This is a genomic window from Paenibacillus sp. MMS20-IR301 (assembly GCF_032302195.1).
Taxonomy (GTDB): Bacteria; Bacillota; Bacilli; order Paenibacillales; family Paenibacillaceae; genus Paenibacillus_AQ.
The window spans coordinates 5,493,098-5,550,768 of the sequence record NZ_CP135275.1; the positions used below are offsets into that span (position 1 = coordinate 5,493,098).

50 protein-coding genes (1 of these 50 cut by a window edge) are annotated in these 57,671 nt (G+C 53.2%); 20 read left to right on the top strand and 30 right to left on the bottom strand.

Features of this window, described 5'->3' with window-relative positions; genetic code table 11:
- The 6 genes from LOS79_RS23380 to LOS79_RS23405 form a co-directional block, all read left to right on the top strand.
- A protein-coding gene (locus LOS79_RS23380) for a methyl-accepting chemotaxis protein (protein ID WP_315412718.1) crosses the window boundary here: on the top strand, window positions 1–872 show its 3' portion. The gene continues 427 nt to the left of window position 1, outside the view; 872 of the gene's 1,299 nt are visible here — the last part of the coding sequence; its start codon lies off the left edge, out of view; the stop codon is at window positions 870–872.
- A gap of 34 nt (window positions 873–906) precedes the next feature.
- Window positions 907–1,263, top strand: a complete 357-nt coding sequence (locus LOS79_RS23385; RefSeq protein ID WP_315412720.1) for a methyl-accepting chemotaxis protein — start codon at window positions 907–909, stop codon at window positions 1,261–1,263.
- 116 nt (window positions 1,264–1,379) lie between these two features.
- Window positions 1,380–2,414 carry a helix-turn-helix domain-containing protein gene (locus LOS79_RS23390; RefSeq protein ID WP_315412721.1) on the top strand — a complete coding sequence of 345 codons (1,035 nt, stop codon included), beginning with the start codon at window positions 1,380–1,382 and terminating at the stop codon, window positions 2,412–2,414.
- 422 nt (window positions 2,415–2,836) lie between these two features.
- The gene (locus LOS79_RS23395) at window positions 2,837–3,265 is read left to right on the top strand and encodes a transposase (RefSeq protein ID WP_315412723.1); all 429 of its coding nucleotides are present in this window, start codon (window positions 2,837–2,839) and stop codon (window positions 3,263–3,265) included.
- 58 nt (window positions 3,266–3,323) lie between these two features.
- The gene (locus LOS79_RS23400) at window positions 3,324–3,821 is read left to right on the top strand and encodes a transposase (RefSeq protein ID WP_315412725.1); all 498 of its coding nucleotides are present in this window, start codon (window positions 3,324–3,326) and stop codon (window positions 3,819–3,821) included.
- 24 nt (window positions 3,822–3,845) lie between these two features.
- The gene (locus tag LOS79_RS23405) at window positions 3,846–4,109 is read left to right on the top strand and encodes a transposase (RefSeq protein ID WP_315412727.1); all 264 of its coding nucleotides are present in this window, start codon (window positions 3,846–3,848) and stop codon (window positions 4,107–4,109) included.
- A gap of 362 nt (window positions 4,110–4,471) precedes the next feature.
- Here LOS79_RS23405 and LOS79_RS23410 read toward each other — a convergent pair whose 3' ends face one another.
- The 4 genes from LOS79_RS23410 to LOS79_RS23425 form a co-directional block, all read right to left on the bottom strand.
- Window positions 4,472–7,087, bottom strand: coding sequence for a tyrosine-protein kinase family protein (locus LOS79_RS23410; RefSeq protein WP_315412729.1), 2,616 nt, complete (start codon window positions 7,085–7,087; stop codon window positions 4,472–4,474).
- Between the two features lie 12 nt (window positions 7,088–7,099).
- Entirely contained in the window at window positions 7,100–7,510 is a 411-nt protein-coding gene (locus tag LOS79_RS23415; RefSeq protein WP_315412731.1) for a hypothetical protein, read from the bottom strand.
- A gap of 164 nt (window positions 7,511–7,674) precedes the next feature.
- A complete protein-coding gene (locus LOS79_RS23420) occupies window positions 7,675–8,736 on the bottom strand; it encodes a S66 family peptidase (RefSeq protein ID WP_315412733.1) in 1,062 nt (353 codons plus the stop codon).
- An 80-nt stretch (window positions 8,737–8,816) separates the two neighbouring features.
- Complete coding sequence (locus LOS79_RS23425) at window positions 8,817–9,857, bottom strand: AI-2E family transporter (RefSeq protein WP_315412735.1); 1,041 nt, start codon at window positions 9,855–9,857, stop codon at window positions 8,817–8,819.
- Between the two features lie 212 nt (window positions 9,858–10,069).
- Here LOS79_RS23425 and LOS79_RS23430 point away from each other — a divergent pair, with 212 nt between their 5' ends.
- Window positions 10,070–10,909: an SDR family oxidoreductase gene (locus LOS79_RS23430; protein WP_315412737.1), complete on the top strand. Its 840-nt coding sequence runs from the start codon at window positions 10,070–10,072 to the stop codon at window positions 10,907–10,909.
- 7 nt (window positions 10,910–10,916) lie between these two features.
- Here LOS79_RS23430 and LOS79_RS23435 read toward each other — a convergent pair whose 3' ends face one another.
- From LOS79_RS23435 to LOS79_RS23475, 9 genes are all read right to left on the bottom strand, one after another.
- Complete coding sequence (locus LOS79_RS23435; RefSeq protein WP_315412739.1) at window positions 10,917–11,750, bottom strand: MBL fold metallo-hydrolase; 834 nt, start codon at window positions 11,748–11,750, stop codon at window positions 10,917–10,919.
- Between the two features lie 127 nt (window positions 11,751–11,877).
- On the bottom strand, window positions 11,878–12,324 hold the full coding sequence (locus LOS79_RS23440; RefSeq protein ID WP_315412740.1) for a hypothetical protein: 447 nt from the start codon (window positions 12,322–12,324) through the stop codon (window positions 11,878–11,880).
- 30 nt (window positions 12,325–12,354) lie between these two features.
- Entirely contained in the window at window positions 12,355–13,281 is a 927-nt protein-coding gene (locus LOS79_RS23445; protein WP_397386682.1) for an ABC transporter ATP-binding protein, read from the bottom strand.
- The gene (locus LOS79_RS23450; protein WP_315412741.1) at window positions 13,278–14,288 is read right to left on the bottom strand and encodes an ABC transporter ATP-binding protein; all 1,011 of its coding nucleotides are present in this window, start codon (window positions 14,286–14,288) and stop codon (window positions 13,278–13,280) included. The genes LOS79_RS23445 and LOS79_RS23450 overlap by 4 nt, the downstream gene beginning before the upstream one ends.
- Window positions 14,289–14,302: 14 nt before the next feature.
- A complete protein-coding gene (locus LOS79_RS23455; protein ID WP_315412743.1) occupies window positions 14,303–15,148 on the bottom strand; it encodes an ABC transporter permease in 846 nt (281 codons plus the stop codon).
- A gap of 7 nt (window positions 15,149–15,155) precedes the next feature.
- Window positions 15,156–16,106, bottom strand: a complete 951-nt coding sequence (locus LOS79_RS23460; protein ID WP_315412744.1) for an ABC transporter permease — start codon at window positions 16,104–16,106, stop codon at window positions 15,156–15,158.
- Between the two features lie 84 nt (window positions 16,107–16,190).
- Window positions 16,191–17,810, bottom strand: coding sequence for an ABC transporter substrate-binding protein (locus LOS79_RS23465; protein ID WP_315412746.1), 1,620 nt, complete (start codon window positions 17,808–17,810; stop codon window positions 16,191–16,193).
- A gap of 121 nt (window positions 17,811–17,931) precedes the next feature.
- Entirely contained in the window at window positions 17,932–18,378 is a 447-nt protein-coding gene (locus LOS79_RS23470; RefSeq protein WP_315412747.1) for a peptidylprolyl isomerase, read from the bottom strand.
- On the bottom strand, window positions 18,375–18,596 hold the full coding sequence (locus LOS79_RS23475) for a hypothetical protein (RefSeq protein WP_315412749.1): 222 nt from the start codon (window positions 18,594–18,596) through the stop codon (window positions 18,375–18,377). Before LOS79_RS23475 ends, LOS79_RS23470 begins: the two co-directional genes overlap by 4 nt.
- Window positions 18,597–18,831: 235 nt before the next feature.
- On the opposite strand from LOS79_RS23475, the gene LOS79_RS23480 reads away from it, so the two are divergent.
- Entirely contained in the window at window positions 18,832–20,652 is a 1,821-nt protein-coding gene (locus LOS79_RS23480) for a glycosyltransferase (protein WP_315412750.1), read from the top strand.
- Window positions 20,653–21,340: 688 nt separating this feature from the next.
- Here LOS79_RS23480 and clpB read toward each other — a convergent pair.
- From clpB to LOS79_RS23500, 4 genes are all read right to left on the bottom strand, one after another.
- Window positions 21,341–23,989: an ATP-dependent chaperone ClpB gene (gene clpB / locus LOS79_RS23485; RefSeq protein ID WP_315412752.1), complete on the bottom strand. Its 2,649-nt coding sequence runs from the start codon at window positions 23,987–23,989 to the stop codon at window positions 21,341–21,343.
- 103 nt (window positions 23,990–24,092) lie between these two features.
- Complete coding sequence (locus tag LOS79_RS23490) at window positions 24,093–25,085, bottom strand: DnaJ C-terminal domain-containing protein (protein ID WP_397386683.1); 993 nt, start codon at window positions 25,083–25,085, stop codon at window positions 24,093–24,095.
- A gap of 302 nt (window positions 25,086–25,387) precedes the next feature.
- Complete coding sequence (locus tag LOS79_RS23495) at window positions 25,388–25,858, bottom strand: Hsp20/alpha crystallin family protein (protein WP_315412754.1); 471 nt, start codon at window positions 25,856–25,858, stop codon at window positions 25,388–25,390.
- A gap of 215 nt (window positions 25,859–26,073) precedes the next feature.
- Complete coding sequence (locus LOS79_RS23500) at window positions 26,074–26,628, bottom strand: GNAT family N-acetyltransferase (protein ID WP_315412756.1); 555 nt, start codon at window positions 26,626–26,628, stop codon at window positions 26,074–26,076.
- A gap of 125 nt (window positions 26,629–26,753) precedes the next feature.
- Between LOS79_RS23500 and LOS79_RS23505 the strand changes: the two genes are divergently transcribed.
- A complete protein-coding gene (locus LOS79_RS23505) occupies window positions 26,754–28,178 on the top strand; it encodes a MocR-like pyridoxine biosynthesis transcription factor PdxR (protein WP_315412757.1) in 1,425 nt (474 codons plus the stop codon).
- A gap of 32 nt (window positions 28,179–28,210) precedes the next feature.
- Here the strand turns inward: LOS79_RS23505 and LOS79_RS23510 are convergent, their stop codons facing one another.
- Entirely contained in the window at window positions 28,211–29,170 is a 960-nt protein-coding gene (locus LOS79_RS23510; RefSeq protein WP_315412759.1) for a helix-turn-helix transcriptional regulator, read from the bottom strand.
- 118 nt (window positions 29,171–29,288) lie between these two features.
- On the opposite strand from LOS79_RS23510, the gene LOS79_RS23515 reads away from it, so the two are divergent.
- Window positions 29,289–29,714 carry a VOC family protein gene (locus LOS79_RS23515; protein WP_315412761.1) on the top strand — a complete coding sequence of 142 codons (426 nt, stop codon included), beginning with the start codon at window positions 29,289–29,291 and terminating at the stop codon, window positions 29,712–29,714.
- 464 nt (window positions 29,715–30,178) lie between these two features.
- Here the strand turns inward: LOS79_RS23515 and LOS79_RS23520 are convergent, their stop codons facing one another.
- The 5 genes from LOS79_RS23520 to LOS79_RS23540 form a co-directional block, all read right to left on the bottom strand.
- Window positions 30,179–30,853 carry a hypothetical protein gene (locus tag LOS79_RS23520; protein WP_315412762.1) on the bottom strand — a complete coding sequence of 225 codons (675 nt, stop codon included), beginning with the start codon at window positions 30,851–30,853 and terminating at the stop codon, window positions 30,179–30,181.
- Entirely contained in the window at window positions 30,850–32,169 is a 1,320-nt protein-coding gene (locus LOS79_RS23525) for a helix-turn-helix domain-containing protein (RefSeq protein ID WP_315412763.1), read from the bottom strand. The genes LOS79_RS23520 and LOS79_RS23525 overlap by 4 nt, the downstream gene beginning before the upstream one ends.
- Before the next feature lie 133 nt (window positions 32,170–32,302).
- Window positions 32,303–33,202, bottom strand: coding sequence for a DNA-3-methyladenine glycosylase family protein (locus tag LOS79_RS23530; RefSeq protein ID WP_315412764.1), 900 nt, complete (start codon window positions 33,200–33,202; stop codon window positions 32,303–32,305).
- Window positions 33,183–33,767 (bottom strand): methylated-DNA--[protein]-cysteine S-methyltransferase, encoded by a 585-nt coding sequence (locus LOS79_RS23535; RefSeq protein WP_315412765.1) that lies wholly within the window; start codon window positions 33,765–33,767, stop codon window positions 33,183–33,185. The genes LOS79_RS23530 and LOS79_RS23535 overlap by 20 nt, the downstream gene beginning before the upstream one ends.
- Entirely contained in the window at window positions 33,745–34,338 is a 594-nt protein-coding gene (locus tag LOS79_RS23540; protein ID WP_315412767.1) for a bifunctional transcriptional activator/DNA repair enzyme AdaA, read from the bottom strand. The genes LOS79_RS23535 and LOS79_RS23540 overlap by 23 nt, the downstream gene beginning before the upstream one ends.
- Before the next feature lie 83 nt (window positions 34,339–34,421).
- On the opposite strand from LOS79_RS23540, the gene LOS79_RS23545 reads away from it, so the two are divergent.
- The 9 genes from LOS79_RS23545 to LOS79_RS23585 all read left to right on the top strand — a co-directional run bounded on the left by LOS79_RS23545 (window position 34,422) and on the right by LOS79_RS23585 (window position 45,979).
- Window positions 34,422–34,592, top strand: a complete 171-nt coding sequence (locus tag LOS79_RS23545; protein ID WP_315412769.1) for a hypothetical protein — start codon at window positions 34,422–34,424, stop codon at window positions 34,590–34,592.
- Window positions 34,593–34,646: 54 nt separating this feature from the next.
- Window positions 34,647–35,306 (top strand): TetR/AcrR family transcriptional regulator, encoded by a 660-nt coding sequence (locus LOS79_RS23550; RefSeq protein WP_315412771.1) that lies wholly within the window; start codon window positions 34,647–34,649, stop codon window positions 35,304–35,306.
- Entirely contained in the window at window positions 35,299–36,597 is a 1,299-nt protein-coding gene (locus LOS79_RS23555) for an MFS transporter (RefSeq protein WP_315412773.1), read from the top strand. Before LOS79_RS23550 ends, LOS79_RS23555 begins: the two co-directional genes overlap by 8 nt.
- The gene (locus LOS79_RS23560; RefSeq protein ID WP_315412774.1) at window positions 36,582–38,897 is read left to right on the top strand and encodes an ABC transporter permease; all 2,316 of its coding nucleotides are present in this window, start codon (window positions 36,582–36,584) and stop codon (window positions 38,895–38,897) included. Before LOS79_RS23555 ends, LOS79_RS23560 begins: the two co-directional genes overlap by 16 nt.
- 8 nt (window positions 38,898–38,905) lie before the next feature.
- A complete protein-coding gene (locus LOS79_RS23565; RefSeq protein WP_315412776.1) occupies window positions 38,906–39,670 on the top strand; it encodes an ABC transporter ATP-binding protein in 765 nt (254 codons plus the stop codon).
- A 230-nt stretch (window positions 39,671–39,900) separates the two neighbouring features.
- Window positions 39,901–40,152: a VOC family protein gene (locus tag LOS79_RS23570; protein ID WP_315412778.1), complete on the top strand. Its 252-nt coding sequence runs from the start codon at window positions 39,901–39,903 to the stop codon at window positions 40,150–40,152.
- Between the two features lie 90 nt (window positions 40,153–40,242).
- A complete protein-coding gene (locus LOS79_RS23575) occupies window positions 40,243–41,121 on the top strand; it encodes an AraC family transcriptional regulator (RefSeq protein ID WP_315412780.1) in 879 nt (292 codons plus the stop codon).
- A gap of 176 nt (window positions 41,122–41,297) precedes the next feature.
- Window positions 41,298–42,938, top strand: a complete 1,641-nt coding sequence (locus tag LOS79_RS23580; protein WP_315412782.1) for an SWIM zinc finger family protein — start codon at window positions 41,298–41,300, stop codon at window positions 42,936–42,938.
- Complete coding sequence (locus LOS79_RS23585; RefSeq protein ID WP_315412784.1) at window positions 42,935–45,979, top strand: DEAD/DEAH box helicase; 3,045 nt, start codon at window positions 42,935–42,937, stop codon at window positions 45,977–45,979. The genes LOS79_RS23580 and LOS79_RS23585 overlap by 4 nt, the downstream gene beginning before the upstream one ends.
- A gap of 17 nt (window positions 45,980–45,996) precedes the next feature.
- Here the strand turns inward: LOS79_RS23585 and LOS79_RS23590 are convergent, their stop codons facing one another.
- Window positions 45,997–46,791 carry a hypothetical protein gene (locus tag LOS79_RS23590; RefSeq protein WP_315412786.1) on the bottom strand — a complete coding sequence of 265 codons (795 nt, stop codon included), beginning with the start codon at window positions 46,789–46,791 and terminating at the stop codon, window positions 45,997–45,999.
- 587 nt (window positions 46,792–47,378) lie between these two features.
- Between LOS79_RS23590 and hflX the strand changes: the two genes are divergently transcribed.
- The gene (gene hflX, locus LOS79_RS23595) at window positions 47,379–48,656 is read left to right on the top strand and encodes a GTPase HflX (RefSeq protein WP_315422420.1); all 1,278 of its coding nucleotides are present in this window, start codon (window positions 47,379–47,381) and stop codon (window positions 48,654–48,656) included.
- Window positions 48,657–48,789: 133 nt separating this feature from the next.
- Here the strand turns inward: hflX and LOS79_RS23600 are convergent, their stop codons facing one another.
- From LOS79_RS23600 to LOS79_RS23625, 6 genes are all read right to left on the bottom strand, one after another.
- On the bottom strand, window positions 48,790–51,033 hold the full coding sequence (locus LOS79_RS23600) for a collagen-like protein (protein WP_315412787.1): 2,244 nt from the start codon (window positions 51,031–51,033) through the stop codon (window positions 48,790–48,792).
- 269 nt (window positions 51,034–51,302) lie between these two features.
- Window positions 51,303–52,028, bottom strand: a complete 726-nt coding sequence (locus tag LOS79_RS23605) for a protein-glutamine gamma-glutamyltransferase (protein WP_315412789.1) — start codon at window positions 52,026–52,028, stop codon at window positions 51,303–51,305.
- A 99-nt stretch (window positions 52,029–52,127) separates the two neighbouring features.
- Window positions 52,128–53,375, bottom strand: a complete 1,248-nt coding sequence (locus LOS79_RS23610; RefSeq protein ID WP_315412791.1) for a PucR family transcriptional regulator — start codon at window positions 53,373–53,375, stop codon at window positions 52,128–52,130.
- Between the two features lie 217 nt (window positions 53,376–53,592).
- Window positions 53,593–54,726 (bottom strand): alanine dehydrogenase, encoded by a 1,134-nt coding sequence (gene ald, locus LOS79_RS23615; RefSeq protein ID WP_315412792.1) that lies wholly within the window; start codon window positions 54,724–54,726, stop codon window positions 53,593–53,595.
- Window positions 54,727–55,004: 278 nt separating this feature from the next.
- Window positions 55,005–55,742, bottom strand: a complete 738-nt coding sequence (locus LOS79_RS23620; protein WP_315412793.1) for a class I SAM-dependent methyltransferase — start codon at window positions 55,740–55,742, stop codon at window positions 55,005–55,007.
- 506 nt (window positions 55,743–56,248) lie between these two features.
- A complete protein-coding gene (locus LOS79_RS23625; protein ID WP_315412795.1) occupies window positions 56,249–57,478 on the bottom strand; it encodes a Zn-dependent hydrolase in 1,230 nt (409 codons plus the stop codon).
- Window positions 57,479–57,671: the final 193 nt, after the last annotated feature.

Genomic DNA, 57,671 nt, shown 5'->3' on the forward strand with positions numbered 1-57,671 from the left:
TCGGTAAAATCTACCAGGCGGCTTATCAGCCCCTGGTTAGTGCCGGCGGCGAGGTCATAGGCATATTCTACGTAGGCGCCCCGCAAGGGTTAATCCAGATCATTATCTCTTCATTTATCGAGCATTTTGTCCTGATGATGGCCCTGGCCATACTCATCGCAGTTGCAGTAATTGTGCTGTTCATCCGGCTGATGAGCACAAGAATCGGGAGAATTTCTTCCGCCCTGCAGCATGCAGGTAACGGTGACTTCACCATAACGGTTACCGACCGCGGCCACGACGAAATAGGCAAACTTGTGCAAAGCTACAACCAAATGAAGACCAATCTGCAGGAGCTTATACAGGATGGGCTGCAGACTGCCGACAAGGTATCCCGGTCCACGAATGCTATTCTGGAAATTACAGAACAGTCCGAAAGAGAATCGAAACAAATCGCCGCGGTTATTCAAGAAGTGTCGCGCGGGGCGGAAATTCAGACACAAAGTGCTGCCGAGAATCTGACCGCTATGGAAGAAGTGTCCGTCGGCGTGCAGCGGATCGCGGAAAGTGCGGCGGACATTGCCCAGGCTGCTTATCATTCGCGGACCGAAGCCGAGCACGGCAGCACCTATGTATCAGACAATGTCCGGCAAATGAATAATATACATCATAAGGTGCACGAGACGGACGGCATCATCCGTACGCTGAGCGACAAATCGCAGGAAATCTCCGGGATTCTTGAGGTACTGAAGTCCATTTCGGGACAGACTAATCTCCTGGCTTTGAATGCTTCCATTGAAGCGGCAAAGGCAGGCGAGCATGGCCGCGGATTCTCGGTAGTCGCTGCTGAGGTGCGTAAGCTCGCCAGAGCAATCGGCCCAGTCCTCGGGTAAAATCGCCGAACGGATTCAGCATATGGAGGATAGTGTGCAGCATTCTGTAGATGCCATGGCCCAGATGATGCATGAGGTAGAGGCAGGGCTGCAGATCGCCAGCGCCACCGAGAACAATTTCAGGCAGATTGTGCTGACCAACAGCCAAATCTCTACACAAATTGAAGAGATGGCCGCAGCCTCAGAGCAGATGTCGGCCGGCATTCAGGAAATTACCGCATCAGTGACCAGCATTAATGAGATCGCGAATACAACCAATGCCAATTCGCACCGGGTAGTATCCGCTACGGCAAGGCAGCTGGAGGGTATCGAACAGGCTGCCCAATCTTCCGCCGCTCTGGCAGCAACCTCGGAGCAGCTGCAGCGTTCACTCGGGAAGTTCAAGGTCTAATATTAGATGTAACCGGTAGGTGACTCCGCTCAACTAAGCGGTCATTGGGATATTATACCGGGCAAGTTATAATCCAATTGACTAGTCGCAAAGATTATCATTTGGAGGTTATTTACATGAGTATTGAGCTGGGTAAAAAAATCAGGGCATTACGCCTGCAAAAGGGAATGACGCAGGAAGAGCTCGCCGCCAAACTGAATATGTCATCACAGGCTGTATCCAAATGGGAGAACAATATAACACTGCCGGATATTCAGCTGCTGCCCGATTTATCTGTCATTCTGGGTGTGACCATTGATGAGCTGTTTGACTTAACCGATGATACGCATCTGGAGCGGATCGGCAATATGATCGGCACTAAACGTTTCATATCCGCAGAAGATTTCAGCTATGCCGAGCAATTTCTGCTGGAAAAACTGAAGGATAACAGCAAGAAATCCCGCTGCCTCACGCTGCTGGCCCAGCTGTACGTTCACCGCTCTGGTGAATACCGCGAGTTAGCTGCCCGTTATGCCAAGGAAGCCCTGCTGGCCGCACCGGACAGCAAAAGCAATCATAACGCGCTGCGGGATGCGGAGAATGGTGTGATGTTTGACTGGAATTTCTCCAACTCCCATAAGCTGATCGCATATTATCAGAAGTTCGTGCAGGAACACCCGGATTACTGGCAGGCGTATGTATGGCTGCTTAATTATCTGCTCGCCGACGGCCGGTGTGCTGAGGCCAGAGCAGTCCTCGAACAATTGAATCAGCTCCATCCGGGGCATTTATACCAGAAATACGGCGGAATGATCTGCAAGGAAGAGGGGAACCTGCCGGAGGCCCTGGCGCTTTGGGAGCAAATGACCGGCCTGTATCCGGAGGACTGGATGGCCTGGTCTTCCCGTGGAGACTGTATGGCTAAGCTTAGCCGATATGATGAAGCTGTAACGTACTACGCCGCAAGTCATGAGCTTCAGCCAAGTCCTAAGTATATGGATTCGTTTATAGCCATCGCTCAGATCTACAGGATCCAAGGGCACTACGGCAAAGCTATCGGGAAGCTGCAGGAAATCATTGGGCTGCTGAGAAGCGAATGGAACATCACGGAAGGCGAGACCGTTGACTTTTATTATAGGGAAATAGCGGGACTGACAGGCCGGCTTAGCTGACGGCAGAACTGTAGAGGATTAACGAGGCTGTCTCAACAGCCATGAAATGGCTGCTTGTGACAGCTCTTTATTTCGGAGTTGGATCAACGTGAGCACTTGGGTGGACGCTCCGCAAACAGAACGTTGTTCCAATCGCTGTTGTACCCAGATTTTTTCCATTCCCCTTAGCGGTGAAAATCCGGATACAAAGGCGAACGCATTCGCTTTTCCACAATCGTTCCGTCCGCTCCACTGTTTAAGCGGGATGCAAATACATTCTTCAAAAAACGCAAAAAGGAAACCTTTCTTTTGGTAAAATGGAAGTGCGACCAACCATTCCAAAGGAGAGGTTTCTTTGTAAATTCAATATACCATGGACCAACTTTGCTAGCCAATGGATCTCGAAGAAGATATCCCGGAAAACCACCTCGTTCGTATCGTAAATGCTGGCCAAAGTTATTATTTACGCCTACACCCAGCGTATCTATTCCTCGCGCCAAATGGCCAAAGCGGTACGCGAAAATATCCCCTTCATGTGGCTCACCGGAAGGCAGCGGCCAGACTTTCGTACTCTGAACCGCTTCCGTTCCCAGCGGATGAAGAGCGTTCTCGAAACGGTCTTTACTGCCGTCCTTCAGTTTCTGGCTGACGAGAAATACATTTTTCTGGAACATTACTTTGTGGGCGGAACCAAAATCGAGGCGAACGCCAATCGCTACACGTTTGTTTTGGGGAAAGCCGTCAGCAAACACAAGGTCAAATTGCAGGAAAAGGTGCATGCCCTGTTCGCTGACATTGAAGCGGCAGAAGAGCAGGAAGAACAAGAGAATCCAGACAAAGATTTGCCTGAACTTGGCACCGCTTCGAAGTGAGCAGCGAGAAGCTCGAACAAGCCATGCAAATGCTCGAAGCTCAGCTTAAGACAAGTCCTTGAAAAAAGCGGTTCGTAAGCTGCGTAAGGTTTTGTTGCCCCGGCTATTGAAGTACGAGCAGTACCAAAGGCTGCTTGGAGACCGAAACAGCTTCAGCAAGACCGACCCGGATGCGACTTTCATGCGGATGAAGGAAGATCACATGCGCAATGGTCAACTCAAACCGGATTACAATGTACAGATCGGAACCGAAAACCAGTTTATTTTGGCCTACAGTCTCCATCCCAGACCGACCGACACCCGCTTTTTACAGCCGCATATCAAAAAAACACGGCGGTTTCTCGGAAAACGGCCAAAGACAGTCATTGCAGATGCAGGCTACGGCAGCGAAGAAAACTATGCCTATCTAGAAAAGAAAGAGATTCAGGCGGTCGTGAAGTACGGCAGCTACCACAAGGAAAAAAGCAAGGCCTGGAAAGAAAACGTCGTAAAGATTGAGAACTGGACGTACGACGAAGCCGAAGACAGATGGGCTTGCCCCCTGAAGGAGCGTTGAACGAAGGCAGCAGAAAACCGAGAGATGGTTGTTAGTCTGGAACGGCTGCGGTACCAGAAGCAAGCCCGGGAAATCCTGCAAAGTGAGGAGGGCTACGCTTTAGCTGTACGCCGAATGACAGAACCGGAAAGTGTGTTTGGACAACTGAAGAATAACCGGGGCTTCCGGCGATTTCTGCTTCGCGGCATGGAAAACGTGACGCCCCAGGTCGGATGGCTTTCGCTTGCTCACAATCTATTGAAGCAAGCTGCAAATGACCAAAAACAAAGAGCAACTATTCTCCAATGATGGGACAATGGCTGCTCTTTGACTTTTTTGCGGTTTTAAAAATGTGAAGAGTCTGTCTTTACTCGTAGAAAGACTACTTTTAGGACAGCCCCGTTTTAATTACATCTGTGGTCTTTCACTTTTGAGTAACGCTCTTTCTTTTAAGGTAAGGTTTAATCTGAATGTAAGCGATCCCAGCTGGTATTATCTAAGCTTGAAAATTAGTGGATTTGCCGTATTGAATAAAGTTACTTGCATAATACTTCGCCCCTACTACGAGCTCTGGCTGATGCACCCTACTTAAACTCTTAGGCAGGCTATAAAAAGTGATTTGAACGTGAGCAATAGGGCGCTGCTAAAACGCCCTATTTGAAGTATAAAATTTAAGCTTGGCCTTTCCTAGTCATATTTAATCCCTTTAGATATAAATCAGGTACTGTTAGACGTATTGGATCTCCCTCACTATCTTTTTCATATATAACAAGCAAACCCGCCTCAACAGCTGTTTCAAACAAATCACTTTCAAAATTTACCGATAAGCTGCTTGCATCAAATGGTGCAAGTTTTCCACTTACGGCATCTTGTATTGTTCGCAACTCTTCATATTCTTCAAGTAACGATTTTAAAGCTTCCTCCGATACATTAGGAAAAGCCTCTATTAACATTCTTGGCCTAATCAGAGAGCGATCATATGGAGAATGTACATTAATTTCTGTTTCCAAGGTTAATGCCTGGTCAAATAACTGAAATAAAAGACGCGGGCTATGATTACCCTTTCCATCTGCCAGTCGAAGCCAAACCCAGTTTTTTGTATATGTCGTCTTTCCACCTTTCATTCTCTCACTGACTAAGGCATTGAAGCAAAATATAACCTGTTCCTCCGACCAATGATCGACTTCATCTATTAAATTATTCTTATAGGTTTCATAATATTTTTGTTTTAAAAATTGTTTTATTGAGCCTTCATATACTTGTTTCAGGAGTGTCTTATAATAGTCTTCAATTTTAGCCCACTCTAGAGTAACTGTTCTCCCATAGAAATGGCTCTTATTTTCAAATATTAGATTGTCCCAGATATCTTTTCTTATAGAAATTTTAACCTGAATGTTGATATGAGTTTGGATCATATTCCAAAAATCGAATAAACCAATAATTAATTTATCTCTCCTAACTCTCTGTTCTTGTTCAATTCCAAAGTCTCTATCAAGACCATCCCAAAGTAATCCCAATGGTCTCTCAAGATAATTATTTATCCTTCTATAAATTTCATGCAACCGTGCGGATAGTAAAGGTGAAGGAAGAACTTGTTCAAGAGATTTTATTAATTCAAGTCTACTTTGATTTTTCAAACATTTTTTTACAAAATCTTCAATTTGCTCATCAGCTACAACGCCTAGGACATCATTCTTCTTTTCTATAATTTTAAGTAAGACAAACAAACCCCAATATAACTCCCAATTTGTCTCTGGAAGTATATCCTCAATATACCGAAGATCATCTTTAGGAAGGTGATAATTATCCTTATTAGGACGAGAATGTCGAATAGTAATCCCATCTTCACCAAAATGCTCCTGCAACATCCGGATTAATGCCGACTTTCCGGTACCCTTTCTACCCAATATAAGACTTGTAATAGGCTCGATAGCTTTTCTATATGCAGACGTTTTAACATAAATTTCAGGTAAATTTGGTTGATCTTCGGCAATACCACTTTGTATTTTTACATCCTTCAACAAGTCGGTCTTGTAATCAATTAGTGATATGCCCTCCGAGGCAAAGAGACTTTCGCCTAAATCAGTTGTTAAATTTTCAATCCAATCCGCTACACCTTGATAAGCAGGTAAAAGCTTATCATCAAGCATATTATTGGAGTAAGCTATTTCTTCATTATAAAAAACCTTAGTAATTATATCCTCTGCTACTAAATCTAATGGGTTTTGTCCATTTTCATTTCTTATATTAGAGATTTCCTCAACGTAATCTTTTACCCATTCTAACCCTCTATTTTGTATAACTTTTGAATCTTTATCGCTTGGTGGAATCATACTTTGCACAAAGCGTAACTCTGTCGTAAGATTTCTAAGATTTTTTGAATTCAGAATCCCTTTTACAAGCAGGTCGAAACCTAGCTCATGTTGGTTTGTTGGACTAAAAACGACTACTGACATATCTGATAAGTTAAATAATAGTGGGGCACTGATATCTGTTAATCCAGTTCTAGAATCAACTAGTATGAAGTCTGGCTTTGGTTCAAGAGATTGCAGTTTTTTAAATAAAGTTAATATCGGATTTGTTTCAAGCCTATAGTAACGGTTTAAGTTTATTGTTCCTAATTGGGATAAATAGTAAGAGTTTAATTCACCAGCTGGAAGTAAATATAGATTTTGTTCCGATTCTACTAAATACGATCGAATATCTAACGTCTCCTGATTTTCTAAACGGTTCAAAAGTTCTACAAGACCACCTTTATTTCTTTCAGTTTGCAATCTTGCAGAAAGTAATTCAGTAAGCCCTGGGGCTTCCAGATCCATATCTATTGCTATTACCATTTTCCCTCTTTTAGCAAGCGTTCTAGCTGTGGCTACAAGTGATGTTGATCTTCCAACACCTCCTTTATACGAATAAAAGGAAATAATCGGAGGATTATCGTAACTTTGATCCTCTCTAAATTCGATATTTCGTTTTCCCGCTCTTTTAGCTACAGCATTATTCCAAAAGGGCAAACTACTTGGCTCAAAGTCCTGCAGAGGAGTTCCAAATAACTCTTCCTCTTCTGGGGTTAACAGCTCTAAAAAAGAAAAAATCGATCTATCATTAATTACATTCTCACTCTCTAAAAAAGAAAAAACCAAGTGTTCTCTAGTTATAAAATCCTCTTGAAAAGATTCATCTACAATTTTTAAATTAATGCCTTTTATACTATTAGGTTGAACAACTATTTTAGCATGAATAAAGTGAGCCTGTAGCTTTGACTTAATTAGTTTTATAAGATCATCCATGACTGTGACCTCCTAAATAGCTTCTCTATTAATAGCTTTAACCAAACTTAACGCAATATCATACAATTGATTAGCATCCTTCAACCCTTGAGGCCCAGGAAAGTGATTTGGATGATACCTCATATGAACTTTCCACTTTTCTAGAAACTTTCCAAACTGACTCATATGAGCTTCTAATCCAGCATCCTTCACTTTTGAAAGTAATCTTTCATGCTTCTGCCAAGTATCAGAGTTATAAGATTTTACATTTTCAATATATTCAGTAGTATGCCGAGTACAATAACAGTATGCTAGCATGCACTCTAGAACAAAGCCCATTAGATATACAGTAGTGTGTCCACGTTCTTGATTTTTAAGTATGGCAGCATCTTTCATTCTTTCCATTGCTGCTTTTCGGTAATCATCTTTACGAATCGCAACCATAATTTTTCTCCTTTTTCTAATTTATAACTCTATTATCCTCCAAAGTATTCGTAGGGTAAATGAATATTAATCCTTAATCTTAATTACTATGTAGATCGCCACAATATTTACATAATCACTAGTCGATTCAATTCAAGACATAATTCAAAATACTTTATACCTATTCAAGACCTGAAATACTGCCTAATCAAGCCTATTTCTTTGCCCTCTCCCTCATGTAGGGCCTTATTTTCTCCAGCTTTACTTCCCACCTCAACCTGCACCTCCGCAAACGCCCCGTTGATCAGCGTGATCTGCGGAGGCAGATGGCCGCAATCGATATCATAGACAACCGGCAGCTGCAGCTCCTCTGCCAGCTCCTGATACACATCCTCCACCGTGTAATTCTCCATAGGACGGTTCGCTGCGCTGCGGCCGAACATCAGACCCGAACAATGCTCGAACCAGCCGGCCAGCTTCATCTGTACCAGGGATCTGCGCAGATCGGCTACCTGCAGCTCGCAATTCTCCAGGTACCACAGAATCGGCTCATTCCCGATATAATGCTGCCGGAAATGCCGCACATCCCCATACGGGGTGCCGATCAGATGGCGGATGACATCAATGCAGCCGCCAAGCAGGCGTCCCTGCATCGTTACATTCTTGTTGCCAACCGTTTTCCAGCTCGTAGGCTCCGTAAGGGTGAATACATGGGGCGAAGGCTCTGCTCCCCATTCCAGCTGGTACTGCTGTGAGGAATGCTGAACCACTGATCCGCCGCTTGCTGTAGACAATACTTTTTCCCACATAGCCGTAGTCGGGTCGGTCTCCGGTCCCCGCAGATCAACAAAATTGGTCCCGTGAGCGGTAGCGATGCCCGTCCGCAGCGTAACTGCCAGCAGCAGCACACTGATATCGGAGTAGCCGACAATCCACTTGGGCGTTATCCCGCCGAAATCGACCTGTTCCATAATCTCAATCAATAACTCTCCGCCCCAGGGCGGGATTACCAGCCCAATGCTGTCATCTGCCATCATGGCATTGAATTCGGCGGCCCGCACACTTGCCGGAGCAGATTTGGCTTTATCCTGCGTCCACGCTGTTGCGCCGTATACCACACCGTAACCTTCCGAGCGCATCCGCTGGCAGGCCAGCTCCAGCAGCTCACGCAGCTCTTCCCCTACTCCTGATGAAGGTGCAGTCACACCTATAACAGCTCCTGCCTCTAATATTGGATATCTGATCATCCTGTGTTTCCTCCTTTCATAATAAAAAGATGGTACCAAACCCAAACGGATTTGAATACCATCATAATCTTGAAACTACATCATTGTTTCTCTGCCGTTAGCGGCTTATCCCGGCTGATGTCCAGAATATCGAGGAAGAAGACAAAGATCGGAATCCCCAGAATTAATCCCCATACGCCGATGTAATGCTCGGAGAACAGCAGCACGATTAAGGTGTAGAACATCGGCAGGTTCATTTTGGAAGACATCAGCTTAGGATTGAGGAAATAGCCTTCCATCACATGCAGGACGGCGATCAGCACCAGAATGTAGATCACCATCATCAGGCCGCCGGTGTTGTAGCCGATGATGCACAGCGGGATAAGCGAAATGACAAAGCCGACAACCGGAATCAGGCTGAGTGCGAAGATCATAATGGAGAGGGCAAAGAGGTACGGGAAGGGTTCGAAGAAAAAGCCCAGGACCCACAGTCCCACCACGGTAAACAAAGTATTGAACAGCGCGATCAGAATCTGTGCTTCAATAACTTTGCCGAAGGAAGAGATGAATTTCCTGCCGAAATACTCCAGCTCTACATAGAACCAGGACAGCTTGCTCTCTCTCAGACGGGAGGTAAAGGTGACAATCCGGTTTTTCTCCAGAATAAATACAAGGCTTAGAATCGTAGACAGGACAAAGGTTGTTCCCCAGTCACTGATTTTAAATACGTATCCGATTCCCTGATTCAAATAGCTCTGATAGTTCAGTTCCTTAAGGGTGGTGAAGAGGTACTGCATAATCTCGTTCTGAGGAATATCATCGGAGGTGAGGGTTCCGAGAAATGCGGTCAGTTGCTTGATCTGTGAAAAGACTTTCGGGAGATATTTGACAAGGGCCAGGACAATCATGCTGATGAGCGCCAAGTACAATATAATAATAATAACCTTGCTGTTCACCTTTACATACTTGCCGATCCGCTTGCTCAAGAGTACCTGAAAGCTGTTCATTACATAAGCGATTAGAAACGTCAGCAGCACCAGATTGAGCATATCTCTAATACTGAACAACAGCAGTCCGACCAGGGCCAGAATTAAAAAGCGGCGGACTGTTAAATTGGCAATGTAACGCTTGAATACATCCATTGTTTCCTTGTTCCTCTCCATCTGCAGGCGATTAGGATTTTAGTTATAGTGTACCGTAATGAAAACAATTTAAGCAACTTCACCCGAGTCAATTTTCCGCGAAAAAACAAACTTTATGTCAACTTGCCGGAGCTTCTGCTGCTTTATGCTATAATGTGTGCAAAATCTTTCAAATTGAAGCTTTCTATTCGAGCTTATGGAGGCCAACTGTTATGGGTAAAATCATCTGCATCACCGGCGCCTCGTCCGGCATCGGTCTTGCGTCTGCGCTTAAATTCGCTCACGAAGGCTGGACTGTCTATGCAGGAACCCGCCACCCCGAACGTGACCAGGAGCTGTACCGCGAAGTGGAGCAGCTGCACTTCGTAGAGCTGGAGGTCACGCAGCCGGAGAGCATTCAGCGGGTCATTGACCGGATTGACGAGGAGCATGGCAAGCTGGATCTGTTGTTCTGTAATGCCGGATTCGGTTATCTCCGGTCGCTTGGACAAGCACCCTTCGCGGATATCGAGCGCGTATTTGAGACCAATGTCTACGGCGTGATGCATACGATCCGGGCGGCGCTGCCGCTGCTGCGTAAAACCGGCTATGCCCATATCGTGGCTACTTCCAGCGTCGGGGGCCTGGTGGGGCAGCCGATGAACGAAATTTACTGTGCCAGCAAGTTCGCCCTGGAAGGGCTGCTTGAGAGCATGGCTGTGTATTATAAGCCCACTTTCAATATCGATATCACCCTGCTTGAGCCGGGAGCCATCGCTACCGAATTCAATAAGACTGTGCTTGGGCATGTAGCAGAAACCGGGGGCATTCTCGAAGACGAATACAAGCCGGTGCTTGATGCCTATACTAGCACTTTCCTGAAACGCAATGTGGAGCCGCAAACTGCAGCCTCCGTCGCTGAGGTGATGTGGGACCTAGCCCAAATGGAGACCAAGCCGCTGCGGCTGCGCACCTCGGAGCAGGCAGATCAATTCGTAGCCCGCAAGGTCAGCACTGATCCAACCGGTCTTGACAGTGTACTCCATATCCGAAAAATCCAGCTGGACCTGTAACGCAGTCTCAGCTCCCTGCCCCAGCTGCCATTTCCTTCACAATCAGCTCCTGATTGCTCTTGTGGAACTTGGACATGTTGCGCGGGAACGCACAGCCGGCAATCAGCGCATCCACCGCTTTCTGGCTGCCTGAAGCTGCGGCCGTGCGCAGCTTATGAATGTACTCCCGGCTTTCCTGCTTCCGCCGCTCCATCTCAAGGCGGCTGTCCGCTGCCTCCCCGTGTCCGGGGACCAGCAGCGTGACCGGGTGCCTGGACAATATCAGGTCCAGCTTGCCGAGTGTAGCCTCGTAAGACAGGCTGCTGTCGTAAATATACGGAAATTCCACATCCGATAAATAATCCCCGGCAATAAGCAGCCCTGCACCCTCCACAACAGTAAACAATCCGTCATTCGTATGACCGGGAGCCGCATATCCTGTCAGCTGCAAATCCCCGAAGCTTAGGCTCTGCCCCTCCTGCTCCACTACATGATCCACTTGGGGGTATGTAATTTCGTAGTCTCTCTGCAGATAATAGCTGTCGTCAAATGTACGGATCTGCTCCAGAATCTCCTCGCGCTCGACTTCACTTTTGTCCATAAATGCCCTGCTTGCGATGACCTCAGCGCCTTTGAAGGCCCCATATCCGATAATATGATCGAAATCCGAATGGGTGAACAACAGCAGCAGCCTCCGCCCGCCAAGTATATCCTGTACATAACTGCGGATTTCTTCCACCTCGCGGGGCAGCCAGCAGGGATCTGTCACGAGCACACATTCCGCCGTCTCCACCACAATTGAATTTGTCATGTAGAGATCACTCTGGAACAGAGTGACCGGGCCGCATTTCCATTTATACATAATAGTACCTCCCCCAGGGAATTACGCCTTCGTTATAGTTTACGATCCTTATCATACGAAAAATAACCCCCCGGCACAAAGCCGAAGGGCTATTCAAATTAAGCTGTATATTACAGCTATTCTACGATTACCGCTGGACCGGCTCGATCCGGTACGTTCCGGCTGCGCCGCCTGCAGGCGCCTCGCCGTTAATCTGCCAGCCGAAGGATAACACATCCGCCAGCCGGTTAAGCTGGGACTCCGACAATTCCGCCTCGACGGCTTCCTGGCCCTCCTCAAGCTCCAGCTTCGGTTCAAGTCCAAAGGCTACAGCAATCCAGCTGCGGATCCCGCGGATCGTGTTGTATTTGATCTGGTAGCCTTCAGTTACAGCCTGCTTGAACAGCTCCGGCTGTTCACCGGCAAGCACAGCCAGCTGCCCGTAATCAAACTGGTATTCACTCTCGTCCGCCGGCAGCTCGCCAGAAGCAACCCGGCGCAGCAGCTCTTCATCGGACCAGCCCAGGGAGCGCAGCGACTCCACCAGCAGGGCGTCCCATTGCGACAATTTCACTTTACTCTTCGTATCTGTCATTGTATCTCCTCCTTATCTATAATAACTGCCTCAGCCGGCAAAATCCCCAGCCACGTAATGCCCCGGGCTGACTTCACGCAGCCCAGCCGGTTCCTCTCCGCCCCGCGTAACCGAATACGCATCCAGCTGTATCCGCTGGCTGGCCTTCAGCGGGTCTGTCTCCAGAATGGAGGACAGCAGCGCCTTGGTATACGGATGCAGCGGATTATCATACAGCTCATCGCTCGGGGCGACCTCAACCAGGCGTCCGCCGTACATGACGCCGATCCGGTCCGAGATATGCCGGACCATCGACAGATCATGGGCAATGAACAGATAGGTCAGTCCGAATTCGGACTGCAGATCCTCCAGCATATTGACGACCTGGGCCTGTACAGAGACGTCCAGCGCCGAAATCGGCTCGTCACAGACGACGAACTCCGGCCGGACCGACAGCGCCCGGGCGATCGAGATCCGCTGGCGCTGGCCGCCGCTGAACTCATGGGGGAAGCGGTAGAGATGCTCCCGCTTCAGCCCGACCTTCTCCAGCAGCTCCGCCACCGCTTCCTTGCGCTCCCCGCCCTTATAGAGCCCGTGAATGGCCATCGGCTCACTGATCAGCTCCAGCACGTTCAGACTCGGATTCAGCGAGGAATACGGGTCCTGGAAGATCGACTGGATCCGTCTGCGGAACGGCTTCAGCCCCTTCTCACCCAGCCTGCCAAGCGGCTGGCCGTCATAGAAGACCTCACCCTCTGTATAATCGTACAGCCGGAGCAGGCAGCGGCCAACGGTCGATTTGCCGCTGCCGGATTCACCGACCAGCCCGAAGGTCTCACCCTGGCGGATCTGGAAGCTGACACCGTCAACAGCCTTAAGCACAGCCGTATCGCGTCCGCGCATATCCTTGCCTTTGGAGAAATGCTTCTTCAGATTGTTCACATCTACAAGCACCTTGCTAACGCTGCCTTCACTCAAAGGAATTCCCTCCCCACTGTTACTTCCGCCTGCTCGCCAGCCCCTTCGGCCAGCCAGCACATGGAGCGGTGTCCCGGGGCCAGCTCCGTTACCGGCGGCCGTTCACTGCAGCGGTCGAAGGCCTGCGGGCAGCGGTCCATGAACGGGCAGCCGGACGGCGGATTCAGCAGATCAGGCGGTGTGCCTTCGATCGGTATCAGCCGCTCGCGCGCTCCGCCGCCGCGCTTCGGAATTGAACGGAGCAGCCCGCGGGTATACGGATGCTGGGGACGATAGAAGATATCCTCTACCGTTCCCTCCTCCATCACGAGCCCCCCGTACATTACGATCACGCGTGTGCAGACCTGGGCGACTACACCGAGGTCGTGGGTAATCAGCGCCACCGCTGTATCTGAACGTTCCTTCAGCTCTTTGAACAGGTCGAGAATCTGCGCCTGAATCGTCGCATCCAGCGCCGTAGTCGGCTCATCCGCAATCAGCAGCTCCGGCTGGCAGGAGAGCGCCATTGCAATCATCACCCGCTGGCGCATCCCTCCGCTGAATTCATGCGGATATTGCTTCAGCCGCTGCTCCGGGTCGCGTATGCCGACCTCAAGGAGAATCTTTGCTGCTTCAGCATATGCCTCTGCCTTATTCAGTCCGCGGTGTCTGCGGATGACTTCCGTTAATTGCTGGCCTATTCGCTTCACCGGATTGAGCGAGGTCATCGGGTCCTGGAAGACCATTGCAATCCGGTTGCCGCGCAGGGCCCGCCACTGTTTCTCATTAAGTCCTTTAAGATTCTCGCCGCGAAACTCCAGCTTATCAGCACTTATGCGGCCAGGCGGCGTAATCAGCGACATGATCGCCTTAGCGGTGACGCTTTTACCGCTGCCTGACTCTCCGACAATCCCTACAGTCTCTCCGGCATCTATATGGAAGCTGACTCCGCGGACAGCCTGATTCTCGCCGTCCCGGGTAGCAAATGAAACCTGTAAATTCTCAACTGACAGCAGCCGCTTAGTCATGATGTTCCACTCCCCTATCTCCGGATCAGCTTCGGTTCAAAGCCGACCCGCAAAATATCACCCAGTACATTAAAGCTCAGCACAGTCAGCAGAATCATCAGCCCCGGAAACAGCGCCAGATAAGGCGCCTGGGCAATGTAACCCTGTGCGCTGTTCAGCATGCTGCCCCAGGTGGCATTCGGCGGCTGTACCCCGAAGCCGAGGAAGCTGAGTGATGATTCCATCATAATGGCGGAAGCGATATTATTCGTCGCACCTACAATAATAACCGGTATAAGCCCGGGCAGAATATGCCGCCAGATCATGCCGAAGGCGCTTTGTCCGGATGCTTTCGCATACAGCACATACTCGCGTTCCTTAATCGTCAGTGTCTCTGCACGGACGACACGGGCCACGTTCATCCACATCAGCAGGGCAATGATAATAATCAGATTGCCGATGCTCGGCTTCAGATAGACACTGAGCAGAAGCAGAATCAGGAAGGACGGAATCGACATGATGATATCCAGCATCCGCATCAGCAGATTATCGAGCCAGCCGCCGAAATATCCGCTGATTACCCCGACCAGCACTCCGACGAAGGTAGCAACAATCATGGAGGCGAAGCCGACCAGCAGCGAGACGCGGCCGCCGTATAGGGCTCTGGACAGATAGTCCCGGCCGTAATCATCCGTTCCGAACAGATGCCCGGCTCCGGGCTTCGTCAGCCGTGCCATCGCATCCATCGCATTAGGATCATACCCGGACAAGAAGGCGAAGATAGCTCCCAGTGTAAAAATAGCCAATATAACAAGTGCAGCGACACCCAGACCATTCGTAAACAGCTCTGACTGCAAATTTTTCCATTTACTGCGGTTCATCCTGAGGTCACCCCTTTAATTTAATACGCGGATCGACAAAGCTGTAGAGAATATCCGCCGCCAGATTACCGACAATGAGCATCAGTGAGGAGAACAGCGTAATACCCATAATCACGGGATAATCCATCCCCTTGACTGCCGTCATCCCCAGGGAGCCGATACCCGGCCAGGAGAATACTGTTTCTGTCACAATCGCTCCGGCCACCAGATCCCCCATCGACATGCCAAGCAGCGTAATTACCGGCAGCAGCACATGCTTCAGGACATGGCGGAACAGAATCGTCGATTTCTTCGAGCCAAACGCATACTGGATCTGCACATATTCCTCTTTCAGCTGTCCGATCGTGCTGGAACGGATATATCTTACATAACCGGCCAGGAAGCCGAAAGCCAGCACCGTGCAAGGCAGGATGCCGTGCTTCAGCACATCCAGCGGCGACTCTACACCAATGGTGCGCATCCCCATACTCGGCAGCAGATGCAGCTTAATCGCGAACAGATACATCAGCAGAATCGCCAGCCAGAACAGCGGAATGGAGATCCCGACATAGGATATGAAATTGATCAGCTTATCCGCCCAGCGGTTGCGGTTCGCACCGGCAATCAGGCCAAGCGGAATCGCCAGAATTACAGCCAGCGCAATCGCGCTGCCCATCAGGCCGGCTGTTGCCGGCAGGCGCTCCAGAATCTGCCCCAGCACCGGCTGGTGATTAATGAGGGAATACCCGAAGTTGCCCCGGAACATCTCCTTAATCCAGATGAAATATTGAATATAGGCAGGCTTATCCAGCCCCAGATTGTGGCGGATGCGTTCAATATCATCAGCATGCATATTAGGGGTAACAAAGGACAGCACCGGGTCTCCCGGAGCCAGCTTGATCATGGTAAAACAGACGACCGATACAAAAAACAGCATCGGCAGTGTTTGCAGCAACCTTCGGACGATGAGTTGTCTCATGCGCGGATTCTCCCAGCTCTTAACCGGCAAAAAATAAGCTGGCGCGCCAGCTTATTTTTGTGCCGTGCTTATTTTTTACGGTAATTATTTCTGATAAATCTTGGACAGGTCCTCGAAAATAACCACCGGCTTCAGTACAGCTTCATCAATACCGCCGTAGTTCTTGGATACAGCAACAACAGTCTTAGTATAAGCGATCGGGTAGATCGGCGCATCTTCAGCGATAATCTCCTGTACCTGCTTGTAGATATCGGCACGTTTCACAGGATCGGCTTCGCCGGCACCATCATTCATCAGCTTATCAACTTCGCTGTTCGAATAATGCGAGTAGTTGGAAGAGCTGTCCGTAGTGAAGAGGATACGGTAAGCGTCAGGATCATAGCCCATGATATAACCGGTCAATGCCAGTTCGTAGTCGGTAGATTTCAGATCAATGAACTTCTGTACCCAGGCCGAGGAATCCATGTTCTGCAGTTCAACTTCTACACCGGCAGCCTTCAGCTTCTGCTGCACATACAGGGAGATCGCTTCCTGTGCCTTGTTACCGCTCTGTACAATATAACGGAGCTTCAGGTTGCTCTCGCCCGCAGCCGCCAGCAGTTCCTTGGCCTTGGCAGCATCATTATCGAAGGTAGTTACATCATTAGTGAAATACAGCGCGTCCGGAGTCAGGAATGACTTCGCCGGGTCAGCATATTCACTGGAAGTGTACGCTGTCTGGATCAGCTCGTCGCGGCTCAGGGCCAGGGACAGGGCTTGACGGACTTCTTTTTTGGCAAGAGCGCCGGTATCACTGTTCGCATTGAACATCAGATAAGCCAGACGGCCTTCACTGTAAGGCAGAATTTCAAAGTTGTTAGTAGCTTGAATCGTTGCTACATCCTTCGGATCAAGGTACTGCACGTTAATCTCGCCGTTCTGCAGGGCAAGGTTCGCAGCATTGGTATCCTTGGCAATCCGGTAGGTTACAGAGTCCAGATGCGGCTTACCGCCGAAGTAGTTATCGAACCGCTCAAGCGTCAAGTATTCGCCGGCTTTGTATTCTTTGAACTTGAACGGACCGGAGCCTACAGGAGCCGCGTTCTTGGTGCTCTTCTCCAGATCGGTCTCATTCTCAAAAATATGCTTCGGAATCGGGGACACCTGCACCAGCGTTGCTTCAAACGCCGGGCTGACCTGCGGCAGCTGGAATTCAACTGTCAGATCATCGACCTTAACCGCCTTGACCGCCTTGTCGCCAATCAGGAAGTTGGCTCTCAGGAAGCTGTTCTGCTTCTCGTCAAGGATACTGTCGATAGTGAACACTACATCATCCGCCGTCAGCTTCTCACCGTCATGCCAGGTAAGTCCGTCCTTAAGCTTCAGTGTGTAAGTAAGGTTATCAGCCGAAGGTGTCAGGCTCTCAGCCAGGTAGAAGGTCTTCTCCCCATTGTTCACCTGGAACAGCGGTGCATACAGCGCCTGGTCAATCGTCAGGCTGACACGGTCACCGGCATAGTTCGGGTTAAGCACAACAGGATCAGATGCGACCCCGATAATCAAGCTGCCGCCATCCTTCGGTTCGCCTGCAGCAGGCTGCTGCGTTTCCGCCGGTGACTGGCTGGCACCCGCATTTGTCGATGCCGCATTATTTCCATTAGAGCAAGCACTAATCACTAGTGTTAATATCATCAGCATAATAACCCCGGATAATCCTTTACGCATATGTTTCTCTCCTCCATGACTGTGAGTTATCTCACTCTGTGTGTTATGCGATTATATATCGGAATAGTCGGAATTACAATGTATTAATTTTCCACTACTAAAAATTAATATACCGCCCCTGCTACAGCGCAGAATCCTCCGCATTCCAGACTCTGACTTCCTGCATAATATCCCCGCGCCGCAAGGCATCTGCATGCTCCATCCCCTCAATTACCCTGCCGAACACTGTATGCCAGCCGTCAAGATAATCGAAGTCATCATAGCAGATAAAAAACTGGCAGGAGCCTGTACCCGGCCCGAAATGGGCCATCGATAACGCCCCGCGCACATGCTTATGCGGATTCCCCTGTGTCTCGCAGGGAATACGGTCCGTACCGCCCCTGCCGGTACCGTCCGGGCAGCCGCCCTGGGCGACAAAACCGCGGACTACGCGCTGGAAAGTCAGGCCGTTGTAAAAGCCGCTGTTCGCCAGCTTTTCAAAATTGGCTACCGTTCCCGGGGCCTCCTGCTCAAACAGCTCCAGCCGGATCTCCTGTCCTTTACTCAGCTGTATGCTTGCCAGTTTCATAGTTTCCCCTCCGCATCTTCAGTCCCCGTACCTGCGGGAACTCCAATATGGGCCACGGTCTTAGCCGGCTGCTCCGGCGCATAGATCTCCTGAACATCCTCATCCGTCAGCGGCCGGAGTGCTCCGCCCTCACCATACAGAAGCACCTCGGCGCGCGGATTCATGGCCAGGAGCAGATTGATTAATTGCTGTACCTTCAAAGGCGTCTTCTCCATCATCTCACTCCAATCTGCATATCGTAGGATCCCTAATGTTTGGTCTATGCGGTATTGTACAACAGCTTCCCGGGAGATACCAATCCATAAATTACCTGAAGCGGCGCTATATTTTTGAAAAACCGGAATTAGTCCCGTACCTCTCTAAATATATTGAATACATATAATCCATATCATCTATCTGCGAATCAGAAGGGGATGTTCGATTTATGTTGACCTTATCCTGGAGCGGCTGGGTATGAGCGGGGCCCGGACCCGGGTTCTGCTGGGCAGCCCGATCCATCAAAAACCGGCTATTCTAGAGCAATTCCTGAATTCCCTGCTGCGTCTCCGCCTCAACCATATTGAACTGCATTTCTATTTCATTGATGATAACCAGGACGAAGCCTCCAGCCGGCTTCTGCAGCAGTTCGCCGGGAGCGGCCGGGAAGTCTTCCTGCAGACCTCAGGGTTCCATGACGCCTATATCCGTGACGACACCACCCACTTCTGGAACTCCAATCTGGTGTGGAAGGTGGCCGCTTTCAAGAATCTGATGATCCGCCGGGCGGATGCCTTCGGGTATGATTATCTCTTCCTGATTGATTCCGATCTCATTCTGCATCCGGACACACTGCTGCACCTGCTTGCCACGGACAAGGATATTATCTCTGAGGTGTTCTGGACCCAGTGGCAGCCGGGTGCGATTATGCAGCCGCAGGTCTGGGTTCATGACGAATACAACCAATGGGAGGTGCTTCCCGGCGAGCAGCTCTCCCGCGAGGAGATTAACCACCGGTTCCATGCCTTCCTGCAGAAGCTCCAGCAGCCGGGCGTCTATGAGGTCGGCGGCCTCGGCGCCTGCACGCTGATCAGCAGCCGGGCGATTGCCTCCGGCGTCAGCTATGACCGGGTCCGCAACATCTCTTACTGGGGTGAGGACCGCCATTTCTGCATCCGGGCAGCTGCGCTCGGCATCCCGCTGTTCGTGGACACCCACTACCCGGCGCTGCATCTCTACAGGGACAGCGACCTGCAGAAGGTGGCGGAATTCGTTCAGGCGGAGGAGGCGGATGCGGGGAATCAAGCCGTAAAAGCTCCCCCGGGCGAGGCGGATGACGCCCCGGCGGACAAAAGAGCGCTGGACGGGGCCGCCCAGTGGGATGCACTGTGGTCCAAGGCCGAGGCGCAGCGGCGCTTGTCGAAGGAGCCGCTGGCGCCCGGCGGGGACGGCAGCGCGGCAGAGCCGCCGGACAGGAATCCGGCGGCAGGCGGTGAGGCCGATGCGGCGAGCGGAGCTGATGCAGAGGCCCTGGCCGCTGACGCAGAGGTGGAGGCGGCAGCGGGCAAGGCGATAGATGGGGCCGGCGGCGAAGCGGCCCGGCGGCCGAAGCTGACGCTCACGATGGTCGTCAAGAATGAGGGCAAGCGCTTCCTGCGGCAGGTGCTGCAGGAGCACCGCCAATATATCGATGAGGCAGTCATCATCGATGACGGCAGTACCGATGACACGGCAGAGATATGCCGGGAGGTGCTTCAGGGAATTCCGCTGCATCTGGTGCGTAATGATGTTTCCCGCTTCAATCATGAATCGGAGCTGCGCAAGCAGCAGTGGGAGGCGGTCGTGCAGACGGGGCCGGAATGGATTCTAAGTCTGGATGCCGATGAAATGTTTGAGTCCGGGTTCCGCAGCGAAGTGGATTCCCTGCTGCGTACGGATAACTGCGACCTGTTCTGCTTCAGGCTCTACGACTTCTGGAACGACAATCATTACCGGGAAGATATGTACTGGCGCTCCCATCAGAGCTACCGTCCCTTCCTGGTCCGTTACCGGGAGGATTTCAATTACCTCTGGAATGACCTGCCGCAGCACTCCGGGCGGCTGCCGGAGAATGTATTTGAGCTGTCCCACCAGCTGAGCAATCTGCGGCTGAAGCATCTCGGCTGGTCGAAGCCGGAATACCGGCTGGAGAAATATTTGCGCTACATGACGCTTGACCCGGACGGCCAATACGGCTGGAAGGAGCAGTATCTGTCCATTCTTGACCCGCATCCTCATCTGGTGCCCTGGAGCGAATAACAGAAGTATAATAGAAGTTCCAATAAACAAACATAGCCAAACTCCAGCCCCAAGACTACAAGCCGAGTCTTTAGATTATAACTAATAATTAACGCTCAACCTGGTGAAATCTCATCCTGTCCGGTATCATGGGAGCCAAAAGGTGCCGGGAGTACTGTACTTTATCGCAGTTATAGCTACTTATTTTGAACTGGAGAACTTCCTGATTCCGCAGCACATCTTGCCCGAATTGCAAGTTACGAGTAGGCTGCTATAGGACTACCGCTCATGTTATAACTGTAATTTGTACAACTATAACGCTTCATTCCTGCGCAGGAACATTTCTAATTGCACTTTGTACACTTAAAAATGGCTTCTTTGCTGCAAAAGAACAATTTCCCTACTTTTAATTGTACAGAATACAGTTATCCCTAGACATGCGGGTTTTCGCCGGCTTTTAATTGCACAGAATACAACTATTATCCGCTTTTGGCTCCACGCTGCTCCTAAATGCGCGGTGCTTAGCCCACGGCGGCTGTCAAACCTCTTGATTAATGCTGCGCAACCATCTGGTCTGCTGCACAGGCCACGTACATTTTTAATACAACGCGCGAAGATTTTTAGAGCTGTATAAAGTAGTACAAAAAAAGGAAAAGCGCTGCTGCCTTACGGCGGAACGCTTTTCCTTCTTCTTTTCAAACGGCTCCGGTTACATTGAACCCGCCGTCTTCGCAGGCTCCGGCTCCGGTTTCGTTATCGAAACGGCCAACCCGCCGTCAGCAATATCCACAGCCAGCACTGAGCCTTCTTCGGCTTCTCCGGCGATCAGTGCGCGTGCCACCCGGGTCTCCAGGCTGCGCTGGATGAACCGCTTCAGCGGTCTTGCGCCATAGACGGAATCGAAGCCTTCCTCGGCGATGAAGCGGACCGCCGCTTCACTGAGCGTAAGCCCGATGCCCCGTTCGGCCAGACGCAGACGGAGCCCATCGACCAGCTTAACGACGATCTGCCCGGTTTCGCTGAGCGTCAAGGGCTTGAACATTACAATATCGTCTACCCGGTTCAGGAACTCCGGACGGAAATGGCCGCGCAGCTCATTCATTACCAGGTTCTTAACGGCTTCAGTCAGCTCGCCGTTGTCATCCGTACCTTGAATCAGATGAGGAGAGCCGATATTGGAGGTCATGATAATAATTGTGTTCTTGAAGTCAACCACCCGGCCCTGCGAGTCGGTCAGCCGCCCGTCATCCAGCAGCTGCAGGAGGATGTTGAACACATCAGGGTGGGCTTTCTCCACTTCATCCAGCAGCACGACCGTATAAGGCTGGCGGCGTACCGCCTCTGTCAGCTGGCCGCCTTCCTCGTAGCCGATATATCCGGGAGGAGCGCCGACCAGACGCGAAACGCTATGCTTCTCCATATACTCCGACATATCGATGCGGATCATGCCGTCCTCGCGGTCAAACAGCGATACGGCGAGCGCTTTGGCCAGCTCGGTCTTGCCGACACCAGTCGGCCCGAGGAACAGGAACGAACCGATCGGCCGGTTCGGGTCCTTGATGCCGGCTCTGGCCCGGAGCACCGCATCTGCCACCAGCCGGACAGCTTCATCCTGTCCGACCACCCGTTCATGCAGCGTATCTTCAAGCCGCAGCAGCTTATCCCGCTCGCCTTCCACGAGCCGGCTGACCGGAACACCGGTCCAGCGCGAGACAATATCGGCAATCTCCTCTTCCGTCACGGCTTCGCGCAGCAGCCGGGTCTCCTGATCCTGCGAAGCAGCCTCCTCAGCGGCCTTCAGCTGCCGTTCCAGATCAGGAATAATACCATAGCTCAGCTCGGCCGACTTGTTAAGATCATAGATCTCCTGCGCATCGACCAGCTCCTTGCGCGCTTGCTCCAGCCGCTTCTTCAGCTCGCGGAGACCTTGAATCGCCGATTTCTCCTTCTCCCAGCGGACAGTCATGCCCAGATGCTTCTCCTTCAGATCAGCCAGCTCCCGCTGCAGGATTTCAAGACGGCGCCTGCTGGCGTCATCGGTTTCCTTTTTCAGGGCAGCCTCTTCAATCTCCATCTGCATCAGGCGGCGGGTCACCTCATCCATCTCGCCGGGCATCGAATCGATCTCGGTACGGATCATCGCGCAGGCTTCATCCACCAGATCGATCGCCTTATCCGGCAGGAAGCGGTCTGTAATGTAGCGGTTTGACAGTACCCCGGCTGCAACCAGTGCGCTGTCATAGATTTTGACCCCGTGATGCACCTCGAAGCGTTCCTTGAGGCCGCGCAGGATGGAAATCGTATCCTCGACATCCGGCTCGCTGACCAGTACCTGCTGGAAGCGGCGTTCGAGCGCCGGGTCCTTCTCGATGTATTTGCGGTACTCATCCAGCGTAGTGGCCCCGATACAATGCAGCTCGCCCCGGGCCAGCATCGGCTTCAGCATATTGCCCGCGTCCATGGCCCCTTCGGTCTTCCCTGCGCCGACAATGGTATGCAGCTCATCAATGAACAGGATGATCCGGCCGTCACTCTCGCGGATCTCCTTCAGCACGGCTTGCAGCCGCTCCTCGAATTCCCCGCGGTATTTGGCTCCGGCAATCAGGGCGCTCATATCCAGCGAGAAAATCGTCTTGTCCTTCAGTCCCTCCGGCACATCCCGGCGGACAATCCGGTGGGCCAGTCCTTCCACGATCGCTGTTTTACCGACGCCCGGTTCCCCGATCAGCACCGGATTGTTCTTGGTCTTGCGCGACAGAATACGGATGACCCGGCGGATCTCGGCATCACGCCCGATCACGGGGTCAATCTTGCCCGCCCGCACCTCAGCAACGAGATCACGGCCGTATTTCTCCAGCACCTCATAGGTGGCCTCCGGCTCCCGGCTCGTCACCCGCTGGTGTCCGCGGATCTCGGCCAGCACCCCGAGCAGCTTCTCGCGCGAGATCCCCCGGCTCGTGAACAGCCCGCGCAGCTCACGGCTGCCGCTGCCGGAATCAGACACCATCGCCAGTACGGCATGCTCCACGGCCACGAATTCGTCCTGCATCCCGGCCGCTTCCCGCTCCGCCTCTTCCAGCAGGGCGATCAGCGCAGGCGAGGCATAACGCCGCATCGTGCCTGCGCCGCTGCCGCTTACGCTCGGCTTCCGCTGCAGCAGCGCCTCCGTTCCCTGCAGCAGCTCGGCTGCAGGAATATTCATCTTCTGCAGCAGGCGGGGCAGCAGCCCCTCGGACTGCAAGAGCAGTGCCTTCAGCAGATGGAGATTATCTATCTCCTGGTGTCCGCCGGCAGCAGCCAGCGACTGGGCTTCTGCAACAGCTTCCTGCAGCTTCTGTGTCAGCTTATTGAAATCCATAAGAATCAGCACCTTTCTTTCATGTAAATGCCGGTGTAGTCCCGGCCGCAGCCTGTAATACTATCAGTCAGCCGGATGCCCGGCGTTATAATTATTGTCAATATTATCCCGTGGTGGCTCTGCGCCGCTGTGCCCCGCCGGGAGCCTGCCGCTTCGCTCCGGCCTGGAAGCTGCCGGAATCGGCCAGCTGGCGGTACAGCTTCTTCTCGGCCTCCGAGGTCTCTGCCGGAATAACGAGCTCAAGCTTGAACAGAATATCACCGTTCGTACCGTCCGGACGCTTAAGCCCCTTGCCGGAGAGCCGCAGCGACCGGCCGCCCGGCATCCCTGCGGGAATCTTTAGCTTGACGCTGCTGCCATCCGGCAGCGCCACCCTGGCTTCCCCGCCAAGCACCGCCTGCCAGGGGGCAATCTCAATCGTGCCGAGCAAATCCCCGCCGTCCGGCTCATAAATGTCATGCGGCAGGAGATGCAGTGAGATCAGCAGGTCGCCTCCCTCTCCTGCGCTGCCGCCGGGAACCCGGATGACCGTCCCTTCAGCCGAGCGCGCCGGAATCTGCACATTCAGATCCTTGCCTCCGGCCTGAACACTGATGCTTCCGCCCCGGTACGCCTGCTCCAGTGTAATATCCAGCTGGGCCTGCATTGTACTGTACCCGTCAGCCCAGGGGTCTCCGCTCTGGCGGGCAGCTCCGCCGCCAAAAAAATCAAAACCGGACCGCTCAGCCGCCCCCCGGCTGCCGAAGAACATCCCGAACAGGTCTTCTTCGGCGATGCCGCCGGAGCCAGCTCCGCTGCTCCAGCCCGCACCAAAGGGCGTTTCCCACGACGACGAGGAGGCTGATCCGTTGCCCCGCGGCCCCCGCGCTCCCGCACGGCCGGAGCCGTAGCGGAGCTCCTCATCATAGATTTCCCGCTTCTCTTCATTACCCAGCACTTCGTACGCTTCGGCTGCTTCCTTGAACTTCGCCTCCGCCTCCGGAGCCTTGTTGACATCAGGATGCCACTTCTTGGCCAGTTTCTGATAGGCCTTCTTAATCTCCTGCTTCGACGACTGCCTGCCGACACCCAGAGTCTCGTAATAATTCGCTGCCATCCGTACCTCCTCCTTTCGTATAATGGGAAACATTAAAAGGATCTATATAGGATTCCGCCCTGTAACAAGCCTATTCCCGGCTTACCTGATTATTCACAAGGCTGATACAGTTTCACTCCCCGTGAACACCACCACTGCAGGAGTTGCTAAGGCGCTTTTTATATAGAACTTAACCCTTTTTTCAGGAAAAAGCGCATCATAGCAGAACTCCCACTACAATGCGCCTGTGATCTTGCTATATGAAAAGCCCGGCTCTCCGCTTCCCCCGGAGAACCACTCACCCTGTGAGTTAATCCTGCTGCTTACTGCAGCGGCCCGCCGGATGAGCCTCCGCCATCCTGAATTTCAATACGTTTGCCCTGAGTCTTCTGCCGCTTCGGCACCTCAAGGCTCAGCACGCCGTCCTGAAGTGATGCGCGGATGCCTTCCTCCGCAATATCCTGAACGTAGAAGCGGCGCACATACTGGCCATACCGCCGTTCGCGGCGCACGGCCATTTGCTCCTTGTTGTCTTCGCTCTTCTCTTCTTTGCGGACTGCCTTAATCGTCAAGTATGGGCTGGTATAGTCGATGTTGATATCCTCTTTTTTGAATCCCGGAAGCTCGGCTTCAATCAGATATGCTCCTTCACTCTCGCGGACATCGGTCCGGAAGGACAGCGCTGAGCTTGTGAGCGGTGCGAAGAAATCATCGTTAAATACTTCGTTCAGCGACTTGGCCAGCACACCAAAAGCATCTTCTCTGCGTTTACCAAACGGAACCAAATCAAACATAATCCATTCTCCTCTCGTTGACCTCAGTTATTATTGTACTTCCGCTTTAACTTTGACTTTGACTTTATTTGACCTATGACTTTATTATAGTCCCTGTCTGCGGGGATGACAAAACGGAAATAAGCCGAAAAACCGGAGAATCCCGGCATTTCGGCCTGTTTTTTGGGTTAAATTTTAACCTTAATCATGATTTGACCTTATTTGACCTTAAGGCTTCATTTCACATAACGTGCCCGGTATTCGCTCTCCAGCATACCCATCATAATTACGTCATGATACTCATGGTTGTAAAATAACGTGTCGCGCCGCACCCCTTCCCGGACAAATCCAACCGATTCATAGACATGCGCCGCACGGGCATTATAGCTATAGACCTCCAGCTCGATCCGGTGCAGATTGAGAATACCAAATCCGTAGTCCAGCATAAGCAGCAGCGCCTCACGCCCGTACCCTTGTCCCTGATAGCGTTCCTCACCGATGGCGATCCGCAGATTCGCACTGCGGTTGTCCGGGTCGATATCCTGAATGGCGATGTCACCGATCACCTCATCATTCTCCTTCAGGGCAATAAGCAGCAGCACCGTACTGTCATCTCCCGCTTTGCGCTCAATATAGCCGGCAATCTGCTCTTTCGTTATATGCTTCTTCGTTCCCGTAAGTCTGCGGACCTCTGTACCATAGAACATATGATAATATAATCCGGCGTCTTCCCCGTTAAGCGGGCGCAGATATACCTGTGCTCCTGTCAAAAGCGCTGAATGCTTAGTCATGCCTGTCATCTCCTGCCTGGTGTTATAGCCCTAATGGTAAAGCAAATCTGTATACTATAAAATATACAGAAACGTCTATTTTCAAAGGACAGATTGATAGGTGAAAGATGCTGCTTGTCCCGGATTTGAACGAACACAGCGAAACCCCGTACTACATACAGCTCTATGATTATCTGGCAAAAGAAATCATCTCCGGCACCCTGCCCGGCGGCACGCGTCTGCCTTCGATCCGCCGGCTGGCCGGGCTGTGCGGCATCAGCGCCACCCCTGTCGAGCTGGCCTATCAGCAGCTGCTTGCGGAGGGCTTCATCGCCAGCAAGCCGCGCAGCGGCTATTATGTGCTGCAGATTCACATAAGCGGTACTTCAGCGGAAGCAGCAGGACAGACACTTCCGGCAGCCGAGCCTATAACCCCCCGCGATCCGCGGAGGTATCCGTATGATTTCCATATGTCCCGCAATGATTTCACCACGTTCCCGCATAAAATATGGCGCAGCCTCTATCAGGAGCAGCTGACGAATCCCGATCTGCTGCAATACGGCGATCCGCAGGGGGAGCCTGCGCTCCGCGCCAGCATTGCCACTTATCTGCGGCAGTTCCGCGGGCTGCGCTGCACGGCCGATCAGGTCGTTATCGGCGGCGACCAGTATACGCTCTGTTCGCTGCTGTGCCTGATGCTTAAGGAACGGGTAACCCGGCTCGCAATTGAGGATCCGGGATATCATCTGCTGCCGGCAGCGTTCAAACGCAGCGGTTATGAGATTAAGCCCATTCCGCTGGAAGAGGAGGGCCTGCAGGCAGGGAAGCTGTATGGCAGCGGGGCAGACGCTGTATATATCTCTCCCTCTCATCAGTTCCCCCGCGGGATGGCTATGCCGGTTGCAGGACGCCTCGCCTTGCTGGAGTGGGCGCGGTCTGTGAGCGGCTATATCATTGAGGATGATTATGACGGGGAGTTCCGCTATCACGGGCGGCCCATTCCAGCCCTTCAGGGACTGGTCCCGGACAGTCCTGTCATCTATATGTGCAGCTTTGCCCAGTCATTCACTCCTGCACTCTGCATTCATTATATGGTTCTGCCCCGGGAGCTGCTGCCTGTCTATCACAGCCTGAGAAGCGAGCTGTATCTGGAGCATTCGGCCTCGCGGCTGCATCAGATTGCCCTGCATTATTTCATGGAACGGGGCTACTTTGAGAAGCATCTGCGCAGGATAAGGCTGCTCTACCAGCGCAAGCATGACCTGCTGGTACAGGCGGTCAGTCATTACTTCGGAGATGCCGCGGCGCTCAGCGGCCAGGGTGCAGGCTTCCATCTGCTGCTGACACTGAAGCAGCCGGCAGCGGGTGGTGCACACGAGCTTGCCGCCGCAGCCGGGGCTGCCGGTATCCGCGTCACACCCATGTCTTATACATGGTGGGACAAGCCGGGCAGTAATCATCCTGAGTTCATTCTGGGCTTCGGCGGTATTGCCGGGGGACTGATTGACGAAGGCATCCGCAGACTGGCGGAGGTATGGCTTGGGGAAGCTTTCCAGGCAGAGGGCAAATGATTTATTGAGTTTATATTCCGATAGAAAAGCTATCAGCCGTATTTCGCCTGCAGCTCTGCAAGCCTCCGCCTCACCTCTGCCACCAGCTCCGGCGGCTCCTGTACAGTAGCCTCATTGCAGAGGCCGATTATAAACCGCGCGAAGAATCCCAGATCCTGCCCCGGAATTTCTCCTTCCAGCCAGCCTGTGCCCTCTTCGCGGATATGCAGCAGCGGCGGAGCCCAGACCTCCGCTTCGCAGGCTTGAACGCCTTCGGCTGTCAGCTCTGCGTACAGCTTGACCATGGCCGGGGCAGTTTGCCGGCTCACCCTGCCGTAAGCCTCCCTGTTCCCGAGATGGACATGCCCCAGATCAAGGGCTGCCGGACCGGACCCGTCCGCTGCTGCGGACTGAATCCGGTCACAGCGGAATACGCGGATATCGCCGCGCAGGAAGCAATACGCCGGGCAGTACCAGAGCCCGTTGCTCGCATAAATACCGACTGGCTGAATCCACCGCTCCTGCCGCTGCCCCCGTGATTCGTAGTCGATCCGCAGCACCTTTTGCCCGGTGGCCGCTTCCAGCAGCAGGGCCAGATAAGGGAATTCCGCCTGCCTGGCCGGGGTCAGGAAATCAATCCGGTGCTTCATCTCATCAATACGGTCGCGGACATCGCCGGACATATAGTTATAGAATTTATGCAGGGCAGATAATGATTCCTCCTTAAAGGGGAGATACTTGTAGTGGCGGAGCGCATGGCTGGCGAAAAAAATCGCCACCGCCTCCTCCTCCGTAAACGCAATCGGCGGCAGAATCCGTTCATTCAGCACCTGATAGCCGCCATGCGGCCCTACTTCAGAGTAGAGCGGAACACCCAGCTCACCCAGCTCCTGCAGATCCCGGAGGATCGTCCGGGAGGATACATTGAACTCATCGGCCAGCTCTTTGACTGTAAATTTGCGCTTGCGGTTGACCGTCATCATCAGGTCCAGCAGCCGTTTGGACTTCGACATAGGCTTCCCTCCAATTATTTTTATATTTATGACAATAGCTGTCACTATTACAGATTACACTATAATCAGAGCCGGTCAGCAAAGGCAAGGCAAATCAATCATAAGGAGCGATTTAAATATGACACTGCAAGTAAATCCTTTTATTCTGGTAGATGGTACAGCGGATGAGGCGATTGCCTTTTATCAGGAGGCACTGGGCGCTAAGCTGCTCTTCAAACAAACGGTCGGCGAAGGCCCGCAGAACCCGGAAGCACCGATGTCTGAAGCGGAGCAGGCACGTATCGCCCATTCCGTACTGCTGGTGGGTGAGACGAAATTTTTCGTGGCCGACCAGGAGCTGAACCAGCCGCTAACCCATGGGAACGGCATCACCATCTGCATTACAGTAGACACCCCGGATGAAGCCCGGCAGCTGTATAATGCTCTGGGGGAAGGCGGAACGGTGGATCTCGAGCTCAGCCCCGCTTATTTCAGCCCGGCCTACGGCATGGTCACCGATAAGTTTGGCGTAGCTTTCCAGATATTTACGAAGCGCCCGCAATAAAGTATATCTATAGGCAATATCCGATTGGATGGGTGAAGTTATCAGCTTATCAAGGTTATCTAGAAAGCATTCAGGACATTCAAGCCTGACAGCGGCCGGAAGTCCTTATGTTCACTTAAGCAGCGGCCAAACTTCGATTTCCCGTCTTAGGACGTCTTAATCTTAATTAGTTGGAAAAACGCATCTTAATTCAGCGATTTTGAGGCATTTGCCGGAATTAGGTGGATAAATGTCATTTATTTCTATGCATTTCTTCAATTTTGGCCTATAGCCCTTAAATTAAGTGCTGTTTATCCACCTGCTGTTTGAGATAGGTTTTTCCGTTCATTAGCAAGTGGAGAAAATCCACCTAATTCCGGTCACCGCCCATGCTGGTTCCGGAGTGTCCCGCATTTTAGGCATTGTATAGATTCCTAGTCAAAAATAAAAACAAGCGGCAGCACGTCCGCTTGTTTTTGTTATATTTACTGATCCGCTCCAGTCACCTGCTGCCTCAGCGGAAGGTAATAGCACATTTCTGCATCAACATTTAGTTCCACTTTGTACACTTCTATCATGTTCATGTAGTGGATACGGTCACTAATCTTTATTTCAAAACAGGTGCTGTCCCAATCCGCAATAGGTGCTACTTCATCCCGGTGCCCGGGCAGCCAAATCTCCTTAATATAGGCTTGGGCGGATTTCATGCCGTTGCCCGCCCCTTCATTACCGCCGACCAGCTCCTCTGCAGAGCTTGCCCGGAATGTAATACTGGCGAACTTGGTCAGTCCGGTGTCGATGCCTGCCAGCCCTTCGGGCAGATCATCCAGCGACTTCACCTGACAGCCGAAAAAATAGTCATAATGCTCAGCATTCCCTCCGGAGAATCCCACCTCTGTATAGGGGGCACACCGGTCCATCATTTGTGCTTTATAATGCGCGTGATAATGGTCAATGTTGGCGAAATTAGGATACGAGCTTATGGGCACACCTGCAAGCTTGAGACTCTCAGGATATTCAATAATATCCATGCGGTATTCAATATTTTTGTAGCTTTGGAATCTGTTTTCCGCCTTTTTCTCAACCGAGCTGATAATATCGGGCTTCACGGCAGGACGATAACCTTCAGGAGTACCATTTGTTTTTGGGGCCGGATTCATCGCACACGCTCCTCAACTGTATTTATGCTGCATACCCTGATTGTAGTTTGAATACCTCCGGCCGTATTATCATTGTCTGCCAATTTTATATAAGACTTCATCCCGATATGTCCGTGTCCCGTACCGCCGGAAGCATCAAACACCGTGAATACCTGTGCCCTGCTCTCTCTATTCAAGCCATGCTCCTCAACCCACCCTGCCAAAACCGCTTCCTCACCTCTGCGGTTCCCCTGACTGGTTCCTTCCAGCACAGCATATAAACCTCCGGGAACCTCCAGCACCGAAATGCTGCCGTCATCCGGAACATACCGGTGCTCATGAAGCACGATTCCGCAGGTGCAGCAGTCATGCCCGCCTGAAACATAATATTCCTTCTGTGTCTCCAGCAGATAGGGGTATTGCTTCGCCAGAAACTCCGTTAACACCTCGGCTGCCGCTTTCTCTGCATGACTACCGCGCTGCGCCGCAATGAGAAAAAGCCGGTCCGGGCAGGTCTGTATGGAGATAGCCGGGTAATCCGCACTAAGCCTGATGGGAAGATGCAGAACAAGCCTCCGGATCTTGCCTTTTCTGAGCACATAGGCTTCGAAATAAGGCAGGTTCTCCTGTTCGAACATGCTGATCTTCATCCAATGGCTGTACAAATAATTCCACGCCTGATTAATGTCTGCCTCCGCATTGTTCACAATAGTTGTAGCATATAGCTGCTCTACCGGCGGTGTTATTCGATGAATGGCCAGCCCCTGGGAGCCGCGGACCCGCTCCAGGGTCTCCCTGCAATACTCCACCTGCAGTTCATAGCAAAACCGCTTGCCCGCCTGCTTCTCATTCCGGCCAAGCAGCAAGCCGTTATATTGCGGGAGTATGGAGAGCAGGGCCTGAACGGCCCGGTCTTCTATTCCCGCCAGCTGATTGCCGAAATAATGGACAGCTATCATGGAGGGGATCCGCACCGTCTTCACTTCGACCTGCATCGGCATTGCAGTGTTAAAGACAGGGAAATAATAATGGACCGTGCCCGCTTTGTAGGCCGTGGGTGTCATGTTCAATAAGGCCTTTACCGTTCTGCAAAAGGCAGCCTGTGAGCTATAGCCGCAGGCATATACGACCGATGCCGGCTCCATATCTGAATACTTTATCAAATGCAGCGCCTTAGATAACCGACGTCTGCGTATATATTCATACACCGGATGGCCTGTCAGGCTGTAGAAATCACGATAGAGCTGACGTGGAGAAACATAACATTCTCCGGCAATTTGCTCCACACTTACATCCTCTCCCAGGCGTTCTTCGATGATGGCTATTGCCTTTTTCAAATACAATTTAGTGGTTATGGCCGTCAACACCCATTCCCCGCTCTCGTAAAAGCTGTATTCAGCAGACTGGAGCTATACCTGGTGGGAGCTTACCATAAGTTTACTAAGCTGTCTGTGATGGAGTGCGGAGGCCCTAATACAATGCCCGCCACAAATAAAAGGTGGCGTAAGCCTCCCAGCCCTGCCACGGCCGGGCCAGCTCAAGCAGCTCCGCCGGCGTAGGCTTGCGGTCCAACCCGGTCAGGAATTTGACCACGTTCTGTAGCCCGACATCGCCTACAGGGAAGGACGAGGCATCCCGCAGGCAGCGCATGCGGACATATTGCGAGGTCCACGGGCCGACCCCGCGGATCTCAAGCAGCCGCTGCTCGGCGGCTGCCGGGGACGGGAGCGCAAGCAGGTCTTCCCGGCTTAATTCGCCGCCGGCAATCAGCGCGGCAACCTCAAGCACTGTACACGCCTTGCTGCGGGTCAGCTGCAGCCTGCACAGCTCTTCGGCCTGCACCTCCGCGAAGACCTCCGGCCTCGGGAACTGGTAATAGGTCTGACCTTCCCGTTCCAGCGACTCCCCGTATTCTGCGGTCAGCCGCTGCTTCAGCGTATAGGCGAACGCCAGATTCACCTGCTGCCCGAGAATCGCCCAGCATAACGCTTCGAACAGATCGGGAATGCCGACGATCCGCAGTCCGTAATGCAGGCTTACGAGCGGCCGGAGCAGCGAATCAGCTTCCGCCAGCTTATAGAATGGAGCCAGATCACGGTCCAGATCGAGCCATTCCACAATATAGCGGGCCAGCCCTTCCAGCGAATCTGTTCCGGGGACAGTCCCGTGCAGCAGCGATACACTCAGCCGGTGCCCCTCAGATACAGTCAGCCGGATCAGCACCGGTTCTTCCTCCAGCCTGAACATCCGGGTAATCCCCGCTTCATCCGTGCGGAACAGGCATTCCAGCGGCGAGCGGTTCATGTATTCCAGACAGGCATTCATGTTGAAATCCTCCGGCAGCGGCAGCTCAAAAAGCAAATCGTTCATGTCCCGCCGCCTTCACATGCAGAATGCCTTCCAGCTGAAGCAGCTCCTGCTTCAGCTGCAGCCCGCCCCGGTAGCCGGTCAAGGTACCATTTGTGCCGATCACCCGGTGGCAGGGCACAATGACCGGCAGCGGGTTCTGGCCGTTGGCCGTGCCGACCGCACGCATTGCCTGCGGCCTGCCAATCCGCTCCGCCAGCTCCTTGTAGGTAGCTGTCTTACCATACGGAATGGTAAGCAGCCCCCGCCAGACCTCCTGCTGGAACGGCGTGCCCCACAGGTCGAGAGCCAGGCCGCTGAAGTCCACCGCTTCTCCGGCGAAATAACGCTGCAGCAGCGCGGTAGCTCCAAGCTGCTCAAACCTCTCTCTATCCTCCTGCAGTCTGCCGGCTGGAGCATACTGCTTCAGCCAGGCTGCGGGCAGTCTTCCTTCATCCTGCGGGTAAGTCAGGCGGATCAGCCCCTTATCACTGGCCCACAGGGTCCAGTCTTTATCCCCGAGCGTCAGGGTCTGATAATATATCGTGCTCTTGCCTTGATTCTGACTATACTTCCGGCTCTGATTCATGATCATTACCTCCTTCATTATGCTTAGAACGGTATTCGGTCGGCGGCAGGCCTGTCTTCTTCGCGAACCAGGCTGCGAAGTGGGAGGGGCTGCGGAAGCCTACGGCCCGGCCGACATCTGCAATAGCGGAATCTGTCCCGGCCAGCAGCCTGCAGGCTTCACCCGCCCGCAGCTCCTCCAGTCTGGCCGCAGGCGACTGGCCGGTTACCCGCTTGTATGTCCGCTGCAGGTGAAACGGGCTCACCTTCAGCTCTCCAGCCAGCGACTGCAGCGTCAGCTTGCGTGACAGCTGGCCTTGCATCAGGCTATCGGCCTGCGCCGCCAGCACGGCGTCCGGCCGGAGAATGCCGCCTTCGTCGGGGCGGCATCTTTTGCAGGGGCGGAAGCCTTCACGTACAGCTTCCTGCAGAGAGCCGTAGAACACCACGTTCGCTGCCTTCGGCGTTCTCGCCCGGCAGGAGGGCCGGCAGACAATATGCGTGGTCAGCACCGCTGTATAATACACACCATCATAGGTCGGCTCGCGCCGGACCACCGTGTCATAAATACGCTCAAATAATTGTTGATCCATTCCAGCATCACCTCATACCGCCAGTATAAACGATTACTTTCGGCTTATGCAGCATACCGGAACAGGAGAGCAAGATTACGACAGTGGATTATTCTGCAGCAGAGCCGGGTACCACTCCTTCCTCACTCTCCCGGCACCTTACCGGCCGGAACCGCTCCTCCAGAATCCGCAATCCTGTTTTTCAACCGGACAGCCTGATTTATGACAAAATTAACACCCATAATCTGGAGGATCATGTTAATATCTCACCATAAACCATTTAACCGACAGACAGTCGGTCGGTAAGCTAATCACAGGGAGAATCAACCATGAGAATTGTCAAAGAAGCCGAAGCCCGCAGAAATGAAATCCTGGATGCCGCACAGGAGCTGTTCGGCCGGAAGGGCTTCGACGGTACCAGCACGGGCGATATTCTGGCTAAGGTCGGGATTGCCCGGGGAACGCTCTACTATCACTTCAAATCAAAGGAGGATATTATGAATGCGTTAATTGAGCGGTACAGCGCAAGTATTCTGGGCGCCGCGCAGGACATTGCCCGGGACACCAGCATCCCCGTCCTCGAGCGGATTCTCCGCGTTATCATGGCATTGAACATCAGCAGCGGAGACGACAGCGGCAGCAGCAAGGAAATTATGGAGCATATCCATAAGCCGCAGAACGCATTGATGCACCAGAAGATCCAGAAGGTCATTATTAGCGGAGTTCCGCCGGTTCTGGCAGACATCATCCGTGAAGGCATCCGGCAAGGAATATTCAATACGCCTTATCCGTATGAATGCATGGAGATGATCGTGATTTATGCGAATACGATTTTTGACGGGGATCTGGTTGAACTGACGGAAGAGGCGAGGATGTCGCGTGTAATCGCGTTTATCTCCAATGCAGAGCGGCTGCTCGGTGCTGAGCAAGGAAGCCTGATAAGTGTGATGCAGATGTTCGGCAGCGGGGCCGGGGCCGGCCATGACTAATCCGCAGAAGGCATTCCATAAGTTTCTGCTGCTGTGGTCGGGGCAGTTCATTTCTGCCATCGGCAGCGGTCTCACCGCGTTCGGTCTGGGGGTGTATGTGTTTCAGCAGACCGGCAAAGCTTCAGCGATGGCTCTTGTCACCCTGCTGGCCTTCATGCCTTCGCTTCTTCTGAGTCCCGTAGCCGGAGTACTCGCCGACCGTTATGACCGCAGGCTGCTCATGATGCTGGGCGACGGCCTGTCCGCGACAGGACTGCTGTTCATCCTGGTCTGCCTCCTCCGCGGAGAAGCAGGGCTGTGGCAGATTTGTGCCGGAGTGACTATAAGCTCTGTATTCTCCTCTCTGCTTGATCCGGCGTACAAAGCTACGGTGACTGATCTGCTGGCCGAGGAGCAGTACACGAAGGCAAGCGGCTTTGTTCAGGTGGCCGGCTCAGCCAAATATCTGATTTCACCTGTCGTTGCAGGATTTCTGCTGCTGGTGTGGGATGTCAGGCTGCTGCTGATCATCGACATCTGCACTTTCGGGGTCACCGTGACCTCCACGCTCGCGGTTCGCAGGGGCCTGTCCTCCAAGCCGAAGGAAGCGGCACCCTCCTTCATCCGGGAATTCCAGGAAGGCTGGCGTGCACTTTCGGCCAGCAGAGGGGTGCTGGTACTGGTGGTCACAACATCGGTAATGACTTTTTTTCTCGGGATCATAGAGACTCTATCCATGCCAATGATCCTTACTTTTGCAGACAGCGCTGCGCTAGGCACACTGGAGACCGTCATCGCTTCAGGGATGCTGGCATCAAGTGTCGTTATAGGCTTGCTGCCGATTAAACGGGGCTTTGTGCGCATTCTGTCAGTTTCCCTTTTTTGCCAGGGCCTGTTCATGATGGTATTCGGACTGCGTGAAAACATGCTCCTGCTGGGCCTTTCGGGCTTCCTCTTCTTCGCCATGCTGCCGTTCACCAACACCTCCCTCGATTATCTGGTCCGCACCAATATAGATAATTCTGTGCAAGGCCGGGTCTGGTCCCTGATCGGTCTGGTCTCCCAGCTTGGTTTTGTTGCTGCTTACACCCTGGCCGGTGTGCTGGCTGATTATGTGTTCACTCCCTTACTTGTTGCAGGCGGATCCCTCGCGGGCAGTGTGGGCAGGGTCATTGGTACAGGGGATGGACGGGGGATGGGACTGCTCATTATCATCGCCGGATCGCTGCTTAGCGGAGCCTCGGTTGTACTGTATAACCTGAAATCAATCAAACAGCTTGAGAACAGGGGTGACTTATGTACTTCAGACTGATCCGGAATGAGCTCGGTGCAAGCAAGCTGATTACCTTGACTACTACGATATTCATCGCTGCCGCGGCTATGCTGGTATCGCTGTCCGCCATCCTTGTCGTCAATCTTACAGGGGCAATTGATAACCTCATGACAGAGGCGCGGACACCACATTTCATGCAGATGCATTCCGGTAAGCTCGATACGGCGCGTTTTACGGCTTTTGCGGAGCAGAATGATAAGATTGCTGACTTTCAGGTGCTTGATTTCCTTAATATTGAAGGTTCACGGATTGTGATTAACGGGAAGACGCTGGCAGGCAGCGTTCAGGATAACGGCTTCAGCATGCAGAGCGGGAAGTTTGACTATCTGCTTGATTTTGACGGAAAAATTGTAACCCCGGCGGACGGGCAGCTGTATGCTCCGGTAGCCTATATGAAGGACGGGACGGCCAGGACAGGCGACACTGCGGTGGTAGACGGCAAAACGTTCACTATCGCAGGTTTCGTTCGTGATTCCCAGATGAATTCACTGCTCGCCTCCTCCAAAAGATTCCTCGTGAGCGCAGGGGATTACGCTGCCATACAGCACTCCGGAAGTACTGAATACCTGATAGAGTTCAGGCTCAAGGACTACTCCATGATCGGCGCCTTTACTGATGAGTACACCGCAGCCGGACTTGAGGCCAACGGGCCTACGCTGACTTACCCCCTGTTCCGGATGCTGAATGCCATTTCCGACGGGCTGATGATTGCGGTTATTCTGCTGGTTAGCGTGCTGGTGGTTGCTATTGCCCTATTGTGCATACGCTTTACGCTTCTGGCGGCCATCGAGAGCGATTACCGGGAGATTGGCGTGATGAAGGCTGTCGGCATGCGGGTCTCTGATCTGAAGAAGCTCTATCTGGCAAAATACACCGTAATAGCAGCTGCAGGCTGTACTCTCGGCTATGGAATCTCTCTCGCGTTCAAAGATCTGCTGCTGAACAACATCCGGTTATCCTGGGGCGAAAGCACGCATGTTTATCTCCCGCTGCTCGTTGGCATAACCGGAGTACTGCTTATTTTCCTTGCCGTTACCGCTTATGTAAGCCGGGTGCTGAGACGCTTCCGGTCCATCTCTGCCGCCGATGCTGTCCGTTTCGGGACTCCGCAGGAGAAAGCCGCAGGAGCCAAGGTTCTTCCCCTGAGCGGAACCAGGCTGCTGGACACGAATCTGTTCCTCGGCATCAAGGATGTTCTGGCCCGCAAACGCCTGTATGGGACAATGCTGGCCGTGCTGGTCATCTCCACCTTCATTATTATCGTTCCGCTGAACCTGTATCACACGATATCTTCGCCGGGCTTCATCACTTATATGGGTATAGGACGCACTGATTTGCGCCTTGATTTGCAGCAGACCGGCAACATCCCCGGGAAGGCAGCGGACATTGCCAAGACCATGCAGGAAGACCGGGATATAGCGAAATACACCGTACTTACGACAAAAAGCTTCCCGCTAACCGCTGACGGGTCTATGAAGCGGCTGAAGGTGGAACTTGGCGACCACTCGGTATTCCCGGTAGCCTATTCCTCCGGCCGGGCGCCTGCCGCAGAGGATGAGATCGCCCTTTCGGCAATGAATGCCGGGGAGCTGGGCCTGCAGGCTCAAGATACCCTGACGCTGACCGTCAACAGGCAGAAGAGAGCCCTCACGGTAAGCGGAATCTACTCTGACATTACCAATGGCGGCAAGACGGCTAAAGCTGTTTTCACCGATAACGCTGCGGATACCATGTGGTCTGTTATTTTTGCCCAGCTCACCGATCCGTCCCTTGTCAGCGGTAAAGTGCATGAATATGCGTACAGCTTCAACTACGCCAAGGTTTCGGATATCAATGAATATATTACGCAGACCTTCGGCACCACTATAAACTCTGTCAAAGCGGCCTCCCGGATGGCCATGATTGTGCTGCTGGCGGTCAATATACTGGTCACCCTGTTGTTTATGAACCTGCTGATTGCCAAGGACCGCTACTCCATTGCCGTCATGAAAGCCTGCGGCTTCACCAATGCCGATTTGCGGACCCAGTATTTCGCACGCTCCCTCTTTGTACTCCTGATAAGTATCGTTCTGGGCACGATTCTCGCGAATACCCTCGGAGAGCTGCTTGCAGGCGCGCTTATTGCTTCTTTCGGTGCAGCCTCATTCACATTCATTGTTCATCCGCTGTCAGCTTATGTGCTGTGTCCGCTCATGATCTCAGGCTCAGTGCTCATTGCCACGCTGACAGGCACCTCAGGAGCAGGACGAATTCAAATATCTGAGAATATTAAGGAGTAGATTACGCGATGACGACGAAGACGCTGATTAGCGGAACTAATATAGTGAAGCAGTACGGCCAGGGCGGTGAACTGCGTAATGTGCTTGACGGCGTGTCCGTGGCAATCGGTGAAGGTGAATTCGTATCCGTGATGGGTCCGTCAGGCTCAGGGAAATCGACACTGCTGTTCGCAATGAGCGGCATGGACAGGATTAACGGCGGGCAGGTTGCTTTTGAAGGCAGGGATTTATCGGCACTCAAGGAGGATGAGCTGGCCGATCTGCGCCGGACCCGGATGGGCTTTGTGTTCCAGCAGCCGACGCTGCTGAGGAACCTGAGTATTCTGGATAATATCATTCTCCCGTCGCTGCGGGATAACCGGAAACAGGTGAAGTCCATCACGGCCAAAGCCGTTACGCTTATGGCCCAAACCGGCATCGAGGGGCTGGAGAAACGGAAGATTACCGGAGTCTCGGGCGGACAGCTGCAGCGGGCAGGCATCTGCCGTGCGCTAATGAACAATCCGCAGATTATATTTGGGGATGAGCCGACCGGCGCGCTTAACCTCCAGGCTGCCCAGGACATTATGGACCTCTTCGCCCGTATTAATGCGGAAGGTACAGCGGTTATGCTGGTCACTCATGATGCTAATATTGCCGTCAGGACAGAGCGCATCCTGTTTATGCGTGACGGCCGGATTGTAAGCGAGCTGCGGCTGCCGGAATACACCGGAGCAGATACGGAGGGACGGATGAATAAGATTACGGCCAGGCTGCGGGAGCTGGGGATATAGTGTTTGGGATTACTGGATTATGTAGCCTGATTTATATATATTGGTGAAAAAGATAAATTCCGGCGGTGAACAAGGAGGATATACGTATGATGCATTTAGGAGCACGGAATATTAGTGTAATTACATTATTTGCCGAGGATCTGCCAGGCACAATGACGTTCTATTAGGAGGTCTTCAGCCTTACACCGGTATATACCGATGAGGTATCAGCTGTCTATAATTTCGGCAACATGAGCATCAATCTGCTGCAAGTATCCGAAGCCCCCGGGCTTATTACCCCTGCAGCAGTCGCCAGCCGCGAGTCCGGTTCACGGTTTCAATTCACGATCCGCGTAGAGGATGTGGATGCGGTCTGCAATGAGTTAAGTTTACGCGGTGTAAGTCTGCTGAACGGACCGATGAACCGCCCCTGGGGCATCCGTACGGCCAGCTTCGCGGACCCTGCCGGCCATATTTGGGAAATTGCGCAGGAGCTGGATTAGCTTAGAATCTGCATAGACAACTCAAAGCATTCCCGGTCAGGAACCGCTCTGCCGGTTCCCCTACAATGAATTATGAAAGGAGATGACGTTATGGAGACGATCCGGCTGCTGCAGCAGGCCATTGATTATGTGGAACACAATTTGCAATCTGCTATTGAAGTGGAGGATATTGCGCAAGCAGCAATGACCTCGAAATATCATTTCCAGCGGATGTTTCATGCCTTGACAGGCTTCACCGTTACTGAATATGTACGTAACCGGCGGCTGACGCTGGCAGCGGAAGAACTGGCCGGAAGTGACGGCAAGGTGATTGACATCGCGCTTAAGTATGGTTACGAAACGCCGGAGTCCTTCACCAAAGCGTTCCAGCGGATGCATGGGGTTACCCCGCACACTGCGAAGAAAATGAACGTGAAGCTGAGATCCTTCTCTAAGCTCTCCTTTCAAATTCAAATTAAAGGGGAAACTGAAATGAATTACAGAATTGCCGAAGAAGAAGCGTCCATCGTGATTGGACAAGATATGATTATCCACAAGGATGAATACGCAGAAATCCCTGCGTTCGGGGAGAAGATCTGGAAGGACGGCACACATGACCGGATTAATGAATTAGCAGGAAGACCTGCAGGTTCGCTGCTGTTCGGCTATCTCTTCGACTTCAGCGAGGACGGGACGAGGCGTTATCTGATGGGAACCACGCTGCCGGAGGGACAAGAGCCGCCGCAGGAGCTGGTAACCCTGGCTGTTCCCGGCGGGACCTATGCGGTATTCGATATCCGTGAAACCATGCCGGAGGATGCCGAGATCGGGCTTGGAATCCAGAATGTGTGGCGGAGAATCTACTCCGAATGGTTCCCTTCAGCAGCCTTTGAGCAAGTGGAAGGGCCGTGCATCGAGAAATACTTCTGGACGGATGACAGCAAGGAAGAAGCGGTCTGCGAGGTCTGGATTCCTGTGGGCAAAAAATAAAAACTTCTTCCTTAAATCGTATTTTGCAGAACCCTCTGATGCCGGCGGGTTCTTTTTCTGCATATTGCTGGAACTTCCCGGACATTTAGGGGACCGGGTACACAAAAATGATATAATGGACAGAACGATTCAACAAATGCCAGTAATAAAGAATCTGCCACAGGAGAACGATAGCGATGCAGCCAAATCATTCCATGGATAATGCCGCGTGGGACCATCTCATTGCGGAGGTAGCCCATCTTTTTGATGACCTGACCCTTAAACGGGGATTTCAATATTATAAGCAGAAGCGCGTCCAGGCTTTCCGAATGATTACCGGACAGCGGATTATGTCGCTGGTCGAGGGCAGGGAGGATTACGCGGTTACGCTGGAGCTGGATCATCTGCAGCAGAGCCATTGCGATTGTCCGGTATCCGGTCCCTGCAAGCACATGGTTGCTGTACTTATGCGCTATGCGGAGCTCCAGGGCAGGCCGGTCCATTCGATCGCTAATGCCAAGGGGCTAATAGATACACCTAGAATCCGCAAAGCCGAACCTTCCGTTCCCGGTGTTCCGCAAGGGCAGAATGAACAGCTGAAGAAGCTTGCCGCGCTTGTTCCGGAGGGTACACTGCAGCAGTGGCGTGAATATATAACGCTGGTCCTGACACCCCTGGCCCATACGGTGCGGAATCCGCAGTATGCAGACCGTGCTCTGGCCGCCATTGCCGGAGCCCAGCCGAAGCTTCCACCCGCCGCCGCCATGCTGTTCAAGCTTCAGGCCCATCTGGCGGTGCTGGAAAGCCTGGTGAAGCCCGGCCAGGCCCTCACAGCAGGCCTCTCTTCGCTCGGTTATTCTGTCGGTTATTATACCTCTATTGCCATCTCCGAGCTGCAGAATAGAATTACGGATATGATGAAGCAGCCTCTGCCGCTGGCCGCTGCCCCGGAAGAGTGGCCGAGAGTATATGATACCATTGCCTATCTGCGCAAGGAGATGCTGACAGAAACCCGTGACCGTTCACGGGATCAGCCTTATTTCTCCTCGTGTTATGCCTTGCTGTGGAATCACTGGATTACACCGAATTTAAGCGGTCCGGAGCTGTATACCGAAGAGCTTAAGCAGCTCCAGCTGACCAGCGGCAGCCTGAATAAAGCCTCTTCCCCCCAGCCGCTGCTGCTGGCCGAAGCCCGGATGTATTATCTGCTGAAGGATGATGCTGCCGCCCGGGAACGGCTGCGCCTCGCCGGGGAGCGGCCCGGCCTGCATCCGGAGGAGCTGCTGGGCTTCATCCTACCCCTTGCGGAAACCAGGCAGTGGACACGCCTTACAGAGTGGCTCGCTGAAATCGGGCCGCTGCTCGGAGGCCGGCTGTATAATCTTCATGAGTATGCAGGTTACTGGGATGACGCGGTCCGCCATCTGCCTGAAGCGGAGACGCTAATGTGGGACACACTGTCCGGCATGCTGCCGCTCTCGCGTGAAATCTACGACGAGCAGCTGCTGGCCTATGGCAAATGGCAGGAATGGATGGATGTGCAGCTGTCCACCGGCAAGGAGCCGGGAGATTTCCGGGTCAGCGACCTGCAGCCGGTCGAGAAGCATGCACCGGAGCTGCTGTTGCCGTTCTACCATCAGGCAGTGGAACGATTCGTTCTGGAGAAGAACCGGCCTAGCTACAAAGCAGCCGTGAAGCTGCTGAAGCGCCTCTCCAAGCTGTATAAGAAGCTGAAACGCGAGGAGCGCTGGGAGGCCTTCCTCGAAGCCTTCACTTCCCGGAACAGCCGGCTGCGTGCGCTTCAGGAGGAGCTGCGGAAAGGAAAACTGATCCCATGAACTTATATACAAGCAATATTACCGTCCAGCTCCTCTTAAGCCAGTATGGCGATGCGCTGATCTACGGCGTGGATGGACGGGACGACTATATTCCCGGTGTCCAGCTTAAGCAGAAGCTGTTCGCCTGGCATGAAGACTCCTTCTATGGTACAGAATTAACGACCCAAAAAGCCGATGAAGTTGAACTGGTTGTCCTCCCTGCAGAGCAGGTGATCCCCTTCTTCGCTGACCTGCGGCTGCTCCGTCATGTGAGCTGGAGCTGGCAGGGCGAAGCTGTGTCTTTGACCCGGCTGGCCCCGCTGCTGGCAGATCTGCTTGCGGACAAGCAGTACAGCCCCAGCTTATCGGCCTTCCGCGAAGGACAGCTTCAATGGACCTGGGATGCGAAGGCCCTGGAAGCCGCTGCGGCCGCTGACTGGGATGCTGCTGCCGCGCTGCATAACATCGGGGAACGCAGCGGCTTCGCTGAGGGGCTGCGCGCCGCCTTCTCTGCGGCGGTGTTCCAGCGGTATTACGGCACCGAGGCGGAAGCCGGTGACCTGCGCAGTGAATTCCCGCTGCTGTTCAGCGGGAACTGGAGCGCAGCGGCAGGCATGGACGAGGACAGCTGGCTGATGTCCATTGGCTGGAAGGCTGACACCGCGCCGTTCCGGCCGGTGCTGCAGCTGCTTGAGCCTGACGATGAGCTGCCCTACTGGCGGCTCCAGCTGCTCTTGCAGGACAAGCGCGACGAATCCGCGCTTGTGCCCCTGCGGCTCTCCGGGGACGGTGAGCCGCAGGGCTTGTGGCCGGCGCCGTGGACGCCGTACGTCCACGAGCGTGCAGGCGGGTGGCTGTCACGGCTGCGTGACAGCCTTCCGGAGCACATCCGCCGCGGCGCCGATGTGCTGGCTGAGCCGCTGAGCGACGAGGCCGCGTGGCGGTTCCTGACCGTGGACAGCCGGACTCTGCTGGAGGCCGGCTGGCAGGTGCTGCTGCCGGCGTGGTGGGAAGCCGCCAGCCGCAGGAAGCCGCGCCTGCGCGCGAAGATCAGCTCCGCCGAGGGCGGCCGCGGGCAGTCGCTGTTCGGGCTCGATGCGCTCGTCGACTTCGACTGGCGCATCTCCATCGGTGACGCCGACCTCTCCGAGGCGGAGTTCGCGGACCTGGTCCGGCGCGGGGAACGCCTCGTGCAGTTCCGCGGCAAGTGGATTCCGCTGGACCCGGCGCTGCTGGCACAGATCCAGCGGGCCATGGCCGGAATGGACAAATCCCGCGGCTTGTCCTTCCAGGATGTGCTGCAGCTGCACCTGCTGGGCAGCGGTGCAGACGGCGACCCGGAAGAAGCAGCGGCTGAGCGCGCTGAGGAGGAAGCCGCCCGCTTCCGGCTGGAGGTCGAGCTGAACGAGCATCTCGTGCGGCTGATCGGCCAGCTCGGACAGCGCAGTGAGTGGCCGAAGCCGGAGGTTCCAGCCGGCCTGCGTGCCGAACTGCGCAGCTACCAGCACGAAGGCTATGCCTGGCTGCTGTTCCTGCGCCGCCTCGGCCTTGGCGCTTGCCTGGCTGATGACATGGGACTCGGCAAGACGGTGCAGCTGATCTCCTACCTGCTCCACATGAAGGAGCAGGAGGCTGAAGCTGCTGCTTCCGGCACGGCAGCGGCACGGCGGCAGACAGACCCGCCCGGCTGGCCTTCGCTGATCATCTGTCCGACCTCTGTGCTCGGCAACTGGCAGAAGGAGCTGCAGCGCTTCGCCCCTTCCCTGAAGGTTATGCTGCATTACGGCAGCAGACGGCTGGATGCCGGGTATTTCTACGGCGCTGCTTCGCAGGCGGATGTAGTTCTGACCTCCTACGCCACCGCTGCGCTGGATCAGGAGCTGCTGAAGCAGTTCACTTGGTCTTCCATATGCCTGGATGAAGCACAGAATATTAAGAATGCCGGAACCAAGCAGTCCGCAGCCGTGCGCAGCTTCCCGGCCCTGCACCGGATTGCCTTAACCGGTACGCCGATTGAGAACAAGCTGTCTGAGCTGTGGTCCATCTACGATTTCATTACGCCGGGATATCTGGGCAGCTCCAAGGGATTCCAGGACCGGTTCGCGAATGCGATTGAGAAGGAGCGGAATGCCGAGCGGACCGCTGATTTACAGCGCCTGGTCAAGCCGTTCATGCTGCGCCGCAAAAAGAAAGATCCGGCCATTCAGCTGGATCTGCCCGATAAAAACGAAATGAAAACCTATATTAATCTGACGGCAGAGCAGGCCGCGCTCTACGACCAGAACGTTAACAGCCTGCTCGAACGGATGCAGAAGCTCGAGGGGATTGAGCGCAAAGGGGCCATTCTGGCTGCCTTGACCAGCCTCAAGCAGCTATGCGACCATCCGGTGCTGCTCACTAAGGAGGCAATGCCGGAACCGGATGACGGCGGCACCCTTGATACCGCCGCCCTGATCGAGCGCTCTGCGAAGCTGGAGCGGCTGCTGGCGATGATCCGCGAGCTGCGTGAGGAGAATGAGCGCTGCCTGATTTTCACCCAGTACATCGGTATGGGCAACATGCTGCAAGCCGTGCTTCAGCAGGAATTACAGGAACCTGTGCTATACCTGAACGGCAGCACCCCGAAGAGCACCCGTGACCGCATGATCGAGCGGTTCCAGGCTCCGGCAGTGCGGGCGGAAGAAACAGCTTCAGGAGATACCTCTGGACAGCAGCCGTTCTCTCCTTCGGATCAGCCGAATGTGTTCATCCTTTCGCTCAAGGCAGGCGGCGTCGGTCTTAACCTGACAGCTGCCAACCATGTCTTTCACTTCGACCGCTGGTGGAATCCGGCCGTTGAGAATCAGGCGACAGACCGTGCTTACCGCATGGGCCAGACCCGCGATGTACAGGTGCATAAGTTCATCTCACTCGGCACGCTGGAGGAGAAGATCGACGAGATGCTGGAGAGTAAGCAGCAGCTGAGCGATGATGTAATCTCCGGCTCCGAGGGCTGGATCACCGAGCTGTCTACGGATGCGCTGAAGGATCTGTTCACGCTGCGCCGCGAATGGGTCGGTTAATCCAGACTATTCCAGGCTCACCATTGCTCAGACATGCTGAAGGCCGCCGCCAGGGTATCCTTCCCGGCAAGCGAGCTGACTACCAGGGTAAGCGGCTCCTCCTGCAGATCGTATAAGAGCAGCTGATCCAGCAGATTTACTGCAACATTCTGGTAAGCGCCGGCTATGCCGGAGCCGATTCCCTGAGCGATAACCTTGCCGCCCGTAACTGATGTACAGGTATAATTCACTTGCAGTGCGGTTTCTGTAACGGGGATAGCTGTGGTAGGCGTAGGATAATTGACAAAGGCCCCGTTCACGGATCCGCCGGCAATGATTTTATAGCGGATAGGCGTGGAAGCCAGGATCTCGACTCCGTCTGCCCGGATCTCTGAAGTTACCGCTTCAGGAATCGTCATTACGGGGCTCCGCCGGAAGCTGATCGCTGCGAAATCAGCAGCAGTAACGGCAATATTATCCCGGAACTCTGAGGTAATCCGGCTTACTTCAATCCGCTCCAGCGGAACCGGGATCCAGACACCTGCACTGTCAATCAGAAATACTTTTATCCGGATTTGTTCCTGCGTATATACTACATTGAACTGGAAAAATGATTCGACAATATTATAGGTTCTGCTGATGACCTCCCGGTAATTGAGCTCAAATAACTCCTGGGCAAACAGCAATCCCGGACTTACATCATTGTTCAATCCCGTGAGATAGACCACACCTCTGGAGGTGCCGTTGTTCACTACCTTCACTACAGCTTGGCTGATCGGCCCCGCTCCCGGGTTAGGATTAACGGTCAGCATGTTGGTTGTCAATACAGGCACAGCTTAGCACCTCCTATTAAAGCTATTTCATATATACTATGCAAAGAAAATATAGAAGTTTCTGGTTGATTGGCCGGTCAGGCACGAGTGGGCCCTCAGCGGTTTCCGTAACTGGGGGTTGTTGCCATATGTTTTATCCTGTGCTAAAATCAACTTAACTTTTTTAGAACGGAGGGTTGCGTGTGATAGACTATATCCGGATTCGTACTTTACGCGGCTAATTACATTTGTATAGCGCGAAAGCTCTGCCCTGTGCAGAGGACTCAGGATAGGTCTGTCCATTAAAGGCAACCCATGCAACTCCCTCTAGAATACCTAAGCAATCGGAAGCCCGTGCAGTAGTGCAGCGGGGAGAATAAGAATGATTTGTTCGGCAAGTTCGGCAGTGTTGAACATTCTTATTCAGGCTACAGGACTGTGTCCTCTGCCGGTTGTTGCTTCATGGTTATTCTGCGGGAGTCCCATAGCTGTTACCCGGTATAACGGCTATTTGGACGCTATTCTGTTGTTCCTCATGCTACTGTTAACACAGGCAGACTGCCTGTGTTTTTTTGTGCCCAATTATAACTATGGAGGTTGATCTATATATGGAATCCCCCGAACAAAAAGCGGTCATCGTCGGTGTCCAGCTGCAGCATGATCAGAACTTTGCTTATTCTATGGAAGAGCTGCGCAATCTGGCAGCTGCCTGTAATATCGGAGTCGTGGCTGAACTCAGCCAGAAATCCAGCCGGATAAATCCCTCGCATTATATCGGAACCGGCAAAATTGAAGAGCTGGCCCGGCTGATGGAGCAGCATGAAGCGCCCGTTGTAATTTTTAATGATGAGCTGTCACCGTCCCAAATCCGCAATCTGGAATCCGCACTGGACGCTCAGGTGATTGACCGGACAATTCTGATTCTGAATATCTTTGCGGAACGGGCAAAAACCAAGGAAGCCCAGCTTCAGGTGGAGGTCGCACAGCTGCAGTATATGCTTCCCCGCCTGACCGGGCTGCGCGCATCCCTGGGCAGACAGGGCGGAGGCGGAGGTGCTGGCCTGAAGAACAGAGGTGCCGGAGAAACGAAGCTGGAGCTCGACCGCAGACGGATTGAAGAGCGGATTACCGCACTGCAGCTGGAGCTGCAAACCCAGGTATCTCGGAGGCAAATCCAGCGGAAACAGCGGCATAAGAATGAGGTGCCCGTAGTCTGTCTGGTCGGCTACACCAATACCGGCAAGTCCAGTCTGATGAACACTCTGGTTGAGACCTATCACCCCGGCTCAAGCAAAGGCGTATTCGCCAAGGATATGCTGTTCGCCACACTGGAGACTTCGGTCCGCAGCATTGCACTGCCTGATCACAAAACCTTTTTGCTGACCGATACCGTCGGCTTCGTCAGCCAGCTGCCCCACCATCTGGTGAAGGCGTTCCGCTCAACGCTGGAGGAGGTAACCGAAGCCGATTTGCTGATCCATGTAGTCGATGCTGCCGATCCGCAGCATGAGCAGCATATGGCCGTAACGGATGAAACCCTGAAGGCGCTGGGCGCTGACGGAATTCCGACCCTGTACGCTTACAATAAGGCAGACCTTACGGATCAGCCTTACCCGCAGGTCGGGGAGAACTCCGTAACCCTGTCCGCCCTGAAGGACCGCGGGATTACCGAGCTGGTTACTTTGATCCGCAGCCGTATTTTTACCGACTATATGCAATGTGAGATACTGGTCCCGTTCGACAAGGGCAGCATTGTATCTTATTTCAACGAACATGCAGACGTACAGTCTGTCAGCTATGAAGAACAAGGCACTCGCCTTAAGCTGGAGTGCCGTGCAGCAGATTATGAGCGGTTCAAGCAGGATTTCGCCCCGCTGCCGCAATAGAATGTGCCCAAAGCAGGCAAGTCGCTGAGCTCAGGCACATGAGGACAGCCCGTGCTTATGTAAAAAGTGCTCCACACTAATTGCTGTGGAGCACTTTTTTTGCTGAGAGAAGTTTATTTACGTTCCTTCAGAGTTACGTCAGTCTGTGCACGGACCACACACTCGGTGCAGCCGCTCCGCTCAGGTCAATAGGAATGGTTAAGCCATCAGCGACATAGAACAAACCGATGACATCTCCCGCATTCAGCGAGAATTCACCTGCCAGTGTTACTGTACCATTGCCCAGAATAGTTCTCAGAGTCAGAACAAGCGCCACATTCACGTTCAGCAGCGGGAACAAACCAGTTACCAGATCGGTTGTAGTGGGAGAGGTTCTGCGTAACACAAATCCCGGATTTACACCTGCACCCAAAGATAAAGTAATTGCAGCGGTTGTAGCATAATTAAGTGTCGCTTCAAATGAATATCTGCCGGTTGCCGGAATTGTGTAGTTACCTGTTGTTTCATTAAAAGTTGCACTATCATAATTCGGTGTAGCCACTGTCCAGCCGGTAAGCTGAGCGCTGGCGGATACTGACAGTGTAGGCAGAGACGCAGAGAAGCCCTCAGTAGCAATATTCGGTCCGGTTTCACCAGTCACCCCAGTCGCTCCAGTTACGCCTGTCGCTCCCGTTACCCCAGCCGCGCCTGCTTCGCCTGTCGCTCCAGTAACACCAGTCACGCCAGTTACGCCTGTTGCTCCAGTAACACCAGTCACGCCAGTCACGCCAGTCACCCCAGTTACGCCTGTTGCTCCAGTAACACCAGTCACGCCGGTTACACCTGTCGCTCCGGTAACCCCAGCCGCGCCTGCTTCGCCTGTCGCTCCCGTTACCCCAGCCGCGCCTGCTTCGCCTGTCACTCCGGTAACCCCAGTCGCACCTGTTCCTCCTGTCGCTCCAGTAACACCAGTCGCACCAGTTACTCCTGTCGCTCCCGTAACCCCAGTCACGCCGGTTACACCTGTCGCTCCGGTAACCCCAGCCGCGCCTGCTTCACCTGTCGCTCCGGTAACCCCAGTCGCACCAGTTACTCCTGTCGCTCCAGTCACCCCAGTCACGCCGGTTACACCTGTCGCTCCAGTTACCCCAGTCGCCCCAGTTGCGCCTGTCGCTCCCGTAACCCCAGCCGCGCCTGCTTCGCCTGTCGCTCCCGTAACCCCAGTCGCACCAGTTGCACCTGTCGCTCCCGTTACCCCAGTCACGCCGGTTACACCTGTCGCTCCCGTAACCCCAGTCGCACCAGTTCCTCCTGTCGCTCCAGTAACCCCAGTCGCGCCTGCTTCGCCTGTCGCTCCAGTTACGCCTGTTGCTCCCGTTACCCCAGTCGCACCAGTTGCACCTGTCGCTCCCGTTACCCCAGCCGCGCCTGCTTCGCCTGTCGCTCCAGTTACCCCAGTCGCACCTGTTCCTCCTGTCGCTCCAGTAACACCAGTCGCACCAGTTACTCCTGTCGCTCCCGTTACCCCAGTTGCTCCAGTTACGCCTGTTGCTCCAGTAACACCAGTCACGCCGGTTACACCTGTCGCTCCCGTTACCCCAGCCGCGCCTGCTTCGCCTGTCGCTCCCGTTACCCCAGTCGCACCAGTTCCTCCTGTCGCTCCAGTAACACCAGTCGCACCAGTTCCTCCTGTCGCTCCCGTAACCCCAGCCGCGCCTGCTTCGCCTGTCGCTCCAGTTACCCCAGTCGCCCCAGTTACTCCTGTCGCTCCAGTTACCCCAGCCGCGCCTGCTTCGCCTGTCGCTCCAGTTACCCCAGTCGCCCCAGTTCCTCCTGTCGCTCCAGTAACACCAGTCGCCCCAGTTGCACCTGTCGCTCCAGTAACACCAGTCGCCCCAGTTCCTCCTGTCGCTCCAGTAACACCAGTCACGCCAGTTGCACCGGTAGCTCCTCCACCAGTTGCGCCTGTTGCCCCAGTCGCACCGGTAGCCCCAGCTTCACCAGCCGCTCCGGTCGCTCCAGTTGCTCCGGTAATACCTGCCGTTTCACCGAGCAGCTCTGCAGATACCAGGCGATGAGCGGTAACCAGTTGCCCGGTGCTGCTCTTGCCCCATACCGAAATCTGGACCGGATCATCTGTAATGCTCGGGGTAGTGAACAGAAATTCAAATGCATCCAGATCAGCATAATAAGTGTTGGTAATCACCTGATTCGGAAGGATATTGATAAATTCACTGACGTACAGATTTCTTGTTCCTCCAAGCATGTAATAGCCTTGAACGGATACTGTCGATGCCGCTGAGTCACTGCGGTTATCAATTTTGACCGTAACCTGTGAGGTCGGTCTAACCCCGCCAACCATATTGTTTTCCAGCGGTCCTGTTGATAAAAAGCTCATCTCTCCGTCTCCTTTAATAGCAGATTTTGTCGTACCCTATACAGCCTGTTTACTATCAATCTATCTCTTCCCTGATTGAAGCTAGTAAGATTACCAGCAGCACAAAGAGCGATTTATATATTAATATTCCTGCACTTCTGAGCGGTGTGGACTAGAACAGCATTCCGGCACCTGTCCGGCATAAAATCAGGAGACAACACAAAGAACTCTCCCGGTGCTGCCTAACCCGAAAGAGTTCTAATCCCTACTATGACGTTTTAGCCTGACTTTTACCGGATAATATACGATTTGACTCCTATCCGGGAGTAGATAGCTGTTTTGGCACTGTGTTTACCGTGGTTCCGCGGACCTGAACGCGCACTCAGCGAAGCGATATAGGCAAAATCCGGATGCAGCGCCTCATCCGCCAGATAGGCTGAAGTCCGGCTGCCGGGAACTCTTTCTTTATTGAGCGAGCTGATCATGGCAGAAGCGCTTTTGATGCCAAGACCATGCCCGTAGAAACGGTCTTCTGACAGCATAATCGCGTTCTCGCCCTGCCATTCCGGTTTATCCGGATCATGATCGGGGTTCTTGAAGTAGACGACATCGCCCGGCTGCCGTTCTGCCGGATTAAAGGTGGTGATCAGCTTCAGATTGCTGTCATAACTCCAGTCCCAGAGGAACAAATCGGTGAAATAGCGGTCGAAAGCCTCTTCCCCGATCATGCTGATGGTTGCCTTGTATAGAATCATCACCATTGCCATAGCGCACTCGAAGGCATAAAGCGAGCCATTGACGAAAATATCATTGACTGCGGCCGAAGGGCTTACCCCCGCCTTTAATTCAAACCCGCCGTTAGCCGTACGATTCCAATATTTCGGATTGCAGCGGGAATTCTTAAATGTCGAGAAATCGGTCCCGCCTACATTCATCCAGTTGGCTGCCGCAATAATTTCACTCCGCATTTTACTCTCAAACGCCGGATTTGCAGGAGTTGTGTATCCATACCCCACTCTGCTTCCCCCTTTCAGCTTCTTGCCATGAAATATAGGTTATTGTACGTGTCGGGCCGCCTATTGGTGCGGGGGAGTTTAGGCCGAATCAAGATTTCGTTACTTGAACCACTCATTCAGCCGGACTGTCTCCTCTGTCAGAATATCAAGGTAAATAGAGGTGCGGTAATCCGTCTCCTTCAGGCTTTGGCCGGTAATCTCCGCAATCCGGTTCAGCCGGTACATCAAGGTATTGGTATGGATATGCAGAAAAACAGCTGATTCCTTCAAATTTCCGTTCAGCGTCAGATACACAGCGATTGTCTTCAGGAAATCGCTCTTATGCTCACGGTCATGCTCCTTCAGCGGGTAGAGCAGCGAGCTGCGGCGCGTCCGGCTGCGCTTTTGCTCCAGTATGGCGGGGATGTAAGCCCAGAACCCCATTTCTTCATAGAGCAGCAGATGGCGGGCATGATACGGCAGCAGCTTCTTAACCTCAAGAACCTGCAGCGCTTCACGGTAAGCGGATGCAGCCGAGGTGTATTCCAGGTAACCCGGACTGCAGCCCGCCGCCAGCCCGCAGCCTTCACTGCTGCTTAAATCCCGGATCAGCTTGTGTACGAATGAGGCCAGCTGCCCGCTACCTTCCACCGGAAACACAAATGAGAATAAAATAATAAGCCGGTTCTGCTCGGCAGTCTGAAACAGCAGCCGCTGACCGGCATAAGCATCCACGATCCGGCGGAAGTTCTGCAGGAAATGCTCGTCCACCGGCTTGTCGCTTTCCAGCACCCCGATATAATAATTCTCCGGCAGCAGAATAGACCAGGCCTCCGCCTCCTGGCGGATTCGGGACTCACTCTCATAATGTGAGGTCAGCAGCTTCCAGAAGAAATCCTCGAAGGTCTTCTCCTGCTTTGTCTTCCAGCCGCGCTGCTTCAGCAGATAACGTCCGGCAATACCCGCAGCCTTCTCCACAATCCGTTCCGCATGTCCTTCAGCCAGATTCCCCCGGTCCACCACCCAGATATAGCCGAGGATCTCCTGCTGATGCTTGATGCACATGGCAAGCCTGGGGCCAAGCCCCACCTCCATAACCGCAGGAATACGGATGGGATGTCCGGTATTCTCCAGGTCGTGCATGACCCCTTTTTTGCGGAGGCCTATAATCACTGTATTGGGCACCCGTTTGCCGATAATCGTAGAGATGCGCGCAGGATCACTCTCAAACTGATGGGAGCTGTAGCCGATTACATGGTGGTTGCTGTCCTCAATTGTCACCTGTGACTGAAGAGATTCACTGATGGTATCCGCCAGGGATTCCATGCTGTCAAAAAAACGGTCAAATGCTGGCTCTAAATCTGTCAATATCCCCACCCCAACCCGAAGAATAACAGCTGCTTGTATGATCTGTGATTACATTATATTACTCCACCCTGACATTTGCCTATAGAAACATCCGGAAATGCGCAGGAAACCTGACATCATCCGCAACTTATAAAATTATAAAAATAGCCCGGTGATCGCTCACCGGACTGTCATGTGTTGCCCCTCTACTCTTGTATAAATCTGTAGGTTCTATATGTTAGATCAGAGTAAACTCCTGCTCTACTGCTCTCTCTACCGTGAAGTACTCTTCCCCAAGAGCTTCTGCCACGGCCTGGCAAGTGATTCGTCCGTTAGCTACGTTGACACCGCTCTTCAGGCCGGCATTGTCTTCGATCGCCTGGAACACACCTTTATTTGCAATTTGCAGCGCATATGGAACCGTAACGTTGGTTAAAGCAATGGTCGAGGTTTTGGCCACAGCACCCGGCATGTTGGCTACCGAGTAGTGCAGAACACCATGTTTCTCGAATACAGGATGATCATGAGTTGTTACGCGGTCAATGGTTTCTACGATACCGCCCTGGTCTATCGCCACATCCACGATTACAGAGCCCGGCTTCATCGCTTTGACCATTTCTTCAGTAACGAGCTTCGGAGCCTTCGCACCCGGGATCAGCACTGCGCCTACCAGGAGATCTGCCTCAGCTACTGCTTTGGCAATATTGTAAGGATTCGAGATCAGCGTACTGATCTGTGAACCGAAGATATCATCCAGCTGACGCAGTCTGTCTGCGCTCAGATCAATAATAGTGACTTCAGCGCCAAGGCCAATAGCCATCTTCGCCGCATTGGTCCCTACAACACCACCGCCGATAATGCTGACCTTACCGCGGCTTACACCGGGAACACCGGAGAGCAGAATGCCTTGTCCGCCGTAGTTCTTTTGCAGAAATTGTGCCCCGAGCTGTACGGACATCCGTCCGGCTACTTCACTCATTGGTGTAAGCAGCGGCAGCGTCCGCCCGTCTATTACCGTTTCATATCCGATGGCGAACACGCCTTTGTCCTTCAATGCAGCAGCAAGCGCCGGTTCGGGTGCAAGGTGCAGGTAAGTGAAGAGAATGAGGCCCGGACGGAAATAGCCATATTCGCTTTCCAGCGGCTCTTTAACCTTCATGACCATTTCAGCGGCTGCCCAGACTGCAGCAGCTTCGGCAATCAGCTCTGCTCCGGCTGCAGCATATTCTTCATTCAGGAATCCGCTGCCTGTGCCGGCACCGGCTTCAACCAGTACTTTATGTCCGTCTGCAACCAGGCTGACTACGCCGGCAGGTGTAATGGCTACGCGATTTTCATTGTTTTTAATTTCTTTAGGTACGCCAATGATCATTATTATTCGCTCCCGTCTTGTATAAATCTCTTATGTGAAGAATCATAACATACGTTTTCCTGCGGCATTTTGGTGAAAAAGAAAAACATTATCTGTCATGATTGTGTTTTAACACAATCCGCCTGAACATCACCCTGCGATAGAACGTTTCTTGCAGCTGAAGCTGAATTAAGCCGGAACAACAGAAAGGAGCGATCCCCCGGCGTACGGTGGACTCGCTCCTTTTTTGGGATTAGCGGAGAATCTGTTGTTGCAGTTTTTCCTTGAGCCATGACAGCTCACCCGTTCATATACAGGCTGTCCGGCGCCTTCACAGCTGCCCAGCCGTCAATCAGATAGGAGCCAAAGAACCTCGAGGCCGACGTGAACCCGGCCTCCTTCAGCAGCTGCTCCATCTCTTCGGCCGGAAGCGGGTGCGAAGTCACGCCGAAGCTCTGCTCGAAGGTCTGCCACTGCTCCGGTGCTATACCGTTTCCGAGCATATGCCGCCGCCAGCCCGCCATCTGCATCAGCCACGCAGATGAGCCCGGCTCCCCGTTGATGGCGGACATGCACAGCGGCGCTCCCGGCTTAAGCCGCCCGGCAATAGAACGGAGCAGTGCGAGCTTGTTCTCCCGCCCTTCCACAAAATGCAGCACCAGCATGCAGGCAGCAGCATCGTACTGCCTGCTGCTGTTCCAGCTGCAAATATCCGAATGATACAGCTCCACCCGGTCCATCAACCCCGCTGTGCCAAGCCGCTGCTCAGCGGTCAGGAGCATCCCCTGTGAAGGATCCAGACCGGTGAAGACCCAATCCGGATGATTCCGGCCGAGCGTCAGAATCTCCTGGCCGCCGCCTGCTCCGACGATCAGCAGTTCAGGACTTCCCTGCTTATGCAGGCACGCCGCCAGCAGCGTATCCATCAGGTCATACTGCAGCTGGTACCCGGGAATCTTCCGGCTGATATTAAGAACGTATTGATCGCCGTCCGCCTGCTCCCAGGGGCTGCACGCACTGCCCTTGCTGTCATTCATTACATCCCCTCCAGTGTGGTATATCGCTCATTATCAGGCCCGGGACCTGAAACCGCCATCCCACATAGCTGGGATTCTTACCCGTGAATTGAACATCACATTCACATCGTCAGCTCACTTGAAGCATGCATGACATTGAGCTGGTCTTTTGCGGCACCGACGGCGAAATCAGAAAGCTTTAAGTGGACAAACGTATCTTAAATTCATCCATTTTGCTTCTTTTAGGATTTTAATTGGATTAACGTCATTTATTTTCTCACCTTTTCTCTACTTTGGCCGATTTCCTGCAAATTAAGTGCTATTGTTCCAACTGCTGTTGACTGCCGGTAGCTCCGCTTCCTTAGCAAGTGGAGAAAATCCATTTATTTAAGCAATCAAACTTCTTAAGCCGCCCTATCACAGTGACTACATACAAGAAAAAGACACCGCGCGGGTGTCTTAAAATGTACTCCTCTAGAATTGTCATACTCTGAAAGGGGCCTGGTCTGCCTTGCAGCCCGCCCTGGTTACGAACCGGCTAACACCGCCAGCACCGTTTCCAGCACTACATTCACGCCCTTTTCACAGTCTTCATAGGAGGTGAGCTCCTCCTCGCAATGGCTTTTCCCCTTCACACTGGGTACAAAGATCATGGCTGAAGGCAGAAATCCGGCTACGAACTGGGCATCATGCCCGGCACCGCTGGCTATCTTCCGGCTGCTGTAACCCAGAGCTCCGGCAGCCTGCTCGACGAGTGCACAGATCTCCGGGTCGAACCATACCGTCTCCCGGCCCCACAGCCTGGTCTTCGCCACACCGCATTCCAGCAGCTCCTCCGGCAGGCCGTTAATAATTGCCTCTACCTCACGGACAACATCCATATCCTTATGTCTGGCTTCCACGGTGAAGATGACTTTATTCGGAATGACGGTATGAATATTCGGCAGCACGTTCATCCGCCCCATAGTGTATACCAGTTCCGAATCCAGCACGGCCAGCTTCCGCCGCAGCTCTGTTATAATGTCGGCAGCGGCAAACAGCGCATCCTTCCGCATATCCATCGGGGTCGTTCCGGCATGATCGGATTCACCGGTCACTTCAATCTCATAACAGGCCATGCCGACTACACAATCTACGAGTCCGATGGTGAGATTGTCCTTCTCCAGCACCGGTCCTTGCTCGATATGCAGCTCCAGATAAGCGGCTGCCTCCTTGATCCGGTTCGCCTCATCCCCTGCATAACCGCTCGCCTGCAGCGCTTCACCGAAGGTTACGCCCTCTGTATCCTTCTTGCTTAGCATCACTGCCTTGTCGAATTTGCCGGACAATACGCCTGAGGCCATCATCGACGGCTCGAAGCGTGCGCCTTCCTCATTAGTGAAATTCATTACGGTTACGGGCAGGCGCGGCTTGATGCCATGATCAACCAGCGTTCTGGCAACCTCAAGGCCGGCGATGACACCCAGCACACCGTCAAATCTGCCGCCCTTCTTGACCGTATCCAGATGCGAGCCGATCACCACGGGCGGCCCGGCTTCCATTCCGTCAAGTGTGGCGTACATATTGCCCATATCATCCACCTTCACATTCATTCCCAGTTCTTCTGCGCAGGAGGTGAAGTAGCCGCGCACAAGCACGTCCTGCTCCGATAATGACAAGCGGGTCACCCCGTTCTTGTCCGTCCGCCCGAAATCCGCAAAGGCTTCAATCGTCTGCTTCAATCGTTCACCGTTTACGAATAGCTGCTGCAGCTGCATGGTCCAATCCCCTCCGTTTCGCACACCCGCTTATATGGATTTATTGCTTTCTATTTATGTTATACCATTCATAATTATTGTCATTTTACATAATGTAATAATTATTTTTTATTATTGTTCACGTTATGTTATAACGTCATTGGGGTAGTCTGATAGAATATGAGCTGTCAGTAACTTAATTACAGGAGGGGTA

Coding starts and splice junctions, on each gene's coding strand:
- LOS79_RS23390 (WP_315412721.1), top strand. CDS start 1,380: ATGAGTATTGAGCTGGGTAAAAAAATCAGGGCATTACGCCTGCAAAAG.
- LOS79_RS23395 (WP_315412723.1), top strand. CDS start 2,837: ATGCTGGCCAAAGTTATTATTTACGCCTACACCCAGCGTATCTATTCC.
- LOS79_RS23405 (WP_315412727.1), top strand. CDS start 3,846: ATGGTTGTTAGTCTGGAACGGCTGCGGTACCAGAAGCAAGCCCGGGAA.
- LOS79_RS23410 (WP_315412729.1), bottom strand. CDS start 7,087: ATGGATGATCTTATAAAACTAATTAAGTCAAAGCTACAGGCTCACTTT.
- LOS79_RS23415 (WP_315412731.1), bottom strand. CDS start 7,510: ATGGTTGCGATTCGTAAAGATGATTACCGAAAAGCAGCAATGGAAAGA.
- LOS79_RS23420 (WP_315412733.1), bottom strand. CDS start 8,736: ATGATCAGATATCCAATATTAGAGGCAGGAGCTGTTATAGGTGTGACT.
- LOS79_RS23425 (WP_315412735.1), bottom strand. CDS start 9,857: ATGGATGTATTCAAGCGTTACATTGCCAATTTAACAGTCCGCCGCTTT.
- LOS79_RS23430 (WP_315412737.1), top strand. CDS start 10,070: ATGGGTAAAATCATCTGCATCACCGGCGCCTCGTCCGGCATCGGTCTT.
- LOS79_RS23435 (WP_315412739.1), bottom strand. CDS start 11,750: ATGTATAAATGGAAATGCGGCCCGGTCACTCTGTTCCAGAGTGATCTC.
- LOS79_RS23440 (WP_315412740.1), bottom strand. CDS start 12,324: ATGACAGATACGAAGAGTAAAGTGAAATTGTCGCAATGGGACGCCCTG.
- LOS79_RS23450 (WP_315412741.1), bottom strand. CDS start 14,288: ATGACTAAGCGGCTGCTGTCAGTTGAGAATTTACAGGTTTCATTTGCT.
- LOS79_RS23455 (WP_315412743.1), bottom strand. CDS start 15,148: ATGAACCGCAGTAAATGGAAAAATTTGCAGTCAGAGCTGTTTACGAAT.
- LOS79_RS23460 (WP_315412744.1), bottom strand. CDS start 16,106: ATGAGACAACTCATCGTCCGAAGGTTGCTGCAAACACTGCCGATGCTG.
- LOS79_RS23465 (WP_315412746.1), bottom strand. CDS start 17,810: ATGCGTAAAGGATTATCCGGGGTTATTATGCTGATGATATTAACACTA.
- LOS79_RS23470 (WP_315412747.1), bottom strand. CDS start 18,378: ATGAAACTGGCAAGCATACAGCTGAGTAAAGGACAGGAGATCCGGCTG.
- LOS79_RS23475 (WP_315412749.1), bottom strand. CDS start 18,596: ATGATGGAGAAGACGCCTTTGAAGGTACAGCAATTAATCAATCTGCTC.
- LOS79_RS23480 (WP_315412750.1), top strand. CDS start 18,832: ATGAGCGGGGCCCGGACCCGGGTTCTGCTGGGCAGCCCGATCCATCAA.
- clpB (WP_315412752.1), bottom strand. CDS start 23,989: ATGGATTTCAATAAGCTGACACAGAAGCTGCAGGAAGCTGTTGCAGAA.
- LOS79_RS23490 (WP_397386683.1), bottom strand. CDS start 25,085: ATGGCAGCGAATTATTACGAGACTCTGGGTGTCGGCAGGCAGTCGTCG.
- LOS79_RS23495 (WP_315412754.1), bottom strand. CDS start 25,858: ATGTTTGATTTGGTTCCGTTTGGTAAACGCAGAGAAGATGCTTTTGGT.
- LOS79_RS23500 (WP_315412756.1), bottom strand. CDS start 26,628: ATGACTAAGCATTCAGCGCTTTTGACAGGAGCACAGGTATATCTGCGC.
- LOS79_RS23510 (WP_315412759.1), bottom strand. CDS start 29,170: ATGTCGAAGTCCAAACGGCTGCTGGACCTGATGATGACGGTCAACCGC.
- LOS79_RS23515 (WP_315412761.1), top strand. CDS start 29,289: ATGACACTGCAAGTAAATCCTTTTATTCTGGTAGATGGTACAGCGGAT.
- LOS79_RS23520 (WP_315412762.1), bottom strand. CDS start 30,853: ATGAATCCGGCCCCAAAAACAAATGGTACTCCTGAAGGTTATCGTCCT.
- LOS79_RS23530 (WP_315412764.1), bottom strand. CDS start 33,202: ATGAACGATTTGCTTTTTGAGCTGCCGCTGCCGGAGGATTTCAACATG.
- LOS79_RS23535 (WP_315412765.1), bottom strand. CDS start 33,767: ATGAATCAGAGCCGGAAGTATAGTCAGAATCAAGGCAAGAGCACGATA.
- LOS79_RS23540 (WP_315412767.1), bottom strand. CDS start 34,338: ATGGATCAACAATTATTTGAGCGTATTTATGACACGGTGGTCCGGCGC.
- LOS79_RS23550 (WP_315412771.1), top strand. CDS start 34,647: ATGAGAATTGTCAAAGAAGCCGAAGCCCGCAGAAATGAAATCCTGGAT.
- LOS79_RS23555 (WP_315412773.1), top strand. CDS start 35,299: ATGACTAATCCGCAGAAGGCATTCCATAAGTTTCTGCTGCTGTGGTCG.
- LOS79_RS23560 (WP_315412774.1), top strand. CDS start 36,582: ATGTACTTCAGACTGATCCGGAATGAGCTCGGTGCAAGCAAGCTGATT.
- LOS79_RS23565 (WP_315412776.1), top strand. CDS start 38,906: ATGACGACGAAGACGCTGATTAGCGGAACTAATATAGTGAAGCAGTAC.
- LOS79_RS23570 (WP_315412778.1), top strand. CDS start 39,901: ATGAGCATCAATCTGCTGCAAGTATCCGAAGCCCCCGGGCTTATTACC.
- LOS79_RS23575 (WP_315412780.1), top strand. CDS start 40,243: ATGGAGACGATCCGGCTGCTGCAGCAGGCCATTGATTATGTGGAACAC.
- LOS79_RS23580 (WP_315412782.1), top strand. CDS start 41,298: ATGCAGCCAAATCATTCCATGGATAATGCCGCGTGGGACCATCTCATT.
- LOS79_RS23585 (WP_315412784.1), top strand. CDS start 42,935: ATGAACTTATATACAAGCAATATTACCGTCCAGCTCCTCTTAAGCCAG.
- hflX (WP_315422420.1), top strand. CDS start 47,379: ATGGAATCCCCCGAACAAAAAGCGGTCATCGTCGGTGTCCAGCTGCAG.
- LOS79_RS23600 (WP_315412787.1), bottom strand. CDS start 51,033: ATGAGCTTTTTATCAACAGGACCGCTGGAAAACAATATGGTTGGCGGG.
- ald (WP_315412792.1), bottom strand. CDS start 54,726: ATGATCATTGGCGTACCTAAAGAAATTAAAAACAATGAAAATCGCGTA.
- LOS79_RS23620 (WP_315412793.1), bottom strand. CDS start 55,742: ATGAATGACAGCAAGGGCAGTGCGTGCAGCCCCTGGGAGCAGGCGGAC.
- LOS79_RS23625 (WP_315412795.1), bottom strand. CDS start 57,478: ATGCAGCTGCAGCAGCTATTCGTAAACGGTGAACGATTGAAGCAGACG.